Genomic DNA, 55,127 nt, shown 5'->3' with positions numbered 1-55,127 from the left:
CAGCTGATCCCCTTGCAAACCGCGGCGGGTGAGACCGTGCCAAGCTGGCTGGTGTTGGGCGAGGTAGTGGCCGTGCACATCGATCAACGCCTGCTCAAGGACGGCATTTTTGACACCGCCGGGGCCGGCATCGTGCTGCGTGCCGGCGGGCCGGGCGACTACTTCCGCATCGGCCCCGAGCAGCTGTTCAAGCTTTACCGTCCGCGCTGAGCCCGCCGCAGGGGGCCGGCACCACCCGGACGCCGTTCGCAGCCCAGGCACAATGCGCGCATGGGTTCCAACGCCACCACCTTGTTTCCAGTCCTCGAAGACGAGGTCGAGTTCAGCGCCATCCGTGCCCAGGGGGCGGGCGGCCAGAACGTCAACAAGGTGTCAAGCGCGGTGCACCTGCGTTATGCCATTCCCAGCTCGTCTTTGCCCGAGGACATCAAGGCCCGCCTGCTGGCCCTGAACGACCAGCGCATCAGCAGCGAAGGCGTGGTGGTCATCAAGGCCCAGACCAGTCGCAGCCAAGATTTCAATCGGCAAGACGCCTTACGACGCCTTCAGGCCTTGGTAGACAGCGTGTCGCGCCTGCCCAAAGTGCGCAAGGCGACGCGGCCCACGCGGGGCTCGCAGCTGCGGCGACTGGATGGCAAGTCCTCCCGTGCGCAGGTCAAACAACAGCGCGCCCGGGTTGGCCACGCCGATTGAGCCTCGATGCTTCACCGGCGACGAAGGACTTGTCAGGGCGCTCAGGCCAGGGCGGTGCAGGGTGGACAATGGTGGTTTGATTCAGTCCCCGAGTGAGTGCGTTTGTCTCCCATGATCCCCATCCAAACTGAATCCGCTTGGCGCGGCACTTCGGATTGCCGCGGCTGCGGCATCCGTGACATGGCTTTGTTTGCCGAGCTGGATGAGCGTGACTTTTCTCTGATCCACGCCCCGATTGACGACCTGCTGTACCAGCCAGGGCAGGTGCTCTACCGCGAAGGGCAGGCAGCTCAGGGTCTGTTCACCTTGCGCCGAGGCATGCTCAAGCTGGTGCGGGCCACACCCGATGGGCGCGAGCGCATCGTGCGCCTCGTGCAGCCCGGCGATGTGGCGGGGCTGGAAGCATTGGCCTCCCCTCGTTTTGACAGCGAGGCGGTTGCGCTCAGCGAAGTGGCTGTGTGCCGCATTCCGCTGGAGGTGCTGCACAGCCTGGCGGCCCAGTCGCCCCGCCTGCATGGCCGATTGATGGCGAAATGGCAGGGGGCTCTCAAGGCGGCGGACGATTGGCTGGCCGAGCTCAACTTTGGCAGTGCGCGGCAGCGGGTCGCCCACCTGGTCGCCAAGATGGCCCAATCCCAGGACGGTGCCGAGCTGCAGCTGTTTCGGCGCGAGGACATGGGCGCCATGCTGGACCTGAAGCTCGAAACCGTGAGCCGCGAGGTCAGCGCCCTGGTGCGCGATGGCGTGCTGGCCTCCCTCGATCGGCAAGGTCGCGCTTACCGCCTGCTGGACGCCGCGCGGCTTCAAGCGGTGTGCCAGGGGGGCTGAAGCTCTGCGGCCTGCCGGTGCTGGGTTTCTGCAGCGCTCACGGGATCAGATCCGCGACCTCCGCCTCGGTCTCTGGCGGCTTGACGATCAGCACGGGCACGGGTGAGGCCTGCAAGAGCTCATGCGAGACCGATCCCTCCAGCACGGTACGCAGCAGGCTCTTGCCGTGGCCAGCCATGATCACCAGGGTGCAGCGCTTGAGCTCAATCAAATCAAGCAAAGCCACGACCGGCTCGCCGGTGACCACCTCGCAGTGGTGGGGCACGCCGGCCGCGTGCAGCAAGGCCTGGGCCTTCTCCAGCGCGTGCTGGCCAGCGGCATGGGCAATCTCGTCAATGACCTGGGGGTCGGGGGCCTGCACCAACTCATACAAGCTGGCGGGCGACTGCACATTGGCCAGCAGCAGATGCGCTTGCAAACCTTCGTGGGCGAGGCGGATGGCAAAGTGCACCGCTTCGAGTGACAGCTCGGAGCCGTCCAGGGGCAGGAGGATGTGCATGGAAGTCCTTTCGAAGGTCCACAGGGCAAGGGCGCCCTGGGGTTTCAATATACGCCTGCACCCACCCCAGCCCCAAGCAAAGAAGACCGCCAGCGGCGGTCTTCTTGATCCATCTCAGGGCACCAAGCCGGAGCCGGCCTGGTGCCCTGGCGATGCGGCTTAGAACTCGACTTTCTGGCCCGGCTCGACCACCAGCATCTGGGCGCCTCCTTGGCCCAGGGCCTCTTTGAATTCGGCTGGCGTGCCGCGCAGCACCGGGGTGGTGCCGTAGTGGATGGGCAAGGCGTAGCGGGGCTTGATCATGTCGCGCACGGCCATGGCGGCGTCGGCCGGGTTCATGACGAAGTGGCCGCCAATGGGGATCAGCACCAGGTCGGGCTTGTACATGCGGCCAATCAAGGCCATGTCACCAAACACGGCGGTATCGCCCATGTGCCAGATCTTGAAGCCGTTTTCCATCTCCAGGATGAAGCCGACCGGTTCTCCGCCGACATGGGTTTCATCCTTGTTGGTGGCGGGGTTCTTCCAGACCACCTCGGACGAGTGCTCGGCATGCACCGCCGTGATCTTCACGCCCCCGGCGCCAAAGGGACTGATGGTGCCGCCCTTGCCGAACCGCGGGGCCAGCTCGACGGGCAGGATCCCCAGCGAGGTGATGCTTTGGTTCATGCCAGCGGGGCCATACATGGGCGCCTTGTGCATTTGGGCCAGCGCGGGGGCGTCGGCGAAGTGGTCGAAGTGGCCGTGTGTGACCAGGATCAGGTCGATCTTGCCCAGGGCTTCGAGCTTCTTGAAGTCGGCCGGGGTCTTGGGGTTGGAGGTCAGCCAGGGGTCGATCATGATGACCTTGCCGCCCGGCGTGGTGACGCGTGCCGCCGCTTGCCCCAGCCACAGCACCTCGGTCTTGCCCGTGCCTTGGGCAGCTGCGAGGCCTGCAGCGCCTAACAGGGCAGCCCCCAGGAGCAGGCGGCGGGTCAGGGTGCGGGTGGAGGCTAGGCAATCAAGCAGTCGCATGGTGGTGTCTCTGGGTGGGTTGTTGACCGCCCATTGAAACGGGCCATCCTCCGGTCGTCAATCGGGGCCCGCCATGCCCCTACACTTCGCCCATGAAATCAAGCCCGCGTTTGCAAGCGATTGATGCCCTGCGGGGCCTGGCCCTGTGGTGGATGACGGCCTACCACTTCGCGTATGACCTCAATCACCTGGGCTGGATCCGGCAGAACTTTCTTCAGGATCCGTTCTGGACCGTGCAGCGCACACTGATCGTGAGCCTGTTTCTGCTGTGCGCCGGCCTGGGGCAGTCGGTGGCGGTGGCGCAGGGCCAGACCTGGCGCCGGTTCGGGCGTCGCTGGGTGCAGGTGGCGGGGTGTGCGTGCCTGGTCAGCCTGGGGTCCTGGTGGATGTTTCCCAACAGCTTCATTTACTTCGGGGTGCTGCACGGCTTGGCGGTGATGTTGATCGTGGCACGCCTCATCGCCGGCCGGGGTGCCTGGCTGTGGCCCTTGGGGGCCCTGGCGCTGGCCGCAGGCTGGGGCGCCGAAGCGCTGCACCAGACCTGGCCCGCGCTGGCCTGGCTGGACGCCAAGCCCTTCAATGTGCTCGGGCTGATCGCGCACAAGCCCGTCACCGAGGACTATGTGCCCGTGCTGCCCTGGCTGGCTGTGATGTTGTGGGGCCTGGCGGTGGGGCAGTGGCTGCTGCGTCGCCAACCCCGCCTGATGGCCTGGCAAGGCGGGGGGCTGACGCAGGTCTTGGCCTGGTGTGGCCGGCACAGCCTGAGTTGGTACATGCTGCATCAGCCAGTGATGCTGGGCGCCTTGATGGCCTGGCGTGCCTGCCAGACCTGAAGCCCTGGGCTGGAGAGCCCCTGCGGCCCCGTGAGCGGGCATGAAAAAAGCGGCCCGAGGGCCGCTTTTCACGAGGCAAGAACCGATTACTCGACCTTGGCCTTGGCGCGCAGGTCTTCCTGGAACTTGGACAGCTTTTGCTGTTGCAGTTGCTGGGCGATTTGCGGCTTCACTTCGTCGAACTTGGGCAGTTGGGCTTGGCGCACATCGTCCAGGCGGATGACGTGCCAACCGAACTGGCTTTGCACCGGTGCGTCGGTGGTTTGGCCCTTGTTGAGCTTGAGCAGGGCTTCGGTGAATTCCTTCACGTAGTTGCCTGGGTTGGCCCAATCCAGATCACCCCCCTTGGCGCCCGAACCGGGGTCCTTGGATTGCTTCTTGGCGATGTCTTCGAACTTCGCACCCTTCTTCAGGCGGGCGATGATGTCCTTGGCGTCGCTTTCCTTCTCGACCAGGATGTGGCGAGCCTTGTATTCCTTGCCGCCGTTGGCCGCCACGAACTTGTCGTACTCCGCCTTGACTTCTTCGTCGGTGACGGGGTTCTTCTTTTGGTATTCGGAGAACAGTTCACGGATCAGGATGGTCTGACGGGCCAGTTCGAGTTGGGTCTTGTACTCGTCGCTGGTGTCCAGGCTCCACTTCTGGGCTTCTTGCATGAAGATCTCGCGAGCGATCACTTCTTCCTTGATTTGGCCTTCGAGTTCAGGCGTCACTGGGCGGCCCGAGCGGGTCACTTGCAGAGCCAGCGCGTCAGCGCGGGATTTCGGAACAGCCTTGCCGTTCACGATGGCGATGTTTTGAGCCGATGCGGGCAGGGCCAGCGTGACGGCGATAACAGCAGCAGCAACGCTGCCCAGACACAGTTTCTTCATCCTTGTTCCTCAGAAAATCCGGAGATGGTGGGTTGTCTCAACCCGATGGAATGACAAGCCTTGCGGGCGTTCAAAGCACTTCAATGGCGATGGCGTGCAAGCCCTGGTCCATGAAATCTCGCAGCGCATCATACACAAGGCGATGCTGTGCCACGCGTGAACAGCCCGTAAATGCGGGACTGGCAATGCGCACCCGGAAATGGGTGCCAAAACCGCTGCCGTTGGCGCCGACATGGCCGGCATGGGCCGCGCTTTCGTCGAGCACCTCCAAGGCGGTGGTTTGCAGCACGGCTTGCAGCCGGGCATGGAGGGCCGGGGCCGTGACGCCCAGACCCACTTGAGGGGCTTGCTGGGTCATTCGGGGGCCTTGGCTTGATCGTCGCCCTTCATGTAGCGCGACAGGAAAAGGGCTTGGCCGATGACAAAGACAAACATCAGACCCATGCCGCCGAACAACTTGAAGTTGACCCAGGTGTCGGTGTCGAAGTTGTAGGCCACCCACAGGTTGAGGCAGCCCATGGCGGCAAAAAACGCCACCCAGCTCCAGTTGGCCAGGCGCCAGGCCTCGTCGGGCATTTGCATTTGCGCGCCCATCAAGGTCTTGAGCAGGTTCTTGCGGAACAGCAACTGCCCCAGCAGCAGGGCCGAGCCCATCAGCCAGTACAGCACGGTGGGCTTCCATTTGATGAACGTGTCGTTGTGCGAGATCAGCGTGGCGCCGCCAAACAGCACGATCACGCCCAGGCTGATCCACTGCATGGGTTCCACCTTACCGGTCTTGAAGCGCAGGTAGGCGATCTGGGCGATGGTGGCAACGATGGCGATGCCTGTGGCCACATAGATACCGGCGTACTTGAAGGCGGCAAAGAACAGGATGATCGGGAAAAAATCGAGGAGCAGCTTCATTCTTGAGCTTCAAAGTTGAGCGAGGCCGAGTTCATGCAATAGCGCAGACCCGTGGGGGCTGGGCCGTCTTCAAAGACATGGCCCAGGTGAGCCCCGCATTGTGCACAAACCGTTTCGGTGCGGACCATGCCGTGGCTGCGGTCCACGATCTCTTCGATCGCGCCGGCTTCAGCGGCCTGGTAGAAGCTGGGCCAGCCGCAGCCGGCGTCGAACTTGGTCGCCGAATCAAACAGCTTGTGGCCGCAGCAGATGCAGTGGTAGCTGCCATCGGCCCAATGGGCTTCGTACTTGCCGGTGAAGGGGCGCTCCGTGGCTGCTCGGCGGGTGATCTGGAAGGCGCCAGGTTCAGCGCCTTTCGCGGCCAGTTCGGCTTGCCATTCGGCATCGGTCTTGTGGATTTTCATGATGAACAGCTGATTTCGATGGAAGAAGCCCAGTCGGGCGGGAAGTCGGCATAGGCCTCAAAGCCGGGATGCTCCTCAAATGGGCGCTCCAGCAGTTTCAGCAAGGTCTGCACCTCCGAAAAGTCCTGATTCTGGGCCTTGCGAATGGCCTGCTCGCCCAAATGGTTGCGCAAAACGAACTTGGGGTTGCTGCGCAGCATCAGCGCGGCGTCCGGGGCCTGGGCGCGGGCCAGGTAGCGTTGGCGCCAGTCGTCAAAGGCGGCTCGGTCCAGGATCAGGTCACGCACCGGCTCAAAGTCGCCGCTGGCCACGGCGTGGCTCAAACGGCGCCAGAAGATGGTGTAGTCCACCCGGTGGCGGGCCAGCATTTGCAGCAGGGTCTCGATCAGTTCGGTGTCGCCTTGCGCGCCTTGGTGCCAACCCAGCTTGGCGCGCAGGCAGGCCTCGAAGGCGGCGGGATACACCGTTTTGTAAGATTCCAGCGCGGCCACGGCGGTGTCTTCTTCGCCAATCAAGGGCAGCAGGGCTTGGGCGAGGCAGAACAGGTTCCAGTAGGCGATGTTGGGCTGTTTGTTGTGGGCGTAGCGGCCCTGGGTGTCGCTGTGGTTGCAGACATGGCCCGGGTCAAAGCCGTCCAGAAATTGAAACGGCCCGTAGTCCAGGGTCAGGCCCAGGATGCTCATGTTGTCGGTGTTCATCACGCCATGGCAAAAGCCCACTGCCTGCCACTGGGCCAGCAGATGGGCTGTGCGTTCGCTCACCGCTTCCAGCAGGGCGGCGTAGGGCTGCCCCGGCCAGCGCGGGTGCGTGCGGCACGCGGGGAAATGCTGGTCCATGACCTGATCAGCCAATTGGCGCAACGACACCAGGTCGTTGCGGGCCGCAAAGTGCTCGAAATGGCCGAAGCGGATGAAACTGGGCGCACTGCGTGCCACGACCGCCGCGGTCTCGATGGTTTCACGGCGCACCGGCGCGGGAGAGCCGATCACGCTCAAAGCCCGAGAGGTCGGAATGCCCAGGCCATGCATGGCCTCGCTGCATAAAAACTCACGGATGCTGGAACGCAACACGGCCCGGCCGTCACCACCGCGCGAGTAAGGGGTGCGGCCGCTGCCCTTGAGTTGCAGCTCATGGCCGGCGGGGGTCTCGCCCAACAAAATGGCGCGGCCATCACCCAGTTGCCCGGCCCACACGCCGAACTGGTGCCCGCTGTAGACGCTGGCCAGAGGCTTCATGCCCGGGAGCAAGGCGTTGCCGATGAGGACTTGCAAGGCCTCTTCCGATGCCAGCCAGTCCGGGTCCAGGCCCAGGCTGCGCGCCACGGCGGGGCTGTGCGCCACCCAATGGGCTTGGGGCAGTGGCGTGGGTTGGAGGTGGGTGAAGAAGGCCGGGCCCAAGTCAGCCAGGCGGCTGGGCCAGGCCGTGGGCGTGGCCGCTTCGGCGCTGGCAGGGGGTGTCACGGTGTCGGTCATGGTCGGATTGTCCTGCAGCGCCAATGGCCTGTGCGGGTCAGGGGCTTGGGGCCGCGGCGCACCCGGCACGCACGCGGCGGCCTTCACCCGGGGGGCTGCACTTTGTCCGTGCCGATGCCGGGTTCGGCGTTCAGCTCACCGGCCATGAATCGGCTCAGTGCCTCGTCGCTGCGAATCAAGACCCGGCCATGGTCCAGGGCCACGATGTCCAGCTGGGCCAGTTGGCGCAGGATGCGGTTGACGGTCTGGCGTGACAGGCCCACCAGCTTGCCCAACTCGTCCTGGGTGATGTAGAGCTGCCGCGTGCTGCGCCAGAACTGGCGACTCAGGTACAGCGCCACGCGCTGCTCGGGCGAGCGCATCCGGCCGGTTTCAATCAGGGTCATGGCCTGGCCCAGGCGCATGTTGAGGTGTTGCACCAAGAACTGGTTGAAGGGCAGGTGCCGGGCCTGCAAACGCTGAAAGGACGCCTGGGGCAAGCACAGCAACCAGGTGTCGCGCAAGGCCACCACGTTGTAGCGTCGGGCTTCGTTTTTGAGGGCGGAGCCCTCACCAAACCACTCGCCGTCGGGCATGCCGATGAAGGCCGAGCGGCGGTTGCCCTCGGCTTCGCTTTCCAGCAGCACCAGACCGGACAACACGGCGTACCAACCGTCCGCTCGCTGCCCCTGTGCCAGCAGCACCTCGCCTTTGCGGGCCGTGAAGGTGCTGATTTCCGCCTGCAGCTGCGCCTGCTCGTCCAGCGCCAGGCTGGCGAACCAGGGTTGGGCGGCCAGAAACTGCCGCGCCATCGCTTCGATCCCGTTCAACATGGGCCCGATTGTGAGGGCAAGTCAATGCAGCGCTCCGGAAAAACCCGTCCTCGGGTTAGCCCCAGCAAGCTGTCAATTGGACGACACCGCTTGCAGCGACTCCGCCGCGGGTCGACATTAGTAACCCCCGTGACAGACCTCAATGGGTGAGGCTTGTGGCGGTGACAGAATGATTCAGAGAACCGCTGCGCCGCGTGCCGGGCGCTGTTCTGACCCGGGGCAGCGGTTTGGGATTTCAACCATTCAGACGACCAACTTCCAGGAGCCACCATGTTAGGTCTCATGCAAAGCCAGCCCCTTTTGATTTCTTCCCTGCTGGAGTTTGCCGAACGCCACCACAGCGACGGTGAAATCGTGTCGCGCCGTGTCGAGGGCGACATCCACCGCTACACCTATCGCCAACTGGCCTCGCGCTCGCGCCAGGTGGCCCGCGCCATCGAAGCTTTGGGCCTTCAGTTCAGCGACCGTGTGGCCACCCTGGCCTGGAACGGTTACCGCCACCTGGAGCTTTACTTCGGCGTCAGCGGCTCGGGCCGCGTGCTGCACACCGTCAACCCGCGCCTGCACCCCGACCAGATCGCGTGGATCATGAACCACGCCGAGGACCAGGTGTTGTGCTTTGACACCACCTTCTTGCCCCTGGTGCAGGCCGTGCATGCGCGCTGCCCGACGGTCAAGCGTTGGATCGCCCTGTGCGACGCCGACAAGCTGCCTGCCGACACCGGCATCCCCGGCCTGATCAGCTACGAAGCCTGGATCGCCGAGCAAAGCAGCGATTACGCCTGGCCGGAGTTTGACGAGAACTCAGCCTCGAGCATGTGCTACACCAGCGGCACCACCGGCAACCCCAAGGCGGCGCTGTACAGCCACCGCTCCAGCGTGCTGCACGCCTACGCGGCAGCGCTGCCAGATGTCATGAACCTGTCGGCCCGCGACGCCGTGCTGCCGGTGGTGCCCATGTTCCACGTCAACGCCTGGGGCTTGCCCTATTCGGCGCCGTTGACCGGTTGCAAGCTGGTGTTCCCCGGCCCGGCACTGGACGGCAAGTCGGTCTATGAACTGATCGAAGCCGAAGGCGTGACCTTCGCCGCCGGCGTGCCCACGGTGTGGCAGATGCTGCTGGGCCACATGAAGCCGGGCGGCCTCAAGTTCACTCACCTCAACCGGACCGTGATCGGCGGCTCAGCCTGCCCGCCGGCCATGATCACCGCCTTCCAAGACGACTACGGCGTCGAGGTGCTGCACGCCTGGGGCATGACCGAGATGTCGCCCCTGGGCACGCTGTGCACGCTCAAGAACAAGCACCTGGGCCTGTCGAAGGACGAGCAGATGAAGATCCGCATGAAGCAGGGTCGGGCCATTTACGGTGTGGACATGAAGATCATCGATGGCGATGGCGAAGAGCTGCCCTGGGATGGCAAGACCTACGGCGACCTGCTGGTCAAAGGCCCCTGGATCGTGGCCAATTACTACAAGGGTGAGGGCAGCCCGCTGGTGGCCGACAAGCAGGGCCGGGGCTGGTTCCCCACGGGCGACGTGGCCACCATCGACGCGGACGGTTTCATGCAGATCACCGACCGCAGCAAGGACGTGATCAAGTCCGGTGGTGAATGGATCAGCTCCATCGACATCGAGAACATCGCCATGGGCCACCCTGCCATTGCCATGGCCGCGTGCATTGGCATGCGCCATCCCAAGTGGGATGAGCGTCCGGTGATCGCCGTGGTCAAGAAGCCAGGCGCCGAAGTCAGCCGCGAAGAACTGCTGACCTTTTACGAGGGCAAGACCGCGAAATGGCAGATCCCCGACGACGTGATTTTTGTCGAATCCATCCCCTTGGGAGCGACCGGCAAGATGCTCAAAACACGGCTCCGTGAACAACTCACGGGCTACCAATTGCCTGGTATCTGAGGCCATTGGGCAGGCGGCTGCTGGCAGTCCAGTCGCCTGCGTGATAGGCGCTAGGGGCATTCCCTGAGCGTTGCACTGCACAAAAGACTTACGCTGAAAACACTCGAAACACAACGGAGACAAAGCATGAAGTTCGTGATGAAGACAGTCGTGGCATCGACCCTCTTGGCCCTGGCCAGTGGCGCCATGGCGCAGAAGGGTGAGACGGTCAAGATCGCTTGGCTGGACCCGCTGTCGGGCCTGATGGCCGCCGTGGGCACCAACCAACTCAAGTCCTTTCAGTTTCTGGCCGAGGAGTTCAATAAAAAGAACGCCGCCGGTGTGAAATTCGAGATCATTGGCATCGACAACAAGCTCAGCCCGCAAGAGACCACCAGTGCCCTGCGCTCGGCCATTGACCAAGGCGCACGCTACGTGACCCAGGGCAACGGCTCGGGCCCGGCGCTGGCCATCATCGATGCGCTGGAAAAGCACAACGCCCGCAACCCGGGCAAGGAAGTGGTGTACCTGAACTACGCCGCCGTCGACCCCGACCTGACCAACAGCAAGTGCAGCTACTGGCAGTTCCGTTTCGACGCTGACACCTCCATGAAGATGGAAGCCCTGACCACCTGGATGAAGGACGTCCCCGACATCAAGAAGGTCTACCTGATCAACCAGAACTACTCGCACGGTCAACAAGTCTCCAAGTTCGCCAAGGCCAACCTGGCCCGCAAGCGCCCGGACATCCAGATCGTCGGCGACGACCTGCACCCCTTGGCGCAAGTGCGCGACTTCTCCCCCTACATCGCCAAGATCAAGCAGTCTGGCGCCGACACGGTGGTGACTGGCAACTGGGGCTCGGATCTGGCCTTGCTGATCAAGGCCGCCAACGACGCCGGCCTGAACGACGTCAAATTCCTCACCTACTACGCCGTGACCTCGGGCACCCCAACCGCCATGGGCGCAGCCTCGGCAGGCAAGGTCTATCAGGTCAGCTACGGCCACTACAACATGGGTGGCGAAATCCAAAAACTGGCCGACCAGTTCAAGGCCAAGTTCAACGACGACCTCTACACCACCGACATCTACACGGTGTTCACCGCGCTGACCGAGGCCTTTGTGCGCTCCAAGAGCACCGACCCGGTCAAGGTCGCGGCCACCCTGGAAGGCATGAAGTTCAAGAGCTTCAACGGTGAAGTCGAACTGCGCAAGACCGACCACCAACTGCAGCAAGGTCTGTTCATCACCAAGTGGGAAAAGGCCGGCGGCAAGTACCCTTACTCGCCGGAGAACACGGGCTACACCCTGACGCCGCAAAAGTTCTACGAAGCCTATGTGGCCAGCACGCCCACTTCGTGTGAAATGAAGCGTCCGTAAGGTCCCGGCTGCGCACGTGAGGCCCGACGCCGCTCGGGCCTTTTTTTTCACCTGATGACCAAAGACTTTCAATGAATCTTGAGTTTTTCACCATCTCGATGCTCAACGGCGTCAGCTACGGGCTGCTGCTGTTCATGCTGAGCTCTGGGCTGACGCTCATTTTCAGCATGATGGGCGTTCTTAATTTTGCGCACACCAGCTTCTACATGTTGGGGGCGTACTTCGCCTTCACCATCTCCAAGGCCATCGGCTTTTGGCCGGCGCTGTTCGTGGCGCCCCTGGCCGTGGGGGCCCTGGGCTCACTGTTCGAGCGCTACAGCCTGCGCCGCGTGCACAAGTTCGGCCATGTGCCTGAGCTGCTGGTGACCTTCGGCCTGTCCTACCTGATCCTGGAGGTGGTGCAATTGGTCTGGGGCCGCTCCACCGTGCCTTATGGCCTGCCCGAGCAGCTGCAAGGGCCGCTGTTCTCGCTGTATGGCACCCAGTTCCCCAAGTCGCGCTCCTTCATCATGCTGGTGGCCTTGTTGATGCTGCTGTCGGTCTGGCTGCTGCTGACCCGCACCCGCATTGGCCTGGTGATCCAGGCCGCGCTGACGCACCCGGAAATGGCCGAGGCGCTGGGCCACAACGTGCCCCGCGTGTTCATGCTGGTGTTTGGCGGCGGTGCGGCCTTGGCGGGCCTGGCCGGCGTGATTGGCGGCAACACCTATGTCACCGAGCCGGCCATGGCGGGCTCGGTGGGCTCCATCATCTTTGTCGTGGTGGTGGTGGGTGGCATGGGTTCGCTGGCGGGGGCCTTCCTGGCCTCCTTGCTGATCGGTGTGCTGCAGACTTTTGCCGTGGCACTGGACTACTCCCTGGGCAGCCTGGTGCAGCTCTTCGGCGTGGCGGTCACGGAGCAGACCTTTGGCTACGCGCTGCTCAAGCTCACCATCTCTCAGGTCGCGCCCATCCTGCCGTACCTGTTGCTGGTGCTGATCCTCATCTTCCGGCCCAAGGGTCTTCTCGGCAAGCGGGAGGACTGACCCATGAACGCAAGTCACTACAGTTTCAAGCCCCTGAACCTGGGGCGCATCGTGGTCTGGACCTTGTTTGCGCTGGTGCTGGCCGTGGCCCCGCTGCTCTTCAAGAGCAGCCTGGCCCTGACCATGCTGTCCCAGATCGGCTACCTGATCATCATCTGCCTGAGCTACAACATGCTCCTGGGCCAGGGCGGCATGCTGAGCTTTGGTCACGCCGTGTACGTGGGCCTGGGCTCCTTCCTGGCCATCCACACCATGAACCTGGCGGGGCAGGGCGGCCCCGTGGTGCCGGTGGTGCTGATTCCCATCGTGGGCGGTCTGGCGGGCATGGCTTTTGCCGTGCTGCTGGGCTTTGTCACCACCAAGAAGTCAGGCACCACCTTTGCCATGATCACGCTGGGCATTGGTGAGCTGGTGGCCTCCATGGCGCTGATGCTGCCCGAGTTCTTCGGCGGCGAAGGTGGCATCACCACCAACCGCGTCTATGGCACGCCCTTCCTGGGCATGAACTTCGGCTCGCAAACCCAGGTGTACTACCTGATCGCGGTCTACTGTTTTGTCTGCACGGCGGCCATGTTTGCCTTCACCGGCACGCCCTTGGGCCGCATCCTGAACGCGGTGCGTGACAACCCGGAACGGGTCGAGTTCATTGGCTACAACACCCAGCGCGTGCGCTATTTCGCCTTCATCATCGCGGGCTTTTTTGCCGGCGTGGGCGGCGGTCTGGCCACCATCAACTTCGAGATCGTGACGGCGGCCGACAGCGTGAGCGCTGTGCGCTCGGGCGGTTACCTGCTGTTCACCTTCCTGGGCGGCGCCACCTTCTTCTTCGGCCCCATCATCGGTGCCGTCTTGCTGGTGTTCGCCTCGGTGCTGCTGTCTGAACTCAGCAAGGCCTGGCTGCTGTACCTGGGCCTGGTGTTCCTGTTCATGGTGATGTACGCCCCCGGCGGCGTGGCCAGCCTGATCATGATGAACATGCGTGTGGCCAAGTACGGCAAGCTCAAGCGACTCGGCCTCAGCTACCTGGGCCTGGCCCTCAGCGCCCTGGTGGTGTTGTTGGGGGCTGCGTCCATGATCGAGATGCTCTACCACCTGCAACTCAATGCGGCCCTGGGCCCGCAACTGCAGTTCCTGGGCACCCAGCTCAATGCCGAGAGCACTGGCAGCTGGGTGGGCTCGATCGCGGTGCTGCTGGTGGGCCTGGGCTTGTTTGAGACGGTGCGACGCCGCTTCAGCCGCCTGTGGCACACCATCCAGGAAGAGATCGAACACGAAATCAAGCGCACGGAGGCCCACTGAGCCATGACCGCAACTTCTGAATTCGCGCTGGAGCTCAAAGACCTGCGCAAGAGTTTTGGCCGCTCGGAGATCATCCGGGGCGCCAACCTGCAAGTGGCCCACGGCGAGCGTGTGGCCATCATCGGCCCCAACGGGGCAGGCAAGTCCACGCTGTTCAATTTGATCAGCGGCCGCTTCGCCCCCACCAGTGGGGACGTGGTGCTCAACGGCCAGCGCATCAATGGCTTGCCGCCCTACGAGATCAACCGGCGGGGCCTGTCGCGCAGCTTCCAGATCACGAACATCTTTCCCAAGCTGAGCGTGTTCGAGAACCTGCGCTGTGGCGTGCTGTGGAGCCTGGGCTACAAGTACACCTTCCTGCGCTTTTTGTCCGGCCTGCACGACGCCAATGCGCGCGCTGAAGAGCTGATGCGCATGATCCACCTGGACAAAAAGCGGGACGTGCTCGCCACCAACCTGACCTACGCGGAGCAGCGTGCGCTGGAGATCGGCATCACCATCGCTGGCGGGGCCAACGTGATCTTGCTGGACGAGCCCACCGCCGGCATGAGCCGCAGCGAGACCAAGCGCTTCATCAGCCTGATCCGTGAAGTCACCGTGGGCAAGACCCTGCTCACGGTGGAGCACGACATGGGCGTGGTGTTCGGCCTGGCCGACAAGATTGCCGTGGTGGTGTATGGCGAGGTGATCGCTTTTGACACCCCTGAGGCGGTGCGCGCCAATCAGCGCGTGCAGGAAGCCTATCTGGGCTCCGTGGTGGCCGATAACCAGGCCGGAGGACATTGACGATGTTGAAGGTAGAGAACCTGCACGGCTACTACGGCAAGAGCCATGTACTGCATGGCGTGAACTTTGAAGTCCAGCCCGGCGAGATCGTGGCCTTGCTGGGGCGCAACGGCTCGGGCCGTTCCACCACGGCCAAGGCCATCATGGGCTTGGTGACCTGGGAGGGGGGCATCACCTGGAAGGGCCAGCCCCTGACCGGTCGCAAGGCCTATGAAATCGCCCACCTGGGCATTGGCTACGTGCCCGAGAACCGTGACATCTTCCCCAAGCTGACCGTGCACCAGAACCTGCTGCTGGGTCGCAAGGGCAATGGGCAGGGCTCGCGCTGGTCGTTTGACGACATGTACGAGATGTTCCCCCGCTTGCGCGAACGTCAGCACACCGAAGCCGGCGTGCTGTCTGGCGGTGAGCAGCAGATGCTGACTCTGTGCCGAACCTTGATGGGAGACCCCGACCTGATCATCATCGATGAGCCCACCGAAGGCCTGGCGCCCAAGATCGTTGAACTGGTGGGGGAGTACCTGCAAAAGCTCAAGGCCCGGGGCATCTCCGTGCTGCTGATCGAGCAGAAGCTGACCATCGCCATGGCGATTTCTGACCGCGCCCTGGTCATGGGCCACGGCAGCATCGTGTTTGAAGGCACGCCCGACAGCCTGCGCGCGGACAGCGACACGCGCAAGGAATGGCTGGAAGTCTGACGGCCCGGGGCGGTGCCGCGGGCGCCGCTCCCGCGCCCGCTGGCGCGTAGGTGTTTTCCCTTGTTGGCGCCCTAAAACGCTGATTTTGTCTCTGTCGGGACAGATTTGCGTTGCGGTGCAACAAGCTTTTCCTAAAATCAAAAACGCACGATCGTTCGTTTTCACCCATTGAGGACCACCCGCATGACGGCAGAATACAAAGTCCATGGCGATATCGCCGTGATCACCCTGAACAACCCCCCGGTCAACGGCCTGGGTCTGGCCACACGCCAGGGCATCGTCGCCGGCCTGGAGCAGGCCAACGCCGACGCGGCCGTCAAGGCCATCGTGCTGACCGGCGCTGGCAAAGCCTTCTCGGGCGGTGCCGACATCAAGGAGTTCGGCAGCCCCAAGGCCTTGCAAGAACCCAATTTGCTGAGCGTCATCACGGCGGTCGAAAACTCGGCCAAGCCCGTGGTCGCCGCGCTGCACAGCGTGGCCATGGGCGGTGGCCTGGAATTGGCCTTGGGCGCGCACTACCGCATCGCGGCGCCCGGCACCCAAATCGCCTTGCCTGAAGTCAAGCTGGGCCTGATCCCCGGCGCCGGCGGCACCCAGCGCCTGCCGCGCGTGCTGGGCGTGGAAACCGCACTCAACATGATCGTCAGCGGCGAACCCGTGAAGAGCGAACTGCTGGCCTCGCTGCCGGGCCAAAAGCTGTTCGACAAGCTGGCTGCTTCGCCCGAGTCGCTGGCCGAAGAGGCCTTTGCGCTGGCCCATGAAGCTGCAGCCAAGCACGCGGACGGCAGCGCCTTCCCGCTGGTGCGCAACCTGCCTTGCAAACACCCCCTGGGCGACGCCTACTTCCAGTTCGCTCGCAACATGGTCAAGGGCATGGCCAAGAACTACCCGGCCCCCGCCAAGTGCGTGGACGCGGTGGAAGCCGCCACGCAAAAGAAGTTTGCCGACGGCATGACCTTCGAGCGTGACATCTTCATCAACCTGATGTGGACGCCCGAGTGCCGCGCCCTGCGCCACCTGTTCGTGGCGGAGCGCGCCGCCTCCAAGATCCCGGACGTGGCCGACGACACCCCCAAGCGCGACATCAAGCTGGTCGGCGTGATCGGTGCGGGCACCATGGGTGGCGGCATCACCATGAACTTCCTGAACGCTGGCATCCCCGTCAAGATGCTCGAAATGAAGCAGGAAGCGCTGGACCGGGGCATCGCCACCATCCGCAAGAACTACGAAGCTCAGGTCAAGAAGGGCAAGCTCAAGCAAGACAAGTACGAGCAGCGCATGAGCCTGCTGAGCACCACGCTGAGCTACGACGACCTGAAAGACGCCGACCTGATCATCGAAGCCGTGTTTGAAGAACTCGGCGTCAAAGAAGCGGTGTTCAAGCAGCTCGACGCCGTGGCCAAGCCCGGCGCCATCCTGGCATCGAACACCTCCACACTGGACGTGGACAAGATCGCCAACTTCACCCAGCGTCCGCAAGACGTGGTGGGCATGCACTTCTTCAGCCCGGCCAACGTCATGAAGCTGCTCGAAGTGGTGCGTGGCCAAGCCACTGCCAAGGACGTGCTGGCCACCGTGATGGCGATCGCCAAGAAGATCAAAAAGACCGCCGTGGTGTCGGGCGTGTGCGATGGCTTCATCGGCAACCGCATGATTGAACAGTACAGCCGCCAAGCGGGCTTCCTGCTCGAAGAGGGCGCCACCCCGGCCCAGGTCGACAAGGCCGTCGAAAAATTTGGCTTTGCCATGGGCCCCTTCCGCATGGGTGACCTGGCCGGCAACGACATCGGCTGGGCCATCCGCAAGCGCCGCTACACCGAGAAGCCCGACCTCAAGTACAGCAAGACCGCTGACCTGCTGTGCGAGCTGGGCCGTTACGGCCAAAAAACCGGCGCCGGCTGGTACGACTACGTGCCCGGCAAGCGCGACGCCATCCCCAGCCCGCTGGTGGTCGAGATGGTCGAGAAGCACCGCAAGGACCTGGGTATCACGCCGCGCAAGATCTCTGACGAAGAAATCGTGCAGCGCCTGGTGTTCTCGCTGGTCAACGAAGCCGCCCACATCCTGGAAGAAGGCATTGCCAGCAAGGCGAGCGACATCGACATGGTCTACCTGACGGGCTACGGCTTTCCGATCTACCGCGGTGGCCCCATGCACTACGCCGACCAACTGGGCCTGTTCAATGTGGCCGAAGCCATGAAGCGCTTTGCCCAGAACCCGCTGGACGACGCCAAGTTCTGGCAGCCTGCGCCCCTGTTGGCCCGCCTGGTGGCTGAAGGCAAGACCTTCAACTGAAGCCCAGCCTCGGCACGCGACACACGATGAGCCTCAAGCGAATCTCCCTGGCCGTGCTGGCGCTCTGCGCCGGTTTGGGCGCTGTGGTGGTGGGCAACACCTTGCTCAAACCATCGCGGCAGCTGCAGGTGGAGCCCATCCAGGCCCCCCCTGTGGACGCGACTGCCGTTGCCGGGCGCCTGTCCGGTGCGGTGAAGTTCCAGACCATCTCGTCGGACAAGGACCCGCAATTCAACGCGGCCGAGTTCGACCAGTTGCAGGCCTATTTGGCGCAGCAGTTTCCCCGCGTGCACCGCCAGCTCAAGCTGGAGCGCTTTGGCGCCCACAGCCTGATGTTTGTCTGGCCAGGCACCGACGCCAAGGCCTTGCCCCTGGCCTTGATGGCGCACCAGGACGTGGTGCCCATCGCCCCCGGCACCGAAGCCAAATGGGCCGTGCCCCCGTTCGAGGGTCGCATCCAGGATGGCTTCATCTGGGGTCGGGGGGCTTGGGACGACAAGGGCAACCTGTTGGCCCAGCTCGAGGCGGTCGAGGCCTTGTTGGCCAGCGGCTTCCAACCCCGTCAGACGGTCTACTTGCTGTCGGGCGGTGACGAGGAGGTGGGTGGCCGAGGCGCGCAGGAGATGGCTCGGGTGCTCAAGCAGCGTGGGGTCGAATTCGAGTTCATGCTCGATGAGGGCCTGATGGTCACCGAGGGGGTCATGCCCGGGCTGGACCAACCCGCTGCGATGATCGGAGTCGCCGAAAAAGGCATTGGCACCTGGCAGCTCAGCGTGGAGACGGCCCCAGGGCACTCGTCCATGCCGCCGCAGCACAGCGCCATTGGCATGATCAGCACCGCCTTGTCGCGCCTGGAATCCAACCAATTCCCGGCCGCCATCGAGGGCGTGGTGAAAGAGCTGTTCGACACCCTGGCCCCGGAAATGAAAGGGGCCAACCGCCTGCTGCTGTCCAACCTGTGGCTGTTTGGTCCCTTGGTGCGTCAGCAGTTGGAAAAAGCGCCCAGCTCCAACGCCATGCTGCGCACCACCACGGCGCTGACCATCGTCAACGCAGGCAACAAGGTCAATGTGCTGCCCGGCCACGCCGAGGCCCATGTGAACTTCCGCATCCTGCCCGGCGACAGCCTGGACAGCGTGGACACGCACATCAAGAAGGTGGTGGCCAATGAGGCCGTCAAGGTGCAGCGCCCCAGCGATGGCTCCGAGCCCTCGGCCGTGTCGCCCACCTCGGCCCGTGGCTACCAGCTGATCAACCGCACGGTGCGCGAGATCTTCCCGACCGCTGTCGTGGCCCCAGGTCTGATGGTGGCGGGCACCGACTCGCGCTACTTCGGCGACTTGAGCCGCAACATCTACAAGTTCTCCCCGGTGCGCGCGCGCCCCGAAGACTTGCCGCGCTTCCATGGCACCAACGAGCGCATCTCGGTGGCCAACTACGTGGAAGCGATCCAGTTCTACCAGCAGCTGCTGCGCAACGCCGCCAAGGCGTCCTGAGCACAGCGTGTTCCCCTTTTACCGACTGAAAGGCGATTTGCCATGACCAAGGCCGTTATTGTTTCCACCGCTCGTACCCCGCTCGCCAAGAGCTGGAAGGGTTCGTTCAACATGACCCATGGCGCCACGCTGGGCGGTCACGCCGTCAAGCACGCCATTGCGCGCGCCGGCATCGACGCCGCCCACATCGAAGACGTGATCATGGGCTGTGCCAACCCCGAAGGCGCCACCGGCGCCAACATCGCGCGCCAGATCGCCTTGGCCGCCGGTTGCCCGATCAATGTGTCGGGTGTCACGGTCAACCGCTTCTGCTCGTCGGGCTTGCAAACCATTGCGCTGGCGGCGCAGCGCATCATCGCCAACGAAGGCGATGTGTACGTGGCCGGTGGGGTGGAAAGCATTTCCTGCGTGCAGCAAGAGATGAACCAGCACATGCTGTCGGACCCCAACCTGCTCAAGGCCAAACCTGAAATCTACTGGTCCATGCTGCAAACCGCCGAGCAAGTGGCCAAGCGCTACAACATCGGCCGCGACGTCATGGACGAGTACGGCGCCGCCAGCCAGCAAAAAGCCTGCGCCGCCCAGGCTGCTGGCCTGTTTGACGCGGAAATCGCCCCCATCACCGTGACCGCCGGCGTGGCCGACCCCGTCATGGGCCTGCGCACCAAGGAAGTCACCGTGAGCCGCGATGAAGGCACGCGCGAAGGCACCACCAAGGAAGGCATCAGCGGCATCAAGCCCGCGTTGCCGGGCGGCGTCATCTCGGCTGGCAACGCCAGCCAGTTCTCTGACGGCGCCGGCGCCTGCGTGGTGGTCAGCGAAGAGTACGCGGCCCGCCACGGCCTGAAGCCGCTGGGCCGTTTCCTGGGCTTTGCCGTGGCCGGTTGCGAGCCTGACGAAATGGGCATTGGCCCGGTGTTTGCTGTGCCCAAGGTGCTGGACCGCCTGGGCCTGAAGGTCAGCGACATCGACCTGTGGGAGCTGAACGAAGCCTTCGCCGTGCAAGTGCTGTACTGCCGCGACAAGCTGGGCATCCCGGCCGACCGCCTGAACGTCAACGGCGGCGCCATCGCCCTGGGTCACCCCTATGGCGTCAGCGGCCAGCGCCTGACCGGCCACGCCCTGATCGAAGGCAAGCGCCGTGGCGCCAAGCGCGTGGCCGTGACCATGTGCATTGGCGGCGGCATGGGCGCTGCCGGCATCTTCGAAGTCCTGTAAGACAGCACTGAAACTGCGGCCGGCCCGGCCCATAATCGACCGGACTTTTTCCGGAAGAACATGACATGACTGGCCGCCGTTTTGTGCTGTACGTTGCCCACGGCGCCGACTGCTTTGTGCAGGAGGCGGCGTATTCCATCCTCTCGCTGTGGCGCCAAACCGAGGCGCCGCTGTGCGAGGTGGTGGTGGTGACGGACCGGCCCGAGCTGTTTCGCCAACTGCTGGACGACCGGCCCAGCCTGCACTTGCTGAGCCTGTCGCCCACGCAGCGCGACATCTGGCGCGGCGCGCAGGGCTACATCCACCGCATCAAGCCCCTGGCCATCCAGTGGGCGGCGCAGCAAATGCAGGCCCAGCCCGACGACGCGTTTTTGTACGTGGACTCCGACACCGTCTTCAGCCACTCGCCAGCCAAGGTGTGGGCGCAGATCGAAGCCGGTGACGTGGTGCTCAACGAGCGTGAAGGCAGCCTGGGCGAGTTGCGTCGCAACACCCGCTCGCACCGGCGCCTGTTCGAGGCCTGCCAGGCGCACCGCTTCCAGGTGCGCGGACGCGAGATGCAGGTGCCGCTGAGCACGGGGCTGTGGAATTCTGGCGTGCTGGGCTTCCAGGGCCGCTGGCTGCCGGTCTTTGACGAGACCGCCCAGCTCATCGACCAGATGCTGCCTGTGGTGCAGGTGCACACTGTCGAGCAAGTGGCCTTGTCCGTGGTCCTGCAAGACCGTGGCCTGCGGCTGCACGAGTGCCTGACCGACGTCTTTCACTACCATGTCTTCAAGGAATTTCGCGATGACCTGGCCCTGTTCTTTGCCCGCTACGGCGCGCTGCCGCTGGCCGAGCGCCTGCAGCACTGGCCCGAAATCGACCCGGTGCGCCGCATCCAGCCCAAGCTGGCCTTCAATGCCTTGCCCAAATGGCGGCGCCAGTGGCGCAAGCTCTGGGGCCAGCGCTGGCAGCCCGTGCCTTACCCCTGGGCTTGAGCGGGTGGGGCAGGGGGCCTGGCACTGTCGCGCAGGCAACCGCTGGGGCCGTGCCAACACGGCAAGCTACGGTTGTGCGCCCTGGCTTGGCCGGTCTTGACGGACCGCCCGCTGTTCAACCCCCTCACTGAGCCCCCGACATGAGCCTCCGTTCCAGCATCGACTTCCTTCTGTACCAATGGCTGAACGCTCCCTCGCTGAGCGAGCGCGAACGCTTCAGCGACCACAGCCGAGACACCTTTGACGCGGTGCTCGACACCTGCGAGCGCATCGCTCGCGAGAAATACGCCCCCTTCAACCGCCTGGTCGACACCCAGGAGCCGCACTTCGACGGCGACAAGGTGACCTTGCCCCAGGCCACGCACGACGCGCAAAAAGCCTATGCCGAGTCCGGCATGCTGAGCGCCGCGCAGGACTACGACTGGGGTGGCATGCAACTGCCCTACACGGTCGAAGCCGCCGCCAACGCCTTTTTTGCCTGCGCTTCGGTCAGCATCGGCTCGGGCATGTTGACCACGGGCAACGCCAACCTGCTGATGGCCCACGGCACCGAGGCCCAAAAGAATGTGTTTGCCCGCAACGAGTTTGCCGGCCGCTGGACAGGCACCATGTGCTTGTCTGAACCGCAAGCGGGCTCCAGCCTGAGCGACGTGGCCACCCGTGCCGTGCCCGATGGCGAAGGCCATGAGGCTGACCCGCTGGGCCCGCGCTACCGCCTCAAGGGCAACAAGATGTGGATCTCGGCTGGCGAGCACGAGCTGACCGAGAACATCATCCACCTGGTGTTGGCCAAGATCCCCGGCCCCGACGGCAAGCCCGTGCCCGGCGTGCGCGGCATCTCCTTGTTCATCGTGCCCAAGAAGCTGGTCACCAGCGAAGGCGCGCTGACCGGCGAACGCAATGACGTGGTGTTGGCAGGCCTGAACCACAAGCTGGGCTGGCGTGGCACCACCAACACCCTGCTCAATTTTGGCGAAGGCAAGTTCCAGCCCGGCGGCCAAAGCGGGGCCATTGGCTACCTGGTGGGCCGCCCGGGCGAGGGCTTGAAGTGCATGTTCCACATGATGAACGAGGCCCGCATTGGCGTCGGCATGGCGGCCACCATGCTGGGCATGGCGGGCTTCCTGGCGTCGCTGGACTACGCCCGCAACCGCCCGCAGGGCCGGCCCATGGGTGTGGGGGGCAAGGACGCCGCCCAGCCGCAGATCCGCATCATTGAGCACGCCGACGTCAAACGCATGCTGCTGGCCCAGAAGTCCTACTGCGAAGGGGCCCTGGCGCTGGAGCTGTTCTGCGCCCGCTTGGTGGACGAGCAGCACACGGGCGACGCGGCCAGCGCCGACGAAGCCCGCCTGCTGCTGGAGGTGCTGACGCCCATTGCCAAGAGCTGGCCCAGCGAATGGTGCCTGGAGGCCAACTCCCTGGCCATCCAGATCCATGGCGGCTACGGCTACACACGCGACTTCCCGGTGGAGCAGTACTGGCGCGACAACCGCCTCAACATGATCCATGAAGGCACGCACGGCATCCAGGCCATGGACTTGCTGGCCCGCAAGGTGCTGATGGAAAACGGCCGCGGCCTGCAGCTGCTGGCGGGTCGCATCAACCAGACCATCGAGCGCGCCATCCAGCAGCCCGAGCTGGCTGCCCACGCCAACGCGCTGGGCGCTGCGCTGCAACAGGTCGGCTCGGCCACCAAAGCGGCCTGGGCCACCGGCGTGCCCACCGACGCGCTGGCCAATGCCGTGCCCTACATGCAGGCCTTTGGCCACACCGTGCTGGCCTGGATCTGGCTGGACGTGGCCCTGGCCGTGCGCGCCTCGGGCAGCAGCGATGCCGCCACCCAAGGCCGCCTGGCAGCGACGCGTTTCTTCTTCCACTACGAACTGCCCAAGATCGGCGCCTGGTTGCGCGTGGTCGAGACCCGCGACCAGACCTGCGCCGAGCTGCCTGAGGACGCGTTCTGAACCACCGACCACCCGCACGCACCATGTCCAAGCCCATGCCCACCAGCCGCGCCTTGCAGCGCTTGCAAACCCTGATCTGGGTCTTGATCTACGGCGGCCTGCTGAGCCTGGTGCTCGGGCTGGCCATGGAGCGGGGCGGGCAGGGCCTGGGCGACTCGCTGCGCTTGTGGGGCGCTGTGATCGCCGTGTTGGGCGTGCTGCTCATCCCCGTGCGGGCCTGGCTGGAGCCCCGCGACTGAGTCACCAGGGGCTGCGCCATGCCCCGTGTCGCGCCCGGTGAGGCCTATCGCCGCCGGGACAGGACCCCGGGCCTGAATTCACCAAAATCGTTTTCCATTGCCTTCCATCCAAAAAACAGGAGACCTCGTCATGACCCGTTCCATCCAGCAACTGTTTGACCTCAAGGGCAAGACCGCGCTCGTCACCGGCGGTTCGCGCGGCCTGGGCCTGCAACTGGCCCATTCCTTGGGCGAGGCCGGTGCGCGCATCGTGCTGAGTTCGCGCAAGGCCTCCGACCTCGAAGAAGCCGCTGCTGAACTCCAGGCCGCCGGCATTGACGCCAGCTGGATCGCCGCAGACTGCGCGCGTGAAGACGACATCCGCCGCCTGGCTGACGAATCCATTGGCCGCCTGGGCCACATCGACATCCTGGTCAACAATGCCGGCGCCGCCTGGGGTGCGCCGGCTGAAGACCACCCCGTGGACGCGTGGGACAAGGTGCAAAACCTCAACGTGCGTGGCTACTTCATCTTGAGCCAGCATGTGGCCAAGCACAGCATGATTGAGCGCAAAAAGGGCAGCATCATCAACCTGGCCTCCATCGCGGGCCTGGGCGGCAACCCCGCCGGCATGAACACCATCGCCTACAACACCTCCAAGGGCGCGGTGATCAATTTCACGCGCGCGCTGGCCGCCGAATGGGGCAAGTACAACATCCGCGTCAACGCCATCTGCCCGGGCTTTTTCCCGAGCCGGATGACCGTGGGCACGCTCAAGGCCATGGGCGAAGACAAGCTCGCCGCCCACGCCCCGCTCGGCCGCCTGGGCGATGACGAAGACCTGAAGGGCCTGTGCCTGCTCTACGCCTCGGACGCGGGCAAGCACATCACCGGCCAGTGGCTGGCGGTCGACGGCGGCACCAGCATCATCACCGGGGGCTGATGGGTGCGCTGCCCGACAGCGCCACGCCTCTGAAATCCGTCAGACTGGCGCTTTAGATTCAACTGTGGACTGATTTGCATGAGCTTTGGTGTCGAAATTCCTTTTGTGACCCTGCTGGGGTTTGATCTGACCGTGTTTGAAGGCGGTCGGTCCGAGATCGTCTACGCGCCCCGGCCCGAGCACATGAACTCGTTCCAGGTCGCGCATGGCGGCTCCATCATGACCTTGCTGGACGTCACCATGGCCACGGCCGCACGCAGCGTGTCGCCCGAGTTGGGCGTGGTCACGATCGAAATGAAGACCAGCTTCATGCGCCCCGGCACCGGCCGCTTGACCGGCCAGGGCCGGCTCATGCACCGCACCCGCAGCCTGGCCTTCACCGAGGCCACGGTTTACAACGAAGCCGGCGAGGCCTGCGCGCACTCGACCGGTACTTTCAAGTACGTCAAGCGCAGCGAAACCCCGGGCCAGGCGCCCGGCGCTGTCTCCACCGACTGAACCCGCCCGGCGCGCGCTGACCGCGCGCCGCATCAACCCCTCTTGCCCCAGGAGCGCCCCATGCCCCAAAACAAACAAATCGTGCTCGACAACCGCCCCCAAGGCGAAGCCACCGTCGGCAACTTCAAGCTGGTGCAAACCGACACCCCGGCCCTGCAAGACGGCCAGGTGCTGGTGCAGCACCACTACCTGAGCCTGGACCCCTACATGCGCGGGCGCATGAACGACGGCAAGAGCTACGCCCAGCCCCAGCCCCTGGGCCAGGTCATGATTGGTGGCACCGTGGGTGAAGTGGTGGAAAGCCGCCACCCGCGCTACGCCGTGGGCGACAAGGTCGTGGGCATGGGCGGCTGGCAGCAGTACAGCGTGGTTGACGCCACCACGCCCGGCACGATGCGCAAGGTGGACACGACCCAGGTGCCGCTGTCGCACTACCTGGGCGCCGTGGGCATGCCCGGCGTGACGGCCTGGTACGGCCTGGTCAAGATCATCAACCCCAAGGCGGGCGAGACCGTGGTGGTCAGCGCGGCCACCGGCGCCGTGGGCAGTGCCTACGCGGCCGTGGCCAAGGCCCGTGGCTGCCGCGTGGTGGGCATTGCCGGCGGCCCGGACAAATGCGCCTATGCCGTCAACGAACTGGGCTTTGACGTGTGCCTGGACTACAAGGTGCACACCGACGTCAAGAGCCTGAGCCAAGCCCTCAAAGAAGCCTGCCCGGACGGCATCGACGGTTATTTCGAGAACGTAGGTGGCTACATCCTCGACGCCGTGCTGCTGCGCACCAACGCCTTTGCCCGCATTGCCGTGTGCGGCATGATCGCCGGCTACGACGGCAAGCCCATGCCACTGAGCAACCCCGCGCTGATCCTGATCAACCGACTCAAGGTGCAGGGTTTCATCGTCGGTGAGCACATGGAAGTCTGGCCCGAGGCCCTGGCAGAACTGGGCGGCCTGGTGGCCAGCGGCAAGCTGCGCCCGCGGGAGAGCGTGGCCCAGGGCTTGGAAGCCGCCCCTGAAGCCTTCCTGGGCCTGCTCAAAGGCAAGAACTTTGGCAAGCAACTGGTCAAGCTGATCTGATCTGAGGGGCTGACCAGCCGGGCAGACGCCCTGGGGCGCTGCTACCGGGCCACAGCCCCTGCACCCGAGCGCTGCGCCGCCCCCATCCCCGCCCCCTTCAAGCCCCAGGCCGCGCGCCTGGCCCAACTCCCCGGAGCCCGCCATGCAAGACCTCATCCTGCACCACTACCCCACCTCGCCGTTTTCAGAGAAGGTTCGCCTGATCCTGGGCTACAAGCAGCTGGCCTGGAAGTCGGTGATCATCCCTTCGATCATGCCCAAGCCCGATGTGCTGGCCTTGACCGGGGGCTACCGCAAGACGCCGTTTCTGCAAATTGGCGCCGACATCTACTGCGACACCGCCTTGATCTGCGACGTGCTGGAGCACCGCCAACCCAGCCCCACGCTGTACCCCACGCACAACAAGGGCGTGGCCCGCGTGCTGGCCCAGTGGGCGGACACCACCTTGTTCTGGGCCGCCATGGCCTACAACCTGAGCCCGCGTGGCGCGGCCGCCATGTTTGCCGGTGCCCCACCTGAAGTGGCCAAGGCCTTCTCCGCCGACCGGGGCGCCATGGCCGTGGGCATGACCCGACTGCGCCCGGGCGACGCCACTGCGGCCTACAAGAGCTACCTGCGCCGCCTGGCCAACATGCTCGAAGGCCAAGCCTATTTGCTGGGCGATGCCCCCACCGTGGCGGACTTTGCGGCCTACCACCCGCTGTGGTTCAGCCGGGTGCGCAATGCCGTGATGGGCGACATCCTGAACGCCACGCCGGGCGTGCTGGCCTGGATGGACCGCATCGCGGCCCTGGGCCACGGCAGCTTCGACAAGATCGACTCGGGCGACGCCATTGCCGTGGCCGCCGCCAGCCAGCCGCAGGCCCTGGGCGACGAGCCCTTCCAGGACGAGCACGGCATCCCGCTGGGCAGCCGCGTCAGCATCGCGGCTGAGACCTTCGGCACTGAAACCACCGAAGGCGAGCTGATCGCCGCCACGCGCATGCACTACACCCTGCGCCGCACCGACGAACGCGCCGGCACCGTGCATGTGCACTTCCCGCGTGTCGGCTACGTGCTGCGCGCGCTCGACGCGGCCTGAGCCCGCCCCCCAGACAAGCCTTAAAACAATCAGGAGACCTTCGACATGATCCAAAACTTCAAGAACACCACCGCTGTGCTGACCGGCGCAGGCTCGGGCTTCGGCCTGGAATGCGCGCGCATCGGAGCCCGCCTGGGCATGAACCTGGTGCTGGTGGACGTGCAGCAAGACGCGCTGGACAAGGCCCAGGCCGAGCTGGAGGCCGCTGGTGCCGCCGTGCTGGCCCGCCGCGTGGACGTGTCCAAGGCCGACCAGATGGAAGCCCTGGCGCTGGCGGTCAAAGAGCGCTTTGGCGCGCCGCACTTCGTGTTCAACAACGCCGGCGTGGGCGCGGGCGGCTTGGTCTGGGAAAACTCGGTGCAGGACTGGGACTGGGTGCTGGGCGTCAACCTGTGGGGCGTGATCCATGGCGTGCGCCTGTTCACCCCCATGATGCTGGAAGCCGCCGCCAAAGACCCTGCCTACCGGGGCCACATCGTCAACACCGCCAGCATGGCCGGCTTGCTGACCCCGCCCAACATGGGCATCTACAACGTCAGCAAGCACGCCGTGGTCAGCCTGAGCGAAACCCTCTACCAGGACTTGCGCCTGGTGTCCGACCAGGTCAGCGCCAGTGTGCTGTGCCCCTTCTTTGTGCCCACCGGCATCAGCCAAAGCCACCGCAACCAGCCCGACGCGCTGAAGGACCAAAAGCCCACCAAGAGCCAGCTGATTGGCCAGGCCATGAGCGACAAGGCCGTGGGCTCCGGCAAGGTGACCGCCGCCCAGGTGGCACAAAAGGTGTTCGACGCCATCAGCGCCGACCAGTTCTACATCTACAGCCACCCGCACGCCCTGGGTTCGGTGCAGACCCGCATGGAAGACATCGTGCAGGGCAAGAACCCGACCGATCCCTTTGCTCACAAGCCGGAGCTGGGCGACCAGTTGCGCGCCGCCTTGCGCGCGGGCTGAAGCGCTGTCATGGGCGGGGACTGGGGGCGCCATCGGCCACCATGAGCCGCCCCCGGTGGCACCGGCTCAGGCTGGCCCCACCACGATGCCCGCCGCCAAGACCGGGCTGGCCAAGGACTGGGCGGTGTTCGTGCTGGTCTGGCCCGCCAGACCGTTGACGCTGCTGCGCGGCCCGGTGCCGCAATCGATCTCGCCCACCAGTTGTCCCCCTTCCTCAACCACCAATTTGCCGTAGCGGATCTTACCGCTCACCCGCCCGGTGGCGTGGATCACGAGCTTGTCACGCACCGTCAGCGTGCCATCAAAGCGACCCCGGATCTCAGCAATATCGATCTCAGCCGCGCCCCGGAAAGAGCCCTGTTCGGCTATCTGCATCAGGCGTGAATCCATCGTGGCTTCAACCATGCCCTCCACCAGCAGGGTGTCGCAATCGGTGATTTCGACTCCTTTGAGTTTGATGTTGGGCCCCACGGTCAGCTTGCTCCCCCCGTCCGAGGTCGGCGCGGGGGTTGGCACGGGGGCGGGCACCGGAGTCGCCACAACCTCTGTCGCCACCGGTTTCGCGACCCCAGAGGCCTGCATGGCATGGGCTCCATGGCCAGGCACCGTGCGGGCTGGCAGCACATCGGGATCACGTTTGCCGAAAAAGTTAGGTTGCAGCGCCATGTTCTCTCCTGAAAAGAGAACCATGCTACGCAGGGGTTTGGATACATCTGATCAATGTAACGCAACAAAGGTAACTAACAGAAATTAATGGTTTGAAATAAGAAGTTGGTGTTGCGCAAGACCGTAATTTGAGATAGAGGGATGGTCTCATTATCGCTACGGGGCCCGTGCCTACGACTTGTTTCTCAAGTGCCGCGGTAGCCAAAATCAGCCATCGGCTCACAAACTTTTGCCCAGACTGACCCAGCTCAAATCCTCAAACCCCCTCTTTTCATAAAAATGTGAAGCCGGTGCCATACGCCCGTTTGCAGCTTGATGCTGCAGTAACCCGCCGCGCTCAAGCGTGCCTGCAGCGCATCCATCAACCAATTACCCAACCCATGGGCTTGCAGCGACGGATCAATACACATCTCCTTGAGGTGGAATTTCCACCCATTTACCCAGCATCCCCCCCAGCCTAAGGCGGGGTTTGCAATACAGTTAGAAAATTGTCGGAATTTACCATCTCACCGACAAGAAAGCGCTCAGGCGACTGAGTGGCACTGATTTTAAATTCATTGCATTAGATTAAAAATTACCCAGTACCGATATTTGGGAAGCCGTTCAGACATCTACTATTGACCTTCAGTCAAGTCCTTCTCGCTACTTAGTCCTACTCTTGGGAATATGGTGGAAAAAATCTGTGAAATTTCCCACCTTAAGAGGTAGCCATGAACGAGGCGCTGCCACCACTAAAACTTTCTGGTTTGGACTCAACTTCTCGGCAAAGCGTAGTATCAGAAATCAGAGTATTGATGCAAATCTACTCAGGAATTCATCGACCATGGCGGAATGGAATTTTGATGGCACTGGATGATTTGGCTCACTGGAGTGAATGTGATGCATTTTTGCAAAAACAGATGCGATTATTTTCAGCAAGACTTAAAACTAGCGGATTCCCAGATCCAGACTGGACGTACATCAAAGCAATACTGTGGGTTGAAAGCGGCGCCAACACTCCAGACTGGAATACCAATCCAATGCAAATTGGAGTTGGCAATGATCCAGGTATATTGGTTGTATTGAATGGGCTTGAGAAGATGAATTTGATCTTGCCGCCGCCATTTCGTGATGGGTTGACACGGGAAAAAATCATCAGCGATCCGAAGTTAAATATTGCAGCTGGTGTTGCATATTTATTGAATCGTTTGGCAATTTCTGAAATCCGTTCTTTGCCAGATTCCAATCATGAAGCGAAAACCAATGTGGTGCGCAAAGGTGATACATGGGCTCTCATCGCCAAAGAGACTGGAACTTCGGTGCCTCATTTAAAAAAACTAAATCCCAACTTAGGAAGTCAATTGACAGAAGGCCAATTAATGCTTGTCCAGAGAGTTGTCACACAACGAACGATCACATCTTGGCGTCCCGTCAACCCCGCCAGCATCGCCGCGGCCTACAACGGCGGTGGCGATCCGCAATACGTACAAAAGCCCAGCTTCGTGCTCGACGTGCTGGCGATAGCACAACGCCATCGCTTAATGTGAAGTTGGAACGAGGTCATGCGATGATAAAAGCATGGGCTTGGTTGGGCTGCTTCCTTGGATGTGTCACCGAGGCCACAGCGTCAGACATACCGTTGTTGGAGACCCAAGGAAGGGCCTGCTTTGGGCGTTTTGAGGTCACAGCCCCGAGGCTTGATTTCCAGACACGAGAATTTCGATGCGTGAATCGTCAGATATCCAAAGTTGAACTAGAGACCGTACCCACGGACCTGGGGACAGCGCTGGGGCCTGACAGCTCCGTTTTTTACCTCAGCGAAATAAGCCCAGCCTGCCCATTTGTGATCGTGGAGGTCATTGCCCCCGCCCACCCAGAGTGGCAGCCATATCACCTGTATGCCTACCAGACCCTGCAGGCGTTTCAAAGCAACCGGTTCCGCAGGGATCTGAGCCAAGCCGGCGTGAGGGTTTGTACAGGCTACCTCGCCAGCCCTTGAGTCGCCAGTCCAAGCCACGCAAACCCTGGCATTCACGGAGCCTCAACACCTCAGCCCTTCAGCCCCCGCCACCACACTTTGACCGCCGTCTTCACCCGCCGCGCCCCTTGCCACACCGCGCTGCCCCGCACCCAGGCCAGCAAACGGTCTTTCCAGGCCTTCCAGCGCGGGTACCAGCGGGCAAACCAGGCCAGTTGCATCAGGGCGGGCTGGGTCAGGCTGAACAGGCGGGCCAGGATGGCCGTGCCCAACAGCTTGGCGCCCAGCAGCAGGCCCAGGCCCCAGGCGGCGTGACCTTGGCCAAACAACCACAGGGCGAGCAGCTTGACCGGCAGCAGGGCCAGCGCGGGCAGGGCAAAGGTCAACAGGGCAGCCCAGGGAGGCAAGCTTCGAATGCGGCGCTCCAGCCAGGCCAGCACGGGCAGGCGGGCCACCCAGGCCAGCAGGCCCGACAGGACATCCCATCCCCATTCTTCGAACACCAGCACCAGGGCCAGTGCGGCCATCAAGGTGTTTTTCAGGGCGCGCAGCAGGGGCGACACAACAGGGATGGACATGGGCGGGCGGACTCGCGTCGGTGAAGCAGCAGGGGGTCAGCGTAACAGGGCAGGGCGCTTGGGCCAGGCCAGGCCCTGCGCCTCCGCTTCAGCGGCCCACAGCAGCGGCCGCCGTCGCAGCCGTGCCGGCGTGCATGGCCTGGTCGGCCTCCGGATTCAAGGCCTGGCCTTCGCGCTGCGGTGTGGTCAGCGGCGCCGGCGTCCAGCGGTTGCCGTGCATCAGCGGGAGGCCAGCCTTCAGGTCGCCACCCAGCTGGAGTTGCAGGCGCTCGGCGTCGCGGCGACGGATGTCCTCGCCCACGGCCTGAGCGTCTTCGTCTTCCACGCCCAACTGGCGCAAGGCTTCGAGGCTGAACAGCATGGCCGACTCAAAAGTCTCACGGATCTGAAAATCCACGCCGTGCTGGATCAGCTCGATCGCGTGCTGGCGGTCGTAGGCCCGGGCCAGCACAGGGGTGAGGGGGAAGCTGCCCTTGATCAGCTCCACGATCTTGGTGGTCAATTCCTTGTCGTCCACACAGACCAGCACAGCCCGCGCATGCGCCGCGCCACTGGCATGCAGCACGTCCAGCCGGGTGCCGTCGCCGTAGTACACGTTGAAGCCAAAGGTCGAGGCGGCGCGGATCATGTCGGTGTCGCGATCGATGATGGCGATCTCCACGCCCCGGGCCAGCAAGGCCTGGCTGGCGATCTGGCCAAAGCGGCCGAAGCCGATGATCAGCACGCAGGGCTTGAGCTCCTGCGCCGCCTCGGTCACGGCCTCCACTCCCTGCATGTCGGCCGCAGCAGGGCCTTGGCGGGCCAGCACGCGGCGCATCAACATCACAAACAAAGGCGTCAAGGCCATCGACATGATCACCGCGGCGTTCAGCAGCGCGTTCATGTCTGCCTCGATCAGGCCCGCGCTGGCGGCGGTGGCATAGAGCACAAAGGCAAATTCGCCGCCTTCGGCCATCATGGCCGCGCGCTCCAGCGCATCGCGCCGGGGGCTTCGGGTCAGGCGGGCCACGGTGTACACGCCCAGCGCCTTCAGACCCATGTAGGCCACCACGCCGGCCAGCAACTTGGGCCAGCCCTGGAGCACCAGGGGCACGTCCAGCGACATGCCCACGCCCATGAAGAACAGGCCCAGCAGCAGGCCCCGGAAGGGCTCGATGTCGGCTTCGAGTTGGTGGCGGAAGGTGGACTCCGACAACATCACCCCGGCAGCGAAGGCGCCCAGCGCCATCGACAGCCCGCCCCATTGCATGGCCAGCGCGGCGCCCAACACCACCAAAAGGGCGGCTGCGGTCATGACTTCGCGCGCCCGGGAGGCGGCCAGCCAGCGGAACACCGGGTTCAACAGCCAGCGGCTCACGGCCACCAGGCCCAGGATGGCGATCAGCGCCACCCCCATGCTGACCCAGCGCGACACCGGTTCCTGGTCGGCCGGTGTGGGGGCCAAAAAGGCCACGATGGCCAGCAGCGGCACGATGGACAGGTCTTCCATCAACAGAATCGAGACCATGCGCTGGCCTTGCGGGGTCGAGGCCTCCCCGCGCTCATTGAGCGCCTGCATCACGATGGCCGTGGACGAGAGCACAAAGCCCATGCCGGCCACAAAAGCCAGCGGCCAGTCCAGGCCCAGCACGGCGTGGCCCAACACCGTCAGCAAGACGGCGCAGGTGCTCACCTGCATCAGGCCGAGGCCAAAGATTTGGCGCCGCAGGTTCCACAGCCGGCTGGGCTGGGTTTCAAGGCCGATCAAGAACAAGAACATCACCACGCCCAGCTCGGCCACATGCAGCACCGTCTGGGATTCGCTGAACAGGCCCATGCCAAATGGCCCCACAGCCAGCCCGGCGGCCAGGTACCCCAGCACCGAGCCCAGGCCCAGGCGCTTGAAAAGCGGCACGGCCAGCACCCCGGCCCCCAAAAGGGCCACGGTTTTCAGCAATTCGCTGCCTTGTTCGATCGCCATCTGCACTCCTGTGACTTCTTGCGCCGGCATGTTAGCGCGTGCCGGTGCCGCAGACCGGAAGCGACCAGGCCCTGTGGCAAACTTCCGGGCTTCCGATGCCAGCGCTTCGCTTGGTGAATGGTGAGTGAGTAAGACAGACATGCAAAAGATCATTCGGCAGTTGGCCGCAGAAATCAAAGTGACCGAGCAGCAGGTGCGTGCAGCGGTTGAGTTGCTTGACGGTGGCGCCACCGTCCCCTTCATTGCCCGCTACCGCAAAGAAGTCACCAACGGCCTGGACGACATCCAGCTGCGTGAGCTCGAAGCCCGCCTGGCCTATGTGCGCGAACTGGAAGACCGCCGCGAGGCCGTGCTCAAAAGCATTGCCGAGCAAGGCAAGCTGACCGACGCACTGCGCGCCGCCATCGACGCCGCGCCCACCAAGCAAGAGCTGGAAGACCTTTACCTGCCTTACAAGCAAAAGCGCCGCACCAAGGGCCAGATCGCCCGCGAAGCCGGTATCGAGCCCCTGGCCGACCTGCTGTTTGCCGACCCCCGCCGCGTGCCGGCCGACGAAGCCCAGGCCTATGTCAAGGCTGAAAAAGGCGAAGACGGCAGCGACTTCACCACCACCGGCGCGGTGCTGGATGGCGTGCGCGACATCCTGTCCGAGCGCTGGGCCGAAGACGCCGCCCTGGTGCAAAGCCTGCGTGAATGGCTGTGGAACGAAGGCTTGCTCAAAAGCAACAAGGTCGAGGGCAAGAACGAAAACGACCCCGACGTGGCCAAGTTCCGCGACTACTTCGACTACGACGAGCCCATTGGCCGCGTGCCCTCGCACCGGGCGCTGGCCGTGTTCCGCGGCCGCACACAAGAAATCCTGGAAGCCAAGCTGGTGCTGCCCGAGCCGCCCGAACCCGGCAAGCCCTCGGTGGCTGAAGGCCGCATCGCCCTGCACCTGGGCTGGAGCCACGCGGCCCGCCCGGCCGACGACCTGATCCGCAAGGCCGTGGCCTGGACCTGGCGCGTCAAGCTGAGCCTGTCCACCGAGCGCGACCTGTTCTCGCGCTTGCGCGAGGACGCTGAAAAGGTCGCCATCAAGGTCTTTGCCGACAACCTGCGCGACCTGCTGCTGGCCGCGCCGGCCGGCCCGCGCGTGGTCATGGGCCTGGACCCGGGCATCCGCACCGGTGTCAAAGTCGCGGTGGTGGACGCCACCGGCAAGCTGGTGGACACCAGCACCGTGTTCCCGCATGAGCCGCGCCGCGACTGGGACGGCTCGCTGCACACGCTGGGCCGCCTGTGCGAAAAGCACGGCGTCAACCTGATCGCCATTGGCAACGGCACCGCCAGCCGCGAGACCGACAAGCTCGCCGGCGACCTGATCAAGCTGCTGGCCAAGGTGGACCGCGTGGTTGAAAAAGTGGTTGTCAGCGAGGCCGGTGCCTCGGTGTATTCGGCCAGCGAATTCGCCTCGCAAGAAATGCCCGACGTGGACGTCAGCCTGCGCGGCGCCGCCAGCATCGCCCGCCGCCTGCAGGACCCGCTGGCCGAGCTGGTCAAGATCGACCCCAAGTCGATTGGCGTCGGCCAGTACCAGCACGACGTCAACCAAAGCGAGCTGGCCCGCACCCTGGAGGCCGTGGTCGAGGACTGCGTGAACTCGGTGGGCGTGGACTTGAACACCGCCAGTGTGCCGCTGCTGTCGCGCGTCTCCGGCCTCAGCGCCAGTGTGGCCAAGGCGGTCGTGCGTTGGCGCGAGGCCAACGGCGCGTTTGCGAACCGCCAGCAGCTGCTGGGCGTGACGGGCCTGGGCGCCAAGACCTTTGAGCTGAGCGCGGGCTTCTTGCGCATCCGCCAGGGCGACAACCCGCTGGACATGACGGGCGTCCACCCCGAGACCTACCCGGTGGTGCAAAAAATCATCGAGAAAACGGGCAAGCCCGTGGCCGAGCTGATGGGCCGGGCCGACATGCTCAAGACCCTCAAGCCCGAGCTGTTTGCCAATGCGCAGTTTGGTGTCATCACCGTCAAAGACATCCTGGGCGAACTGGAAAAGCCCGGTCGCGACCCGCGCCCTGACTTCAAGGTGGCGCGCTTCAACGATGGCGTGGAAGACATCAAAGACCTGCGCGAAGGCATGGTGCTCGAAGGCACGGTCAGCAACGTGGCCCAGTTCGGCGCCTTCATCGACCTGGGCGTGCACCAGGACGGCCTGGTGCACGTCAGCCAGCTCAGCCACAAGTTCGTCACCGACGCACGCGAAGTGGTCAAGACCGGTGACATCGTCAAGGTCAAGGTGATGGAAGTGGACGTGGAACGCAAGCGCATTGGTCTGTCCATGAAGCTCGATGCCGCCCCGGCCCGCCGGGACGGCCCACGCGACAACCGCTTTGAAGGGGCAGGGCGGCACCAACAGGCGGGGGGCGCCCGGCGCCAGAACGATGCCGCCGCGCCCTCGGCCATGGCTTCTGCCTTCGCCAAGCTGCAAAGCCGCTCGCGCTGAGCATAATCAAGGCCATCCAACTCCCCACCGAGGCCCTGTTCATGGAGCTCCAAGCCCTTCTGGCCCACGAAGCCGCGTTGCCCAGCATCCCCCGCGTGGTGGCGCTGCTCATGCACGAGCTGGACCAGGAGGAGCCTGATCTGCGCAAGATCACCCAGCTGGTCAGCACCGACCCGGCCCTGACCGCGCGCCTGCTGCAACTGGCCAACTCGGCCTTCTTCTCCTTGGCCCGCCGCATCAACGGCGTGGCCGAGGCCTTGGCCCTGCTGGGCCTCAACCACGTGCGGACTCTGGTGTCGGCGGCTGCCGTGGGCGGCGCCTTCCGCACCGTGCCCGGGGTCAACCTGCAGCAGTTCTGGCGTTACAGCCTGGACACCGCGAAGGTCTCGCGCACCTTGGCCAGCGTGGTGCGGCAAAACCCCAGTGCTGCCTTCACGGCCGGCTTGCTGCACGCGGTGGGCGAGCTGGTCATGAACATGGGCATGCCGCGCGAGATGGCGCTGCTGAACCTGGAGCACGGCCCGCTGGACCTCAAACGCGCCAAGATCGAGCGCCGCACCCTGGGCTACTGCTACGCCCAGGTCAGCGCGGGCTTTGCGCGGCAGTGGCAGTTTCCACCGGCCATCGTGGACGCCTTGGAGTACCAATACGCCCCGTTCGACAACGAGGTCTACGAACCCCTGGCCGGCGTGATCCACCTGGCCTCCTGGCGCACCCGGGCCAAAGAAGCCGGTTTCAGCGACCGGGAACTGGCCGTCAGCTTTCCAGACACCGTGGGCCTGGCCCTGGAGCTGGACATCGACATGGTGTTGCAGCAAGACCCCATTGACTGGACCTCGGCCCACGAAGTGGGTGCGTTTTCCTGAGGCGCTGGCCGCCTGAGTGCGGCGCGCCGAGCTCCCCGAGAACCTCCCCAAGATGAAAGCCCTTCGCCTTTACGCCGGCCCGCAGGCCCTGGCCCACCTTCGCCAACACGGCTTGCAGGCCCAGGACGTGCGCGTCATCCCGGGCGCCGCCGGGGGCCCCAAGGGCCTGGTGCTGGGGCCGCTGGACCGATTCATCTTTGGCGACTGGCTGCCGCACAGCACCCAGCCCGTGCACCTGGTGGGCGCCTCGATCGGGGCCTGGCGCATGGCCACCGCCTGCCTGAAACAGCCGGTGGCAGCCTTTGAGCGCCTGGAGCACGACTACATCCAGCAGCGCTACGACATCGCTCCCGGCGAAAAGCGGCCCAGCGCCCAGCATGTCAGCGAGCGCTTTGGCGACAACCTGCGCGCCTTCTACGGTGGCCGCGTGGCCGAGGTGCTGAACCACCCCCGCTACCGCCTGCATGTGATCGCCGCGCGCGGCCGCCATGTGCTGGGACGCGAGCACGCGCTGCGCACCCCTTTGGGCTACCTGGGCGCCTTCCTGAGCAACACCGTGCAGCGCCGGGCCCTGGGCGCCTGGCTGGAGCGCGTGGTGTTCTCGTCCCAAGGCGCTGACTTGCCCTTTGCCACGCGCGACTTCCGCACCCGCCAGCTCGACCTGACCGAGGCCAACTTCCAGCCCGCCGTGCAGGCCAGTTGCTCGATCCCCTTTGTGCTGCAGTCCATTTCGCACATCCCCGGCGCGCCGCCCGGCGCCTATTGGGATGGCGGCATCACCGACTACCACCTGCACCTGGACTACCGCCCCATGGCGCCGGGTCTGGTGCTGTACCCGCATTTCCAGAAAGCGGTGGTGCCTGGCTGGCTCGACAAAGGCCTGCGCTGGCGGCATGGCGCCACGCCCTTTTTGGACAACATGCTGGTGCTGGCCCCCGACCCCGACTGGGTCAAGACCCTGCCCAACGCCAAGCTGCCCGATCGCAAGGACTTCACCCACTACGGCAACGACCACCACGGCCGTGCCCAGGCCTGGACCCGCGCCGTGCGGGCCAGTCAGCAACTGGCTGATGAGTTTGCCGAATGGCTGGCCGCGCCGGATTGGAAGCGGGTTGAGGCTTTGTGAGGCGGTTTGCCGTCAGAGTGAACTGAACTGACCGGAGCCACAGCAGTGGCTGCCCACCTCACATCGACGCTTCCAGCATCTCCCGGTATTCCTCTGGCGTGGCCAGGCGCGGATTGGTCTTGTGGCAATGGTCGGCCAGCGCGCCCTGGATCACGGCATCAAACTGGTCGCGCGTCACGCCCATGGCGGCCAGACCCGTGGGCAGGCCCAGGCGGGCGTTCATGTCGCGGATGGCCAGCGGGATGTCGCCGCCCGATCTCAGGCCCATGGCGTGGGCCATGCGGTCCAGGCGCCGTTCGCGCTGCACCGATTCGGCGCTCGCGTTGAAGCGCACCACGGCGGGCAGGAACATGGCGTTGAGCGTGCCGTGGTGCAGGCGCGGGTTCACGCCGCCCAGGCTGTGGCTGAGGCTGTGCACGCAGCCCAAGCCTTTTTGGAAGGCCATGGCGCCCTGCATGGACGCACTCATCAGTTGCAGGCGCGCCTCGCGGTCCTGGCCATTGCAGGTGGCGCGCTCGATGTGGGCCCAGCCGCGCTCCAGGCCGTCAAGGCCAATGCCGTCGGCGGGCGGGTTGAAGGCGCTGGCCATGAAGGTTTCCATGCAGTGGGCGATGGCGTCCATGCCGGTAGCGGCGGTCAGGCCAGGCGGCAGGCCCAGCGTGAGTTCAGGGTCGCAGATGGCCGCACGCGGCACCAGGAACCAGGAGTGGAAGCCCAGCTTGCGGTGGTCGTCCACGATGATGATGGCGCCGCGCGCCACCTCGCTGCCGGTGCCGCTGGTGGTGGGCACGGCAATCAGCGGCGCCGCGCGCTCGGTGATCAGGCCAGAGCCCCCTTCGATGGTGGCGTAGCGGGTCAGCGGGCCTTCGTGCGTGGCGGCAATGGCAATGCCCTTGGCGCAGTCGATGGCGGAGCCCCCGCCCACGGCGATCAGGCCGTCACAACCGTGCTCGCGGTACACCGCCACGGCGGCGCGCACGGCAGCCTCGGTGGGGTTGGACGGGGTTTGGTCAAACACGGCCACGGGCAGGTCGGGCAGGGCGTCCAGGGCTTTTTGCAGCACGCCGGCGGCACGTACGCCGGCGTCGGTGACCACCAGCGGACGCTGGATGCCCACGCGCGCGCATTCGGCGGCCAGCAGGCGCACAGCGCCAAAGTCGATCTGAATCTGGGTGACGTAGTTGATGAAGGCCATGTCGGGGTCGGGTTCCAAGAAGTCAGGTTCAGCGCCCAGGCTCCCCGCCCCGGCGCCGCGTTGTACGATGCACGGCTGACTTTAGCGACCGTCCGCGCGTCTGACCATGAAGCAAACCCTCATGAGTGCCCAGGCTGCCGTCACCCCGGTGACACCAGGCCGGGGACTGGTCGACCTGTCTTTCCGATATTGCCTGTTTTGTTTGGCCTGCCCCCATGCCCACGCCCCCCGCCGACCGACCGCACCGACTCTCCAGCGCCATGCAAGGCGTGATCGACCGCATGGCCCGCGCCGCCCGCCCGGCCCTGCACGCCCTGACGCCGCGCCAGGCCCGCATGGCCTACGCCGCCGGGGCCGGGGTGTTGGAAATCAACCGCCCCGAGCTGCCCTTTGTGCACGACTGGCTGATCCCGGCCCGCGACGGGGCCCAGTTGCCCGCCCGCCTGTACAAGCCCGTGCTGAGTGCATCGCAGCCCGTGCTGCTGTACTTCCATGGCGGCGGCTTCACGGTGGGCAGCATCGACACGCACGACACCTTGTGCCGCAGCCTGGCCCTGCAATCAGGCTGCGCCGTGGTGTCGCTGGACTACCGCTTGGCGCCCGAGCACCGCTTTCCTGTGGCCTCCAACGACGCCTGGGACGCCCTGGCCTGGCTGCTGGTCCACGGGGCCAGCCTGGGGCTGGACCCCAAGCGCGTGGCGGTGGGGGGCGACAGCGCGGGCGGCACGCTGGCGGCGGCCACCGCGGTGGAGGCTGCCTTGCGCGGCCAGCCCCTGGCACTGCAACTGCTGTTCTACCCCGGCGTCAGCGCCCACCAGGACACCGATTCACACCGCCGCTATGCCGAAGGCCTGGTGCTGGAGGCCAGCCACATCCAGTGGTTTTTCGGCCAGTACGTGCACAGCCGCGAAGAGCGCGAGGACTGGCGCTTCGCCCCGCTGCACGCCCCCGACACCGAGCAGCTGGCCCCGGCCTGGATCGGCCTGGCCGAGTTCGACCCCTTGTTTGACGAGGGCCTGGCCTATGCCGACAAGCTGCGCCTGGCTGGCCACTCCGTGGACCTGGAGGTCTACCGGGGCGTGACCCACGAATTCATCAAAATGGGCCGGGCCGTGCCCGAAGCCCTGCAAGCCCACAGAGACGCCGGCGCTGCCCTGCGCCAGGCCCTGAACCCCACGGAGTAAGCGCATGACCGCCGCCGCCCCTCAACGCCAAGATTTCCGCTTCTTCCACCGCCTGCGCGTGCGCTGGGTCGAGGTGGACATGCAAAAAATCGTCTTCAACGGCCACTACGCCATGTACTTCGACACCGCCATGGGCGATTACTGGCGTGCCCTGGCCTTGCCTTACGAAGAGTCCATGCGCAGCCTGCAAGGCGACCTCTACGTGAAGCGCCTGCTGGTGGAATACCACGCCTCGGCCCGTTACGACGAGGTCTTGGACGTGGGCCTGCAATGCCAGCGCGTGGGCACCTCTTCGATCCAGTTCCTGGGCGGTATCTTCCGGGGCGAGCAACTGCTGGTCAGTGGCGAACTGGTCTATGTGTTCGCCGACCCGGCCAGCCAGACTTCGCGCCCCGTGCCTGACGCGCTGCGCCAGGTGCTGCTGGGCCATGCCGCAGGCCAGCCCGTGGTGCGGGTGCAAACCGGCACCTGGCAAGACCTGAGCGCCGATGCCGCCCGCGTGCGCACCGAGGTGTTTGTGCAAGAGCAGGGCATCGCGGTGGAAGAAGAGTGGGACGAAGCCGACGCCACGGCGGTGCACGCGGTGGCCTACAACGGCCTGAACCAGCCCGTGGCCACGGGCCGCCTGTTGGTGCACGCGCCGGGGGTGGCCCGCATCGGGCGCATGGCGGTTCGCCAGGCCTTGCGCGGTGCTGGCCTGGGCGCGCAGATTTTGCAGGCCCTCATGTCAGCGGCCCGCGACCGCGGCGACCACGAGGTGGTGCTCAACGCCCAGCTCAGTGCGCGGGGCTTTTACGAGCGCCTGGGCTACCAGGTGCGGGGCGAGGTGTTCCACGAAGTGGACATTCCCCATGTCCAGATGAGCCGGGCCCTCTGATCGCATGGCCAGCCCCCGATCCAAACCCCGCCGCGCCGCACCCAGCACGCCCACCCACCCCAGCCCCACCATGGGGGGCTACGCGGGCACCGGCAGCCCACCCGCCCCCGCCGGTGGCGCATCGGTGGACTGGGCCCTGTACGCCCTGGTCCTGCTGCTGGCCTTGGCGCCGGCCTTGGGTGTGCCCTCTGAAGAGGTGGTGCAGGACACGCTCAAGTCCGCCATCGTGGCCCTGGGCACTTTGGCGGCGGCCGTGTGCTTTTTTTGGCAGCGCCGGCACCGCGACACGCCCCTGAGCTGGCACGCCAGCCTGCTGTTTCCAATGCTGCTGTGCGCCTACGCGGCGCTCAGCATGGCCTGGTCGCACACCTACCTGGCGGCGGGTGAGACCGTGCGCTGGTTCATCCTGGGGCTGCTGATGTGGCTGGGCCTGCAGCTGTTCAGTCTGGAGCGTCTGCCCCGGCTGGCCTGGGCCATCCACCTGGGGGTGTCGGTGGCTTCGGTCTGGACGGCCCTGCAGTTCTGGTTCGAGCTGGGCTGGTTTCCGCAGGGGCCGAACCCGGCCTCCACCTTTGTCAACCGCAACTTTTTCGCCGAGCTGGCGGTCTGCGCCTGGCCGTTTTCGCTGTGGGCGCTGAGCCGTGTGCGCAGCAGTTCGACCCGCACGCTGATGGTGGCTTCGCTGGCCTTCAACGCCACCGCCTTGTTCATGACGGGCACGCGCTCAGCGCTGGCCGCGTGGCTTTTGATGGCCTGCGTCTTGCCCGTGGCGCTGTACCGCTGGCGAGCCGAGTGGGGGCAGGGCGGCTGGAGCCGCCGCGCCGTGGCCCTGTGCGCGGGGGGCGGCTTGGCCTTGTTTCTGGCCTTGGCCTCCTTGCCCACGGGCAATGCCAAGGTCGCGGCGGAGAGCGGCGCCGGGGCCTCGGCCCTGCAACGCAGCCTGAGCCGGGTGGCCAGTGTGACCCAGCCCAGCGAGTACAGCGAAGGCTCTTTTTCGGTGCGGGTGCTGATGTGGCATAGCGCGCTGCGTGCCATCGCGGACCGCCCCCTCACGGGGGTCGGCGCCGGGGCTTGGGAGGTGCACATTCCCCTGTACCAACCGCCAGGCACCCAGATCGAGACCGACTACTACGTGCACAACGAGTTCTTGCAGCTGTTGGCTGAATACGGACTGGTCGGCTGGCTGGCGGCGGCTGTGCTGCTGGGTGGGCTGGCTCGGGCCGCTTGGCTGACCTGGCTGGTGGGGGAGAGCCCCTTGCCCGAGGTGCGCCAGGAGCTGCCCCTGCGCCTGGTCGCTCTGAGCAGCCTGGGCGCCTTGATGCTGGTCAGCCAGGCGGGCTTTCCTTGGCGCATGGCCTGCACCGGGGCGATGTTGGCGCTGGGCCTGGGTCTGCTGGCGGCCTCGGATGGGCGATTGGCCCGCGTGGGTTGGCGCCAGCCCGCGCGCTGGTGGCTGCAGCCGCAGGCTGGCGTGCTCACGCCCCGCATGGCCCTGGGCGCTGCGTTGGTGGCCTTAGCCGCCCTGGGCCTCGGTGGCTGGGTCACGCGCCAGGCCATGGTGGCGGAAAGCCGCCTGGTGCAGTCCGTCAAGCTGGCCATGTGGATGGCGCGCCTGCCCAACCCCAAAGACCCGCGCTTGGCCGAAGACCGCGCCGAAATCCTGCGCCTGGTGCGTGAGGGCGTGGCCATCAACCCGCATTACCGCAAGCTCACCCCCATGGTGGCCGACGAGTTGGCCACCATGGGCGACTGGAACAACGCCATCTGGATCTGGGAGTCGGTGGCCCAATCCCGCCCTTACGTGCCGGTGCTCTTGCTCAACATCGCGCGCGCCAAGCTGCGCCTGAAACAGCTGGACGAGGCCCAGCTGTACTTTGAACGGGCCCAGCGCCTGCAGCCCCAGTCGGTGTCGGTGCACGGCACCGAAGTCATGCTGCTGGCCGAGCGAGGCCGGTTGGACGACGCTGCCCGGGTGCTGCGCCAGTACCTGGCGGCCGGCGAGCACCCGCTCGAGATGGTCAACGGCGCCTATGAACTGGGCCAGCGCCTGGGCCAATGGGACCTGGCTTTGCAGGGCATGCAGCTGCGCCTGAAGTACTTTCCGGAGTACCAGGCCGACAGTTGGTACAAGCTGGGCCGGATCTACAGCCAGCCCGGGCCCACCCAGGACGAGGCCCAGGCCGTGCAGGCCTACCGCCAGGCCTGGGCTGCCGTGCCACCGGCCCAGCAGCCGCTGTTGCGGGCCCAGGTGCCCCAGCCTTACCGGGACCGTTTGCCCTGAGCCGAATGGGGGTGCCGTTCGGTGAGCGAGCTGAGCGGATCTGGCGGCCCGCACAGAACCTGGGCGATTGAATTCAGAACCGGCTCAAATGTCTTCCAGCAAGGCGTAGGGCAGGGCCTGCACCTCAAAAGCGGGCCCGTCCGGGGCGCCCAGGTGCAGTGTCTGACCCGCCACGCTGGCCCCGACCTGGACCACGGCCAGCACATCAAAGCCCCCAGCGGGCGCGGCAGCGCACTGCACCACCACCCCGGTGGGCTGGTCGGGCGCATCACTGGCCAGGAACAGCTCCTGCCCAAGGCCCGGCGCCACGCCACCGGCAGGCACGCCATGGGCCAGGCAGGTGCGCCGCTTGAGCGTGCCCCGGAACTGGCTGCGCGCCACCACTTCCTGGCCGGGGTAGCAGCCTTTTTTGAAGTTCACACCGCCCACGGATTCGTAATTGAGCATTTGCGGCACAAAGGCATCGGCCTGGCTCAACCCCAAATGGGGCACGGCCGATTGCACCTCGGACCAGGCCCAGAGGCTGTCGCTCAAGGTGGGCAATGCCGAAGCCGTGGGCAGGGCAGCCTCGGTTGGGCCGATCCACAAAGCGCGCGCCACGCCCGCCGCCGGGTACAAGGCCACCGCATGGCCAGCGCCCAGGGCCTGGGCTTGCCAGGGCGCGGAAGCGGGGTTCAAGCCCAGCGAGGTCAGGGCGCTGCCCGCCAGGCCGCGCACGGCCAATTCCGCGCTGGCGTCGCTGAGCTTGACCTTGGCGCGCAGCACAAACATGGACAGGCGCTTCAGCGTCCCGGGCAGCACATCGAGCGGGCAGGCCAGCCACAGCTCGGACGCCGAGCGGCGCAGCACCACGAACGTCGCCAGCAAACGGCCTTTGGCCGAACAATAACCAGCCAGCCGGGCCTGGCCGTCGGGCAGCAGCAGCAGGTCTTGGGTCAGCTGGCCATGCAAAAAGGAGGCGGCGTCCTCGCCCAGCGCGCGGATCACGCCCCATTGGGGCAGCGGCGCCACACCATGGAGCAGGGCCGCAGGGGAATTCAGAGCTTGAGTCATCCGTGAATTATCATCGCCGGTCGAAAACATGAAGGTGACAGGGCTGTGCGTGCTTTGCTGGTGGTGTTGATCTTGGCGGCAGCCGCCCTGGGGGGAACCGTCTATTGGTGGTTGGATGCGCCTCTGCGCCTGTCGGCCCCGACCGTGGACCTGTCGATTGAGCCCGGCACCTCGCCGCGCGCCCTGGCGCAGGACGTGCAGGACGCGGGCGTGGACGTCAATCCCTACTTTTTGTATGCCTGGTTTCGCTTTTCGGGCCAAGCCCGGGGCATCAAGGCCGGCAGTTACGAGCTGGACGCCAGCCTCACGCCGCGCCGCTTGCTCAACAAATTGGTGCGCGGCGAAGAAGCCCTGCGCGCCGTGACCCTGGTCGAAGGCTGGAATTGGCGCCAGGTCCGCGCCACCCTGGCCCGGGCCGACCAGTTGCGCGGCGACACCCGAGAGCTCAGTGACGAAGCCATCATGCGCCTGCTGGAGCGCCCCGGCGTCGCCCCGGAAGGCCGCTTCTTCCCCGACACCTACACCTACTCCAAGGGCAGCACCGACCTGGCCGTGCTGCGCCGCGCCCTGCGCGCCATGGACAAAAAGCTGGCCGCCGCCTGGGACGCGCGCGCTGACCAACTGCCGCTCAAATCCCCGGATGAGGTGCTGACCCTGGCCAGCATTGTCGAAAAAGAAACCGGTCGCGGCAGCGACCGCCCCTTGATCGCCAGCGTGTTCATCAACCGCCTGCGCAGCGGCATGCTGCTGCAGACCGACCCCACGGTCATCTACGGCATGGGTGAGCGCTTTGACGGCAACCTGCGCAAGCGCGACTTGCAAACCGACACGCCCTGGAACACCTACACCCGCGCCGGCCTGCCGCCCACGCCCATCGCCATGCCGGGTCGGGCCGCCTTGCTGGCGGCGGTGCAGCCTGCCAACAGCAAATCCTTGTACTTTGTCGCACGTGGCGACGGCAGCAGCCAGTTCAGCAGCACGCTGGACGAGCACAATCGAGCGGTCAACCAATACCAGCGTCGCCCATGAGTCCCACCCCCTCCGGTTTGTTCATCAGTTTTGAAGGCATCGACGGTGCGGGCAAAACCACGCACATCGAAAGCATGGCGGCCGCCTTCCGCGACCAGGGCAGGGCCGTCACCCTGACCCGCGAGCCCGGCGGCACGCCACTGGCCGAAAAGCTGCGCGCCCTGGTGCTCAACGACGCCATGGACCCACTGACCGAGGCCTTATTGATCTTCGCGGCGCGCCGCGATCACCTGCTGCAAGTCATCGAGCCCGCGCTGGCCCGGGGGGACGTGGTGTTGTGCGACCGCTTCACCGACGCCACCTTTGCCTACCAAGGCGGTGGCCGGGGCTTTGACCTGGCCACCTTGGCCGCACTGGAACAGATGGTGCAAGGCCGCACCGCTGCCAACGGCCAAGCCAGCCTGCGCCAACCCGATCTGACCGTCTGGTTTGACCTGGACCCTGAAGTCGCCGCCAGCCGCCTGGCCGACGCCCGCGTGCCCGACCGCTTTGAATCCCAGCCCGTGGCTTTCTTCCGTCAGGTGGCGGCGGGCTATGCCCAGCGCGCCGCCGAGGCGCCACAGCGTTTCGCCCGCATTGACGCCGACCAGTCGCGCCACCAGGTGTGGCAACAAATCACCCGCGTGTTGGTGCGCCGGGGCTGGCTGGCCATCATGGTGGCCGCCAACGGAGGCCCGCGTTGAGCCGCGCCGACACCGCCGAGGCTAGCAGCGCCACCCGGGCCCCTCTGGCGCCCTGGCTGCAGACGCAATTGGAGGCCTTGCTGAGCCAGCGCGGCCACGCCTGGCTGTTGCAAGGCCCCTCAGGCCTGGGCCAGTACCCCTTGGGCCTGGCCTTGGTCGAGGCCTGGCTGTGCGATGCCCCCACACCCCAAGGCGCTTGTGGCCACTGCGCCAGCTGCCATGCCATCGCCGTGCGCACCCACCCCGACCTGATGGTGCTGATGCCCGAAACCGCCTTGATGGCGCTGGGCTGGCCCCTGTCTGAAAAAGCCCAGTCCGACATCGACGACAAAAAGCGCAAGGCCAGCCGCGAGATCCGCGTCGAAGCCATGCGCGATGCAGTCGAGTTTGCCCAACGGACCGCCTCGCGGGGTCGTGGCAAGGCGGTGCTGGTCTACCCGGCCGAGGACATGAACCACATCACGGCCAATGCCTTGCTCAAGACGCTGGAAGAGCCCCCCGGCGATGTGCGCTTTGTGCTGGCCAGCGAAGCCGCGCACCAACTGCTGCCCACCATCCGCAGCCGCTGCCTGACCCATGCACTGACCTGGCCTGGTGCCGATGAAGCCGCCCAGTGGCTGGGCGGGCAAGGCCTGTCCGCGCCTGTGGCCAGCAGCTTGCTGCGCGCCGCCGGCGGACGCCCGGAAGACGCCCTGATGCTGGCAGCCGACGGGCTGACACCGGAGCTGTGGTCGCGCCTGCCCAAGGCCTTGCTGCGGGGCGACCCGGGCGTGCTCGCGACCTGGCCCGCGGCCCGCGTGATCCAAAGCCTGCAAAAGCTGGTGCATGACCTGCTGGCCCAGGCCGCTGGGGGCGCCACGCGCTACTTTGTGCCCGCGGACCTGCCTGCCTCGCCGGCGCCCCAGGCCCTGAGCCGCTGGGCACAGAGCCTGAGCCAGGCAGCCCGCACCGCCGATCACCCCTACAACCCAGGCCTGATGCTGGAAGCGCTTGTGAGCGAAGCGCAAATCGCCCTAAACTCTCGACCAGAGCCCACACCATGAGCAGCACCAGCACCCCACGCCCCAGCGTTGTCCAGCTCGCCATCAAAGAAAAGGCGGCGCTGTACGCAGCGTACATCCCCTTGTTCACCGAAGGCGGCATGTTCATCCCCACCACCCGCGACTACCGCCTGGGCGACGACGTGTACGTGCTGCTGTCCCTGCCGGAAGATCCCCAGCGCTACCCCATTGCCGGGCGTGTGGCCTGGGTCACGCCACCCCGGGCCGCGGGCAACCGCACCCAGGGCGTGGGCATTCAGTTTCCGCAGGACGAAAAGTCCCGCTTGTTGAAGATCAAAATCGAAGAAATCCTGGGCAGCCACCTGGGTTCAGAGCGTCCCACCCAGACCATTTGAGGTGAGGGCGCCCTGGCGGGTGTCCGCCAAGGCCCTGTGTTGTTGTTTGACAGCCCGCTGTGCGGGCTTTTCCATTTTTCAGGTGGGCTGCCGGCCCACCGCCTGCGCCACATTAGACATGTTTGTCGATTCCCACTGCCACCTGACCTTTCCTGAGCTGCAAGCGCAGCTGCCCGCCATCCGCCAAGCCATGGACGCCGCCCAGGTGGACCGCGCCTTGTGCATTTGCACCACGTTGGAAGAGTTTGACGACGTGCACGCCCTGGCCCAGACCTACGACAACTTCTGGTGCACCGTGGGCGTGCACCCCGACAACGAGGGCGTGCGCGAACCCAGCCTGGACGACTTGCTGGAGGGCGCGGCCCGCCCACGGGTGGTCGGCATTGGTGAGACAGGCTTGGACTATTACCGCCTGGGTGAGCGCAGCGTGGCCGACATGGCATGGCAGCGCGACCGCTTTCGCACCCACATCCAGGCCGCCCGCCAGACCGGCAAGCCGCTGGTCATCCACACCCGCAGCGCCTCCGACGACACCCTGGCCTTGCTGCGCGAGGCCGGCGAAGACGGCAGCCCGGGCTCGGCCGGGGGCGTCTTCCACTGCTTCACCGAAACCCGTGAGGTGGCGCGCGCCGCGCTGGACCTGGGCTACTACATCTCGTTTTCGGGCATCCTGACCTTCAAGACCGCGGCCGACCTGCGCGAGGTGGCCACCTTGGTGCCGCTGGACCGCATCCTGATCGAGACCGACAGTCCCTACCTGGCGCCCGTACCGTACCGGGGCAAAACCAACAACCCGTCTTACGTGCCCCATGTGGCTGCGCAACTGGCCACCCTCAAGGGTCTGTCGGTCGAGGCCATTGCCCAGCACACCAGCCGCAATTTTGAGCGGCTGTTTCAGGGCGTGGTGAGCAGCGGGAGCGACGCATGAACAGCACCCGTCGCACCTGGCTGACGGCGGGCCTGGCCGCCTCGATCCTGCTGGGCCTGGGCCGCGCCCATGCTGGCTCGTTCGAAGACTTTTTTGTCGCGGTTCGCCGCGACGATGCGCGCACCATCCAAACCTTGTTGGCCCGGGGCTTTGACCCCAATACCGTGGACGAAACCGGCCAGCCTGCGCTGATGCTGGCCTTCAACCTCGAGTCCTACCGGGCCATGGAGGCCTTGCTGAAGTCCCCCCAGATCAAGGCCGAGCTGCGCAATGCACGGGGTGAAAGCCTGCTCATGCTGGCGGCCATCAAGGGCGATCTGCGCTTGGCCAAATGGCTGATCGACGGCGGTGCCGATGTCAATAAAACCGGCTGGACGCCGCTGCACTACGCCTGCTCGGGCACCTCGCCTCAACAGGTGGACATGGCGCGCCTGCTGCTGGAGAACTCGGCCTACATCGACGCCGAGTCGCCCAACGGCAGCACGCCCTTGATGATGGCGGCCATGTATGGTACGACAGACACCCTGACCCTGCTGCTCGCCGAAGGGGCCGACGCCAGCTTGCGCAACCAGCAAGGCCTGACGGCCATTGAATTCGCTCAGCGCGTGGGGCGCAGCAGCAATGTCGAAGCCATTGCCGCCGCCTTGCGCAAACGCCAGCCCAAAGGCACTTGGTGAGTCCGCTCGACATCCAGACCCGCGCCCTGGCCGCGTTTGACCATGTGGTGAACAGCCCAGTGGGCTTTCGCGCCCGCGAAGGCCAGCGCCACATGGCCGAGCTGGTGGCCCAGACCTTCAGCACGCCCACCCTGGGCAAGTGCGAGGAAGAGCCCGAGCGCGCCTTTGCCGTCATCGAAGCGGGCACTGGTGTGGGCAAGTCGATCGCCTATGCCGCTCCCGCCATCGCGGCCGCCTTGGCGCGCAAGACCCGCGTCATCATCTCGACCGCCACCGTGGCGCTGCAAGAGCAGTTGGTGCACAAGGATTTGCCCCTGCTCAGCACCTTGATGCCCGAGCCCTTCACCCACGCCCTGGCCAAGGGGCGCGGGCGCTACGTGTGCAAATACAAGCTGCAACGCTGGGTCAATGGCGAGGCCGAACCCGATTTGTTCGCCGACGAAATGCCCACCCAGGGCAGCACGGGGGCAGGGGGGCAGAGTGGGGCGGTGGGGTCCGGCCGCGCCCCGACCGAATACCAATTGTTGTTCTACCGCCAGATGGCGACCGAGCTGAAAGAGCACCGCTGGAACGGTGACCGCGACACCCTGGCCGTGCCGCCCACCCCTGAAATGTGGCGCCCGGTGGCTGCCGAGGCCAGCAGCTGCACCGCCAAGCATTGCCCGGACTACCAGGACTGCACTTACTTCGATCAGCGCAAGGCCTTGGCTGCCTCCCAAGTCATTGTGGCCAACCACGACCTGTTGCTGGCCACCATCAACGGCAACACCTTGCCCGACCTGTCGGACTGCCTGCTGGTCCTGGACGAAGGCCACCACCTGCCGTCGGTGGCGCTGAACCATTTTCAAGAGAGCACCGACCTCACGCGGCTGCGCTGGGTCGAGCAATTGGCGCTGCGCGCACGCAAGACCGCCGAAATGCTGGACCTGGATTGCGCGGTCGAGCTGGGCGGGCAGGGCAGTGCGCTCAAGCAGCACCTGCAAGAAGCGGCGCAACAAGCCCTGGCGCTGTACCGCCCCAGGGGTTTGACCGAAGAGCCGGTCGAACTGCTGCCCATCGGCCCGCTGCCCGCGATGCTGAGCCAGCCCGTGAGCGAGGTCTTGACCTTGTCCGCCGCCTTGCTGAAGAACCTGCAAAACATCTCCAACGCGCTGCGCACGCAGATGAAGGAGCGGCCCGAGGATGCCCGTGAGTTGTCGACCCACTATGTGCAGCTGGGCGTGTTGGCGCCCAAGCTGGAGGCCGTGCAGTCCTGGGCCGCGCTGATGCTGCTGGAGTCCGAAGTGCCCGCAGCACGCTGGTTCACCTTTGGCCAGTACGGCGAGTTCATGTCCATCACCGCATCGGCCAGCCCGATCCAGCCTGCCAGTGCCTTGCGCCACAAGCTCTGGGGCAAGGCGCGTGCCGTGGTCATCACCTCGGCCACGCTCACCAGCTGCGGCAACTTTGACTTTTTTCTCAATGAAACGGGGCTGCGCGGGTTGGACAACGTCAGCACCCGCGTGGTCAGCAGCCCGTTTGACTTTGCCCGCCAGGGTCACCTGGTGGCCGTGGAGACCCAGGCCGACCCCAAGCGGGCCGCGGACTTCAACCAGGCCATGTGCAAGGAGTTGATGAGCGATCTGGCCCAGGTGGAGGCCGGTGCTCTGGTGCTGTTCACCTCACGCGACCAGATGCGCACGGCGGTCGACAGCCTGAGCGGCAGCCTGCGCCATCGGGTCGTGGTGCAAAACGATTTGCCACGCCAGACGCTGTTGCAGCGCCACCGCGACCGCGTGGAGCGCGGCGAGGCGTCGATCATCTTCGGCATGCAGTCCTTCGGCGAAGGCCTGGATTTGCCCGGGGCGCTGTGCGAGAGCGTGTTCATTTGCAAGCTGCCTTTCGCGCCGCCGTCGGACCCGGTCAGCTCAGCGCGATCGCAATGGCTGCGTTCCAAGGGCCGCGACCCGTTCATGGAATTGGTCGTGCCCGCCGTCAGCATCCGCCTGGCCCAATGGGTGGGCCGCGCCATCCGCAGCGAGACCGACCAAGCCCATGTCTATTGCTATGACCGCCGCCTGATCCAGACCAGCTTTGGCCAGCGCCTGCTGGCCGGCTTGCCGCCGTTCAAGCGGCAACGGCGCAACCCGCAGGGCCAGGTGTTTGACTTGTGAGGGGACAGGCTGGGCGATATGGACAGTGCTGTGTCGCTGGCCCGACCTGACCTGACCTGGCTTGGCTTGGCTTGGCTTGGCTTGGCTTGGCTTGGATCATTGAAGGGCGCTGAGTGTGCCTTGGTGGGGTTCGTGCGCTGCTGTATTGCATCAAAAGTACTTTATACAATGTATATTATGTTAAATGACAAATGCGAAGCCGTTGAGCTAATTGGCCCCCAGGGGCGCCAGCGTTGCCCAACGGGAAGCTCCAGCGCGCCAAAGGCGCTGGGCTCCGTGCATATTGAGACACCCAGGTTCAACCTGGTTCAAGACTCAGCCCTGCCGCTTCAAACGCCAAGCCCCAGAGGGCCGTGCTGCGGAGCGTCTCACCTTGGGCTTGACCAGGGATTTGTTGTTTGCTGGCGTGGCTTGAGAGGGTTTGCCGGCACGGCTGGGCGCAGGATCGACAGCCTTCAGGGCTTGCGACTGCTGCTCAAGCCACAGCGCTTCGCGACTTTGCCAATCGGCTTGTAATGTCTCCAGTTGATCCTGCGCCGCCGTGCGCTCTTGCTGCCAAGTCCGCAAGGCGGCCGCATGGAGAGCCTGACCTTGTTCGTGCTCTGACTTCAGATGCAAATAGGCCTGTTGGGACAACTCCAAGGCCTCCTTCCATTCCTTCTCGTTGATTTGTCTTTGCTGCCGCTCAGCCTTGAGCTCCTGCCGCAGACGGTCAATTTCGAGCGCAGACCTGACACTGGCGCTGTCATAGCGCTCATCGGCCCGGCGACGGTCTTCGGTCAGTTGCTGCAGCGCCTGCTGGTGTCGTGCCGCGTCTTCGTCCCGGCGCTCCTGGTTCAGTCGCAGACTGGCCTCCAGGGTGTTGATCTTCTGCGCCTTGGCTTGGCTGTCTTGGTTGGCCACGGCCAGACCTTGCTCCAGCGTGCCAATCTGCAGCTGCGCGGCTTGCAAACTGCGCTCCAGACTGGACTGCCGCTCCAACAACAAGGCCTCCTGCTGTACCAGGGCCTGGGCACGCTCGTTCACGCGCTGCTCCAACTGGGCCAGCACCTCTTTCGCCGCGTTGAGCTCTTGCCCTGCCACTTGCCCCGCCTCGGTCTGGGCTTGGCGCCACAAGGCCTCGGCCGTGGCCAACAAGCTGGCGGGCAGCTGATCGCCCCAACCTTCGGCCCCGGCCAGCCCCCTCACCCGCCGGCCCAATCCGCTGAACCACAGGTCCAACAGGGGCGCAATCGTGTTGGGGGAACCCCGTCCCAGCTGCATGCGCACTTTTTCAATCGTGGGGCGTTCGCCGGCGGCCAGCAACTGGTCAGCGGCATGCTCCACATCGCTTTGTTGGATGCCTTTTCGGCGTTCGTTTGGCATGAAGAGTCCTTAGGCTTTAGACTAACCTCGATAAGTGATGATTATCGCGATCTATGGATAGTATTTGTATATTATATATTGATACACATCTTATTTCATATCTTTTGAACTTCCAGCCCGCTCCATGAAGCTTTCTATCCCACCCGCAGCGCTCCCAGCCCTGAATCGAGACCATTTGGGCCAAGCGGCCCATCAGGCAGTGCAGGAATTGCTGCAAGAAGGTGAATCCGCCAACACCCGGCGCAGCTACCAGGGGGCATTGCGCTACTGGGCGGCCTGGTACCAGCTGCGCTACGGCGATCGCCCAGCCCTGCCCTGGCCACCGGCCGTGGTCATGCAGTTCATCGTGGACCATGCACAAAGAAGCACACCCCAAGGCCTGGTGCACGAGCTGCCCCCCAGCGTGGACACCGCCCTGGTGGCGGCGCGCTTCAAAGCCAAGCCAGGCCCGATGTCGCTGAACTGGCTGATCCACCGTGTGGCGGTGCTCTCCAAAAGCCACCAGTTGGCGGGCGTGGCCAACCCTTGTGAAGACCCGCTGGTGCGCCACCTGCTGGGCCACACCCGCCGGGCCTACGCCAAGCGCGGCGAGCTACCGGTGAAAAAAGACGCCTTGACCAAAGACCCCTTGAGCGCCCTGCTCGCCACCTGCGACGACAGCCTCAAGGGCCTGCGCGATCGGGCCCTGCTCTTGTTTGCCTGGTCCAGTGGCGGCAGACGCCGCGCAGAAGTCAGTGGTGCCGAGATGCGCTTTCTCAAGCGTGTGAGCGAAGATGCCTACATCTACCAGTTGCTGCATTCCAAATCCAACCAGGCCGGGCAGGACCGCCCCGAGAACGACAAGCCCATCCAGGGGGAAGCCGCGCGCGCGCTGAGCGCCTGGCTCGATGCCTCCGGCATCCAAGACGGCCCCCTCTTTCGCCGGGTGCTCAAAGGCGGCCACCTGGGCCCCCCTTTGTCGCCCGCGGCCGTGCGCGACATCGTCAAAGCGCGATGTCAGCTCGCCGGCTTGGAGGGGGATTTTTCAGCGCACTCCCTGCGCTCTGGCTTTGTCACTGAAGCCGGCGCTCAAGGCATTGCCTTGGCCCAAACCATGGCCATGACCAGCCACCGCAGCGTCGCCACGGTGATGGGCTACATGCGCACTCAATCGGCTCAGGTGCGCGCGGCCGCGACCTTGATGGATGGGGAGCGACCCGGGCTGAACCGCAAGGTACCCGACTAACTCTATTGACTCCTCAAACCAACGGCTTGTGCGCGATCACGTGGTAACCCATGCACAACGTATCGGTCGACAAAGAGGTTTTCTTTTGACTCCGGAAGTACAGGAAAGCTGGCAAAAGAGCCAGCTTAGCCATGATCGAATGCGTGAGCGCGGTGCGGGCCACCTCCACCGATAGCCAACTGTAGTAGTCACCCACCGGAGTAATTTCCTGAGCAATCAGCCCACTTTCTGCTAAGAACCGCTCAAACCAACGGTCTGAAAACCCTGCGTAAAAGAAGTAGGGATCCATATGCCGCAGGCAGTTGCTGGGTGCCGTCAGTATCAACTGGCCACCTGGTTTAAGCAGGCGACTGAATTCGCGAAGTGTTTCGTTGGGATACGGGATGTGCTCAAACACCTCGGTACACAGAATGGCGTCAAAGGAGGCATCAGGGGCAGCAATTTCCCAAATATTGCCCACGTAGTCCAAGGTGCCGTAAGCGTATTTTTGTTCACCAGATGGATCGTCACTGCCGATCATCTTTTTCAGGTCAACGTCGTACTGACCAAAGTCCTGCGACTTGTAAAGTAAATGTGCGCACGCAGGTCGATAGCGTTGACTTCCACACCCCGCGTCCAACAGTGTTTTACCAGCCGGAATAGCAGCCAAAGCCGCATGCACAAACTCATTCCTCTCGTGCTGATTGTCCAGCGCCCTCACAGCTCGATTGACGGCAGGAATGGACTTCAGTGCAGCTTTGAAAAAAGACATCACAAATGGATTTCGAATTGAACTCAAGATCTTACTTGACAAAAAAGTTGTGACCACCACCTCTGCGAGCATGTGAGGCATGCAACCCGATTCAGACCCCAATACGTTCACCACCAAGCCATCCTGAGCCCAACCTCGTCCAAGCACAGCATTCACATGCTCCGTATAGTTGATCACCTTGATCACCTTGATCACGTCTCCCCCTATTCGAAACTCCGCTATCTTCAAACATGACCCAACTCAGCACCTTCGCCATCACCCAAAAATGGCCGGCCAAGCACCCCGAACGCTTGCAGCTTTACTCCCTGCCCACGCCCAACGGCGTGAAGGTGTCCATCCTGCTCGAAGAACTGGGCTGGCCCTACGAAGCGCACTTGGTGAGCTTTCAGACCAATGACCAGTTCAGCCCAGCATTCCTGTCATTCAACCCCAACAACAAGATCCCGGCCATCCTGGACCCCCAAGGCCCGAACGGGCAGCCGCTGGCCCTGTTCGAGTCAGGGGCCATCCTCTGGTACCTGGCCGAGAAAAGCGGGCAGTTCCTGCCCAGCGACCCC

53 protein-coding genes (2 of these 53 only partly in view) are annotated in these 55,127 nt (G+C 64.9%); 37 read left to right on the top strand and 16 right to left on the bottom strand.

Going from position 1 to position 55,127, the window contains the following annotated elements:
* The 3 genes from PSQ39_RS11425 to PSQ39_RS11415 form a co-directional block, all read left to right on the top strand.
* Positions 1-210, top strand: partial view of a flavin reductase family protein gene (locus PSQ39_RS11425; RefSeq protein ID WP_409242020.1) — the 3' portion only. 423 nt of this gene lie to the left of the window's left edge; the window shows 210 of its 633 coding nt (coding positions 424-633); its start codon lies beyond the left edge, outside the window; the stop codon is at positions 208-210.
* A gap of 60 nt (positions 211-270) precedes the next feature.
* A complete protein-coding gene (arfB, locus tag PSQ39_RS11420) occupies positions 271-693 on the top strand; it encodes an alternative ribosome rescue aminoacyl-tRNA hydrolase ArfB (protein WP_273926891.1) in 423 nt (140 codons plus the stop codon).
* A gap of 111 nt (positions 694-804) precedes the next feature.
* Positions 805-1,521 carry a Crp/Fnr family transcriptional regulator gene (locus tag PSQ39_RS11415; RefSeq protein ID WP_273926890.1) on the top strand — a complete coding sequence of 239 codons (717 nt, stop codon included), beginning with the start codon at positions 805-807 and terminating at the stop codon, positions 1,519-1,521.
* Positions 1,522-1,558: 37 nt separating this feature from the next.
* Here the strand turns inward: PSQ39_RS11415 and PSQ39_RS11410 are convergent, their stop codons facing one another.
* Positions 1,559-2,020: a universal stress protein gene (locus PSQ39_RS11410; protein ID WP_273926888.1), complete on the bottom strand. Its 462-nt coding sequence runs from the start codon at positions 2,018-2,020 to the stop codon at positions 1,559-1,561.
* Positions 2,021-2,179: 159 nt separating this feature from the next.
* Positions 2,180-3,034 carry a metal-dependent hydrolase gene (locus PSQ39_RS11405; protein ID WP_273926887.1) on the bottom strand — a complete coding sequence of 285 codons (855 nt, stop codon included), beginning with the start codon at positions 3,032-3,034 and terminating at the stop codon, positions 2,180-2,182.
* Between the two features lie 92 nt (positions 3,035-3,126).
* On the opposite strand from PSQ39_RS11405, the gene PSQ39_RS11400 reads away from it, so the two are divergent.
* Entirely contained in the window at positions 3,127-3,867 is a 741-nt protein-coding gene (locus PSQ39_RS11400; RefSeq protein WP_273926886.1) for a heparan-alpha-glucosaminide N-acetyltransferase, read from the top strand.
* Between the two features lie 86 nt (positions 3,868-3,953).
* Here the strand turns inward: PSQ39_RS11400 and PSQ39_RS11395 are convergent, their stop codons facing one another.
* From PSQ39_RS11395 to PSQ39_RS11370, 6 genes are all read right to left on the bottom strand, one after another.
* Positions 3,954-4,739, bottom strand: coding sequence for a foldase protein PrsA (locus PSQ39_RS11395; RefSeq protein ID WP_273926885.1), 786 nt, complete (start codon positions 4,737-4,739; stop codon positions 3,954-3,956).
* 70 nt (positions 4,740-4,809) lie between these two features.
* Positions 4,810-5,097: a BolA family protein gene (locus PSQ39_RS11390; RefSeq protein WP_273926884.1), complete on the bottom strand. Its 288-nt coding sequence runs from the start codon at positions 5,095-5,097 to the stop codon at positions 4,810-4,812.
* On the bottom strand, positions 5,094-5,645 hold the full coding sequence (locus tag PSQ39_RS11385) for a septation protein A (RefSeq protein ID WP_273926883.1): 552 nt from the start codon (positions 5,643-5,645) through the stop codon (positions 5,094-5,096). Before PSQ39_RS11385 ends, PSQ39_RS11390 begins: the two co-directional genes overlap by 4 nt.
* The gene (msrB, locus tag PSQ39_RS11380) at positions 5,642-6,049 is read right to left on the bottom strand and encodes a peptide-methionine (R)-S-oxide reductase MsrB (protein ID WP_273926882.1); all 408 of its coding nucleotides are present in this window, start codon (positions 6,047-6,049) and stop codon (positions 5,642-5,644) included. The genes PSQ39_RS11385 and msrB overlap by 4 nt, the downstream gene beginning before the upstream one ends.
* A complete protein-coding gene (locus PSQ39_RS11375; protein ID WP_273926881.1) occupies positions 6,046-7,521 on the bottom strand; it encodes a protein adenylyltransferase SelO in 1,476 nt (491 codons plus the stop codon). The genes msrB and PSQ39_RS11375 overlap by 4 nt, the downstream gene beginning before the upstream one ends.
* A gap of 83 nt (positions 7,522-7,604) precedes the next feature.
* The gene (locus PSQ39_RS11370) at positions 7,605-8,333 is read right to left on the bottom strand and encodes a Crp/Fnr family transcriptional regulator (RefSeq protein ID WP_273926880.1); all 729 of its coding nucleotides are present in this window, start codon (positions 8,331-8,333) and stop codon (positions 7,605-7,607) included.
* Between the two features lie 270 nt (positions 8,334-8,603).
* Between PSQ39_RS11370 and PSQ39_RS11365 the strand changes: the two genes are divergently transcribed.
* From PSQ39_RS11365 to PSQ39_RS11285, 17 genes are all read left to right on the top strand, one after another.
* Entirely contained in the window at positions 8,604-10,244 is a 1,641-nt protein-coding gene (locus tag PSQ39_RS11365; protein WP_273926879.1) for a 3-(methylthio)propionyl-CoA ligase, read from the top strand.
* Positions 10,245-10,370: 126 nt separating this feature from the next.
* A complete protein-coding gene (locus PSQ39_RS11360) occupies positions 10,371-11,603 on the top strand; it encodes a branched-chain amino acid ABC transporter substrate-binding protein (RefSeq protein WP_273926878.1) in 1,233 nt (410 codons plus the stop codon).
* A 71-nt stretch (positions 11,604-11,674) separates the two neighbouring features.
* Positions 11,675-12,628 carry a branched-chain amino acid ABC transporter permease gene (locus PSQ39_RS11355; protein WP_273926877.1) on the top strand — a complete coding sequence of 318 codons (954 nt, stop codon included), beginning with the start codon at positions 11,675-11,677 and terminating at the stop codon, positions 12,626-12,628.
* Positions 12,629-12,631: 3 nt separating this feature from the next.
* Positions 12,632-13,927 carry a branched-chain amino acid ABC transporter permease gene (locus PSQ39_RS11350; RefSeq protein ID WP_273926876.1) on the top strand — a complete coding sequence of 432 codons (1,296 nt, stop codon included), beginning with the start codon at positions 12,632-12,634 and terminating at the stop codon, positions 13,925-13,927.
* Between the two features lie 3 nt (positions 13,928-13,930).
* Complete coding sequence (locus tag PSQ39_RS11345) at positions 13,931-14,713, top strand: ABC transporter ATP-binding protein (protein ID WP_273926875.1); 783 nt, start codon at positions 13,931-13,933, stop codon at positions 14,711-14,713.
* A gap of 2 nt (positions 14,714-14,715) precedes the next feature.
* A complete protein-coding gene (locus PSQ39_RS11340) occupies positions 14,716-15,411 on the top strand; it encodes an ABC transporter ATP-binding protein (protein WP_273926874.1) in 696 nt (231 codons plus the stop codon).
* A gap of 183 nt (positions 15,412-15,594) precedes the next feature.
* Positions 15,595-17,706 carry a 3-hydroxyacyl-CoA dehydrogenase NAD-binding domain-containing protein gene (locus PSQ39_RS11335; RefSeq protein WP_273926873.1) on the top strand — a complete coding sequence of 704 codons (2,112 nt, stop codon included), beginning with the start codon at positions 15,595-15,597 and terminating at the stop codon, positions 17,704-17,706.
* A 26-nt stretch (positions 17,707-17,732) separates the two neighbouring features.
* Positions 17,733-19,202 (top strand): M20 family peptidase, encoded by a 1,470-nt coding sequence (locus PSQ39_RS11330; protein ID WP_273926872.1) that lies wholly within the window; start codon positions 17,733-17,735, stop codon positions 19,200-19,202.
* 42 nt (positions 19,203-19,244) lie between these two features.
* The gene (locus PSQ39_RS11325) at positions 19,245-20,420 is read left to right on the top strand and encodes an acetyl-CoA C-acyltransferase (RefSeq protein ID WP_273926871.1); all 1,176 of its coding nucleotides are present in this window, start codon (positions 19,245-19,247) and stop codon (positions 20,418-20,420) included.
* 65 nt (positions 20,421-20,485) lie between these two features.
* The gene (locus PSQ39_RS11320; RefSeq protein WP_273926870.1) at positions 20,486-21,400 is read left to right on the top strand and encodes a hypothetical protein; all 915 of its coding nucleotides are present in this window, start codon (positions 20,486-20,488) and stop codon (positions 21,398-21,400) included.
* Between the two features lie 140 nt (positions 21,401-21,540).
* Positions 21,541-23,367 carry an acyl-CoA dehydrogenase gene (locus PSQ39_RS11315; protein ID WP_273926869.1) on the top strand — a complete coding sequence of 609 codons (1,827 nt, stop codon included), beginning with the start codon at positions 21,541-21,543 and terminating at the stop codon, positions 23,365-23,367.
* Positions 23,368-23,390: 23 nt separating this feature from the next.
* Complete coding sequence (locus tag PSQ39_RS11310; RefSeq protein ID WP_273926868.1) at positions 23,391-23,606, top strand: hypothetical protein; 216 nt, start codon at positions 23,391-23,393, stop codon at positions 23,604-23,606.
* A gap of 130 nt (positions 23,607-23,736) precedes the next feature.
* Positions 23,737-24,528, top strand: coding sequence for an SDR family oxidoreductase (locus PSQ39_RS11305; RefSeq protein ID WP_273926867.1), 792 nt, complete (start codon positions 23,737-23,739; stop codon positions 24,526-24,528).
* Positions 24,529-24,606: 78 nt separating this feature from the next.
* Complete coding sequence (locus PSQ39_RS11300; protein ID WP_273926866.1) at positions 24,607-25,026, top strand: PaaI family thioesterase; 420 nt, start codon at positions 24,607-24,609, stop codon at positions 25,024-25,026.
* Between the two features lie 60 nt (positions 25,027-25,086).
* Positions 25,087-26,103 (top strand): NADP-dependent oxidoreductase, encoded by a 1,017-nt coding sequence (locus PSQ39_RS11295; protein ID WP_273926865.1) that lies wholly within the window; start codon positions 25,087-25,089, stop codon positions 26,101-26,103.
* A 142-nt stretch (positions 26,104-26,245) separates the two neighbouring features.
* Positions 26,246-27,184, top strand: coding sequence for a glutathione S-transferase family protein (locus PSQ39_RS11290; RefSeq protein ID WP_273926864.1), 939 nt, complete (start codon positions 26,246-26,248; stop codon positions 27,182-27,184).
* A 45-nt stretch (positions 27,185-27,229) separates the two neighbouring features.
* A complete protein-coding gene (locus PSQ39_RS11285; protein WP_273926863.1) occupies positions 27,230-28,135 on the top strand; it encodes an SDR family oxidoreductase in 906 nt (301 codons plus the stop codon).
* A 66-nt stretch (positions 28,136-28,201) separates the two neighbouring features.
* Here PSQ39_RS11285 and PSQ39_RS11280 read toward each other — a convergent pair whose 3' ends face one another.
* Both PSQ39_RS11280 and PSQ39_RS21775 read right to left on the bottom strand, forming a co-directional pair.
* Positions 28,202-28,801 carry a bactofilin family protein gene (locus PSQ39_RS11280; protein WP_273926862.1) on the bottom strand — a complete coding sequence of 200 codons (600 nt, stop codon included), beginning with the start codon at positions 28,799-28,801 and terminating at the stop codon, positions 28,202-28,204.
* A gap of 248 nt (positions 28,802-29,049) precedes the next feature.
* The gene (locus PSQ39_RS21775; RefSeq protein WP_409242024.1) at positions 29,050-29,277 is read right to left on the bottom strand and encodes a GNAT family N-acetyltransferase; all 228 of its coding nucleotides are present in this window, start codon (positions 29,275-29,277) and stop codon (positions 29,050-29,052) included.
* A 234-nt stretch (positions 29,278-29,511) separates the two neighbouring features.
* On the opposite strand from PSQ39_RS21775, the gene PSQ39_RS11275 reads away from it, so the two are divergent.
* Complete coding sequence (locus tag PSQ39_RS11275; RefSeq protein ID WP_273926861.1) at positions 29,512-30,327, top strand: LysM peptidoglycan-binding domain-containing protein; 816 nt, start codon at positions 29,512-29,514, stop codon at positions 30,325-30,327.
* Positions 30,328-30,829: 502 nt separating this feature from the next.
* Here PSQ39_RS11275 and PSQ39_RS11270 read toward each other — a convergent pair.
* Positions 30,830-31,336 (bottom strand): hypothetical protein, encoded by a 507-nt coding sequence (locus PSQ39_RS11270; protein ID WP_273926860.1) that lies wholly within the window; start codon positions 31,334-31,336, stop codon positions 30,830-30,832.
* Between the two features lie 88 nt (positions 31,337-31,424).
* Positions 31,425-33,296, bottom strand: a complete 1,872-nt coding sequence (locus PSQ39_RS11265; protein ID WP_273926859.1) for a monovalent cation:proton antiporter-2 (CPA2) family protein — start codon at positions 33,294-33,296, stop codon at positions 31,425-31,427.
* A gap of 139 nt (positions 33,297-33,435) precedes the next feature.
* On the opposite strand from PSQ39_RS11265, the gene PSQ39_RS11260 reads away from it, so the two are divergent.
* From PSQ39_RS11260 to PSQ39_RS11250, 3 genes are read left to right on the top strand one after another with little or no spacing between them, the layout of a single operon-like run.
* Positions 33,436-35,781, top strand: coding sequence for a Tex family protein (locus tag PSQ39_RS11260; RefSeq protein ID WP_273926858.1), 2,346 nt, complete (start codon positions 33,436-33,438; stop codon positions 35,779-35,781).
* A gap of 41 nt (positions 35,782-35,822) precedes the next feature.
* Complete coding sequence (locus tag PSQ39_RS11255; RefSeq protein ID WP_273926857.1) at positions 35,823-36,647, top strand: HDOD domain-containing protein; 825 nt, start codon at positions 35,823-35,825, stop codon at positions 36,645-36,647.
* A gap of 52 nt (positions 36,648-36,699) precedes the next feature.
* The gene (locus PSQ39_RS11250; protein WP_273926856.1) at positions 36,700-37,773 is read left to right on the top strand and encodes a patatin-like phospholipase family protein; all 1,074 of its coding nucleotides are present in this window, start codon (positions 36,700-36,702) and stop codon (positions 37,771-37,773) included.
* Between the two features lie 58 nt (positions 37,774-37,831).
* Here the strand turns inward: PSQ39_RS11250 and PSQ39_RS11245 are convergent, their stop codons facing one another.
* Positions 37,832-38,968 carry an iron-containing alcohol dehydrogenase gene (locus PSQ39_RS11245; protein WP_273926954.1) on the bottom strand — a complete coding sequence of 379 codons (1,137 nt, stop codon included), beginning with the start codon at positions 38,966-38,968 and terminating at the stop codon, positions 37,832-37,834.
* Between the two features lie 215 nt (positions 38,969-39,183).
* Between PSQ39_RS11245 and PSQ39_RS11240 the strand changes: the two genes are divergently transcribed.
* From PSQ39_RS11240 to PSQ39_RS11230, 3 genes are read left to right on the top strand one after another with little or no spacing between them, the layout of a single operon-like run.
* The gene (locus PSQ39_RS11240; protein WP_273926855.1) at positions 39,184-40,152 is read left to right on the top strand and encodes an alpha/beta hydrolase; all 969 of its coding nucleotides are present in this window, start codon (positions 39,184-39,186) and stop codon (positions 40,150-40,152) included.
* 4 nt (positions 40,153-40,156) lie between these two features.
* On the top strand, positions 40,157-41,029 hold the full coding sequence (locus tag PSQ39_RS11235) for a YbgC/FadM family acyl-CoA thioesterase (RefSeq protein ID WP_273926854.1): 873 nt from the start codon (positions 40,157-40,159) through the stop codon (positions 41,027-41,029).
* A gap of 4 nt (positions 41,030-41,033) precedes the next feature.
* Entirely contained in the window at positions 41,034-43,310 is a 2,277-nt protein-coding gene (locus PSQ39_RS11230; protein ID WP_273926853.1) for an O-antigen ligase family protein, read from the top strand.
* Positions 43,311-43,394: 84 nt separating this feature from the next.
* Here PSQ39_RS11230 and ygfZ read toward each other — a convergent pair whose 3' ends face one another.
* Entirely contained in the window at positions 43,395-44,363 is a 969-nt protein-coding gene (gene ygfZ, locus PSQ39_RS11225) for a CAF17-like 4Fe-4S cluster assembly/insertion protein YgfZ (protein WP_273926852.1), read from the bottom strand.
* 45 nt (positions 44,364-44,408) lie between these two features.
* Here ygfZ and mltG point away from each other — a divergent pair, with 45 nt between their 5' ends.
* From mltG to dinG, 7 genes are all read left to right on the top strand, one after another.
* Positions 44,409-45,392, top strand: coding sequence for an endolytic transglycosylase MltG (gene mltG / locus PSQ39_RS11220; RefSeq protein WP_337961937.1), 984 nt, complete (start codon positions 44,409-44,411; stop codon positions 45,390-45,392).
* Positions 45,389-46,075 carry a dTMP kinase gene (gene tmk, locus PSQ39_RS11215; protein WP_273926851.1) on the top strand — a complete coding sequence of 229 codons (687 nt, stop codon included), beginning with the start codon at positions 45,389-45,391 and terminating at the stop codon, positions 46,073-46,075. Before mltG ends, tmk begins: the two co-directional genes overlap by 4 nt.
* A complete protein-coding gene (locus PSQ39_RS11210; RefSeq protein WP_273926850.1) occupies positions 46,072-47,118 on the top strand; it encodes a DNA polymerase III subunit delta' in 1,047 nt (348 codons plus the stop codon). The genes tmk and PSQ39_RS11210 overlap by 4 nt, the downstream gene beginning before the upstream one ends.
* Positions 47,115-47,471 carry a PilZ domain-containing protein gene (locus tag PSQ39_RS11205; protein ID WP_273926849.1) on the top strand — a complete coding sequence of 119 codons (357 nt, stop codon included), beginning with the start codon at positions 47,115-47,117 and terminating at the stop codon, positions 47,469-47,471. Before PSQ39_RS11210 ends, PSQ39_RS11205 begins: the two co-directional genes overlap by 4 nt.
* A gap of 118 nt (positions 47,472-47,589) precedes the next feature.
* The gene (locus PSQ39_RS11200) at positions 47,590-48,399 is read left to right on the top strand and encodes a TatD family hydrolase (RefSeq protein WP_273926848.1); all 810 of its coding nucleotides are present in this window, start codon (positions 47,590-47,592) and stop codon (positions 48,397-48,399) included.
* A complete protein-coding gene (locus PSQ39_RS11195; protein ID WP_273926847.1) occupies positions 48,396-49,076 on the top strand; it encodes an ankyrin repeat domain-containing protein in 681 nt (226 codons plus the stop codon). Before PSQ39_RS11200 ends, PSQ39_RS11195 begins: the two co-directional genes overlap by 4 nt.
* On the top strand, positions 49,073-51,229 hold the full coding sequence (gene dinG, locus PSQ39_RS11190; protein WP_273926846.1) for an ATP-dependent DNA helicase DinG: 2,157 nt from the start codon (positions 49,073-49,075) through the stop codon (positions 51,227-51,229). Before PSQ39_RS11195 ends, dinG begins: the two co-directional genes overlap by 4 nt.
* 315 nt (positions 51,230-51,544) lie before the next feature.
* On the opposite strand, the gene PSQ39_RS11185 is transcribed toward dinG, so the two are convergent.
* The gene (locus tag PSQ39_RS11185) at positions 51,545-52,594 is read right to left on the bottom strand and encodes a DNA-binding protein (RefSeq protein ID WP_273926845.1); all 1,050 of its coding nucleotides are present in this window, start codon (positions 52,592-52,594) and stop codon (positions 51,545-51,547) included.
* 124 nt (positions 52,595-52,718) lie between these two features.
* Here PSQ39_RS11185 and PSQ39_RS11180 point away from each other — a divergent pair, with 124 nt between their 5' ends.
* Positions 52,719-53,819, top strand: coding sequence for a site-specific integrase (locus tag PSQ39_RS11180; protein WP_273926844.1), 1,101 nt, complete (start codon positions 52,719-52,721; stop codon positions 53,817-53,819).
* 13 nt (positions 53,820-53,832) lie between these two features.
* Here the strand turns inward: PSQ39_RS11180 and PSQ39_RS11175 are convergent, their stop codons facing one another.
* Positions 53,833-54,765 carry a class I SAM-dependent methyltransferase gene (locus tag PSQ39_RS11175; RefSeq protein WP_273926843.1) on the bottom strand — a complete coding sequence of 311 codons (933 nt, stop codon included), beginning with the start codon at positions 54,763-54,765 and terminating at the stop codon, positions 53,833-53,835.
* A 35-nt stretch (positions 54,766-54,800) separates the two neighbouring features.
* On the opposite strand from PSQ39_RS11175, the gene PSQ39_RS11170 reads away from it, so the two are divergent.
* On the top strand, positions 54,801-55,127 hold the 5' end (the start) of the coding sequence (locus PSQ39_RS11170; RefSeq protein WP_273926842.1) for a glutathione S-transferase N-terminal domain-containing protein. It continues 378 nt past the right edge of the window; only the first 327 of its 705 coding nucleotides appear in the window; it begins with the start codon at positions 54,801-54,803; its stop codon lies beyond the right edge, outside the window.

The organism is Curvibacter microcysteis (genome assembly GCF_028649455.1).
GTDB lineage: Bacteria > Pseudomonadota > Gammaproteobacteria > Burkholderiales > Burkholderiaceae_C > Curvibacter > Curvibacter microcysteis.
The sequence above is the reverse complement of the archived record's forward strand: the minus strand, read 5'-3'. Positions and strand labels throughout refer to the sequence as shown.

Bases quoted from the DNA above. Each gene is read 5' to 3' on its own strand.
- arfB (WP_273926891.1), top strand. From the start codon at position 271: ATGGGTTCCAACGCCACCACCTTGTTTCCAGTCCTCGAAGACGAGGTC.
- PSQ39_RS11415 (WP_273926890.1), top strand. From the start codon at position 805: ATGATCCCCATCCAAACTGAATCCGCTTGGCGCGGCACTTCGGATTGC.
- PSQ39_RS11410 (WP_273926888.1), bottom strand. From the start codon at position 2,020: ATGCACATCCTCCTGCCCCTGGACGGCTCCGAGCTGTCACTCGAAGCG.
- PSQ39_RS11405 (WP_273926887.1), bottom strand. From the start codon at position 3,034: ATGCGACTGCTTGATTGCCTAGCCTCCACCCGCACCCTGACCCGCCGC.
- PSQ39_RS11400 (WP_273926886.1), top strand. From the start codon at position 3,127: ATGAAATCAAGCCCGCGTTTGCAAGCGATTGATGCCCTGCGGGGCCTG.
- PSQ39_RS11395 (WP_273926885.1), bottom strand. From the start codon at position 4,739: ATGAAGAAACTGTGTCTGGGCAGCGTTGCTGCTGCTGTTATCGCCGTC.
- PSQ39_RS11390 (WP_273926884.1), bottom strand. From the start codon at position 5,097: ATGACCCAGCAAGCCCCTCAAGTGGGTCTGGGCGTCACGGCCCCGGCC.
- PSQ39_RS11385 (WP_273926883.1), bottom strand. From the start codon at position 5,645: ATGAAGCTGCTCCTCGATTTTTTCCCGATCATCCTGTTCTTTGCCGCC.
- msrB (WP_273926882.1), bottom strand. From the start codon at position 6,049: ATGAAAATCCACAAGACCGATGCCGAATGGCAAGCCGAACTGGCCGCG.
- PSQ39_RS11375 (WP_273926881.1), bottom strand. From the start codon at position 7,521: ATGACCGACACCGTGACACCCCCTGCCAGCGCCGAAGCGGCCACGCCC.
- PSQ39_RS11370 (WP_273926880.1), bottom strand. From the start codon at position 8,333: ATGTTGAACGGGATCGAAGCGATGGCGCGGCAGTTTCTGGCCGCCCAA.
- PSQ39_RS11365 (WP_273926879.1), top strand. From the start codon at position 8,604: ATGTTAGGTCTCATGCAAAGCCAGCCCCTTTTGATTTCTTCCCTGCTG.
- PSQ39_RS11360 (WP_273926878.1), top strand. From the start codon at position 10,371: ATGAAGTTCGTGATGAAGACAGTCGTGGCATCGACCCTCTTGGCCCTG.
- PSQ39_RS11355 (WP_273926877.1), top strand. From the start codon at position 11,675: ATGAATCTTGAGTTTTTCACCATCTCGATGCTCAACGGCGTCAGCTAC.
- PSQ39_RS11350 (WP_273926876.1), top strand. From the start codon at position 12,632: ATGAACGCAAGTCACTACAGTTTCAAGCCCCTGAACCTGGGGCGCATC.
- PSQ39_RS11345 (WP_273926875.1), top strand. From the start codon at position 13,931: ATGACCGCAACTTCTGAATTCGCGCTGGAGCTCAAAGACCTGCGCAAG.
- PSQ39_RS11340 (WP_273926874.1), top strand. From the start codon at position 14,716: ATGTTGAAGGTAGAGAACCTGCACGGCTACTACGGCAAGAGCCATGTA.
- PSQ39_RS11335 (WP_273926873.1), top strand. From the start codon at position 15,595: ATGACGGCAGAATACAAAGTCCATGGCGATATCGCCGTGATCACCCTG.
- PSQ39_RS11330 (WP_273926872.1), top strand. From the start codon at position 17,733: ATGAGCCTCAAGCGAATCTCCCTGGCCGTGCTGGCGCTCTGCGCCGGT.
- PSQ39_RS11325 (WP_273926871.1), top strand. From the start codon at position 19,245: ATGACCAAGGCCGTTATTGTTTCCACCGCTCGTACCCCGCTCGCCAAG.
- PSQ39_RS11320 (WP_273926870.1), top strand. From the start codon at position 20,486: ATGACTGGCCGCCGTTTTGTGCTGTACGTTGCCCACGGCGCCGACTGC.
- PSQ39_RS11315 (WP_273926869.1), top strand. From the start codon at position 21,541: ATGAGCCTCCGTTCCAGCATCGACTTCCTTCTGTACCAATGGCTGAAC.
- PSQ39_RS11310 (WP_273926868.1), top strand. From the start codon at position 23,391: ATGTCCAAGCCCATGCCCACCAGCCGCGCCTTGCAGCGCTTGCAAACC.
- PSQ39_RS11305 (WP_273926867.1), top strand. From the start codon at position 23,737: ATGACCCGTTCCATCCAGCAACTGTTTGACCTCAAGGGCAAGACCGCG.
- PSQ39_RS11300 (WP_273926866.1), top strand. From the start codon at position 24,607: ATGAGCTTTGGTGTCGAAATTCCTTTTGTGACCCTGCTGGGGTTTGAT.
- PSQ39_RS11295 (WP_273926865.1), top strand. From the start codon at position 25,087: ATGCCCCAAAACAAACAAATCGTGCTCGACAACCGCCCCCAAGGCGAA.
- PSQ39_RS11290 (WP_273926864.1), top strand. From the start codon at position 26,246: ATGCAAGACCTCATCCTGCACCACTACCCCACCTCGCCGTTTTCAGAG.
- PSQ39_RS11285 (WP_273926863.1), top strand. From the start codon at position 27,230: ATGATCCAAAACTTCAAGAACACCACCGCTGTGCTGACCGGCGCAGGC.
- PSQ39_RS11280 (WP_273926862.1), bottom strand. From the start codon at position 28,801: ATGGCGCTGCAACCTAACTTTTTCGGCAAACGTGATCCCGATGTGCTG.
- PSQ39_RS11275 (WP_273926861.1), top strand. From the start codon at position 29,512: ATGAACGAGGCGCTGCCACCACTAAAACTTTCTGGTTTGGACTCAACT.
- PSQ39_RS11270 (WP_273926860.1), bottom strand. From the start codon at position 31,336: ATGTCCATCCCTGTTGTGTCGCCCCTGCTGCGCGCCCTGAAAAACACC.
- PSQ39_RS11265 (WP_273926859.1), bottom strand. From the start codon at position 33,296: ATGGCGATCGAACAAGGCAGCGAATTGCTGAAAACCGTGGCCCTTTTG.
- PSQ39_RS11260 (WP_273926858.1), top strand. From the start codon at position 33,436: ATGCAAAAGATCATTCGGCAGTTGGCCGCAGAAATCAAAGTGACCGAG.
- PSQ39_RS11255 (WP_273926857.1), top strand. From the start codon at position 35,823: ATGGAGCTCCAAGCCCTTCTGGCCCACGAAGCCGCGTTGCCCAGCATC.
- PSQ39_RS11250 (WP_273926856.1), top strand. From the start codon at position 36,700: ATGAAAGCCCTTCGCCTTTACGCCGGCCCGCAGGCCCTGGCCCACCTT.
- PSQ39_RS11245 (WP_273926954.1), bottom strand. From the start codon at position 38,968: ATGGCCTTCATCAACTACGTCACCCAGATTCAGATCGACTTTGGCGCT.
- PSQ39_RS11240 (WP_273926855.1), top strand. From the start codon at position 39,184: ATGCCCACGCCCCCCGCCGACCGACCGCACCGACTCTCCAGCGCCATG.
- PSQ39_RS11235 (WP_273926854.1), top strand. From the start codon at position 40,157: ATGACCGCCGCCGCCCCTCAACGCCAAGATTTCCGCTTCTTCCACCGC.
- PSQ39_RS11230 (WP_273926853.1), top strand. From the start codon at position 41,034: ATGGCCAGCCCCCGATCCAAACCCCGCCGCGCCGCACCCAGCACGCCC.
- ygfZ (WP_273926852.1), bottom strand. From the start codon at position 44,363: ATGACTCAAGCTCTGAATTCCCCTGCGGCCCTGCTCCATGGTGTGGCG.
- tmk (WP_273926851.1), top strand. From the start codon at position 45,389: ATGAGTCCCACCCCCTCCGGTTTGTTCATCAGTTTTGAAGGCATCGAC.
- PSQ39_RS11205 (WP_273926849.1), top strand. From the start codon at position 47,115: ATGAGCAGCACCAGCACCCCACGCCCCAGCGTTGTCCAGCTCGCCATC.
- PSQ39_RS11200 (WP_273926848.1), top strand. From the start codon at position 47,590: ATGTTTGTCGATTCCCACTGCCACCTGACCTTTCCTGAGCTGCAAGCG.
- PSQ39_RS11195 (WP_273926847.1), top strand. From the start codon at position 48,396: ATGAACAGCACCCGTCGCACCTGGCTGACGGCGGGCCTGGCCGCCTCG.
- PSQ39_RS11185 (WP_273926845.1), bottom strand. From the start codon at position 52,594: ATGCCAAACGAACGCCGAAAAGGCATCCAACAAAGCGATGTGGAGCAT.
- PSQ39_RS11180 (WP_273926844.1), top strand. From the start codon at position 52,719: ATGAAGCTTTCTATCCCACCCGCAGCGCTCCCAGCCCTGAATCGAGAC.